At 72.9% G+C, this 57,671-nt stretch carries 36 protein-coding genes and 1 pseudogene (2 of these 37 only partly in view); 13 read left to right on the top strand and 24 right to left on the bottom strand.

From position 1 onward, the window contains the following. From M8542_RS13670 to M8542_RS13620, 11 genes and pseudogenes are all read right to left on the bottom strand, one after another. Positions 1-959: the 5' portion of an ATP-grasp domain-containing protein gene (locus M8542_RS13670; RefSeq protein ID WP_257920493.1), read on the bottom strand. Its footprint begins 235 nt before the window's first position; 959 of the gene's 1,194 nt are visible here — the first part of the coding sequence; the start codon lies at positions 957-959; the stop codon falls past the left edge of the window. Continuing rightward, complete coding sequence (locus tag M8542_RS13665; RefSeq protein WP_257920492.1) at positions 956-1,978, bottom strand: pyridoxal-phosphate dependent enzyme; 1,023 nt, start codon at positions 1,976-1,978, stop codon at positions 956-958. Before M8542_RS13665 ends, M8542_RS13670 begins: the two co-directional genes overlap by 4 nt. A 5-nt stretch (positions 1,979-1,983) precedes the next feature. Next, positions 1,984-2,907: a GHMP family kinase ATP-binding protein gene (locus M8542_RS13660; RefSeq protein WP_257920491.1), complete on the bottom strand. Its 924-nt coding sequence runs from the start codon at positions 2,905-2,907 to the stop codon at positions 1,984-1,986. An 11-nt stretch (positions 2,908-2,918) separates the two neighbouring features. After that, a complete protein-coding gene (locus M8542_RS13655; protein ID WP_257920490.1) occupies positions 2,919-6,896 on the bottom strand; it encodes a non-ribosomal peptide synthetase in 3,978 nt (1,325 codons plus the stop codon). Continuing rightward, a pseudogene (locus M8542_RS13650) lies at positions 6,893-26,941 on the bottom strand (non-ribosomal peptide synthase/polyketide synthase); the annotation flags it as partial. The pseudogene M8542_RS13650 and the gene M8542_RS13655, both read right to left, overlap by 4 nt. A 16-nt stretch (positions 26,942-26,957) precedes the next feature. Then, positions 26,958-27,164 carry an MbtH family protein gene (locus tag M8542_RS13645; protein ID WP_257920488.1) on the bottom strand — a complete coding sequence of 69 codons (207 nt, stop codon included), beginning with the start codon at positions 27,162-27,164 and terminating at the stop codon, positions 26,958-26,960. Further along, on the bottom strand, positions 27,161-28,465 hold the full coding sequence (locus tag M8542_RS13640) for an MFS transporter (protein WP_257920487.1): 1,305 nt from the start codon (positions 28,463-28,465) through the stop codon (positions 27,161-27,163). The genes M8542_RS13645 and M8542_RS13640 overlap by 4 nt, the downstream gene beginning before the upstream one ends. Continuing rightward, entirely contained in the window at positions 28,462-29,715 is a 1,254-nt protein-coding gene (locus M8542_RS13635; protein WP_257920486.1) for a glutamate synthase-related protein, read from the bottom strand. Before M8542_RS13635 ends, M8542_RS13640 begins: the two co-directional genes overlap by 4 nt. Beyond that, entirely contained in the window at positions 29,712-30,695 is a 984-nt protein-coding gene (locus M8542_RS13630; protein WP_257920485.1) for an asparagine synthetase A, read from the bottom strand. Before M8542_RS13630 ends, M8542_RS13635 begins: the two co-directional genes overlap by 4 nt. Positions 30,696-30,723: 28 nt before the next feature. Beyond that, the gene (locus M8542_RS13625) at positions 30,724-31,965 is read right to left on the bottom strand and encodes a methylaspartate mutase (RefSeq protein ID WP_257920484.1); all 1,242 of its coding nucleotides are present in this window, start codon (positions 31,963-31,965) and stop codon (positions 30,724-30,726) included. Continuing rightward, positions 31,962-32,447 (bottom strand): cobalamin B12-binding domain-containing protein, encoded by a 486-nt coding sequence (locus M8542_RS13620; RefSeq protein ID WP_257920483.1) that lies wholly within the window; start codon positions 32,445-32,447, stop codon positions 31,962-31,964. Before M8542_RS13620 ends, M8542_RS13625 begins: the two co-directional genes overlap by 4 nt. 410 nt (positions 32,448-32,857) lie before the next feature. Between M8542_RS13620 and M8542_RS13615 the strand changes: the two genes are divergently transcribed. The 5 genes from M8542_RS13615 (at position 32,858) to M8542_RS13595 (ending at position 39,323) form a co-directional block, all read left to right on the top strand. Next, positions 32,858-35,713: a type 2 lanthipeptide synthetase LanM family protein gene (locus M8542_RS13615; RefSeq protein WP_257920482.1), complete on the top strand. Its 2,856-nt coding sequence runs from the start codon at positions 32,858-32,860 to the stop codon at positions 35,711-35,713. 37 nt (positions 35,714-35,750) lie between these two features. Then, positions 35,751-35,930 carry a hypothetical protein gene (locus M8542_RS13610; protein ID WP_257920481.1) on the top strand — a complete coding sequence of 60 codons (180 nt, stop codon included), beginning with the start codon at positions 35,751-35,753 and terminating at the stop codon, positions 35,928-35,930. Between the two features lie 42 nt (positions 35,931-35,972). After that, a complete protein-coding gene (locus M8542_RS13605) occupies positions 35,973-36,149 on the top strand; it encodes a hypothetical protein (protein WP_257920480.1) in 177 nt (58 codons plus the stop codon). Between the two features lie 43 nt (positions 36,150-36,192). Next, positions 36,193-36,366, top strand: coding sequence for a hypothetical protein (locus M8542_RS13600; RefSeq protein WP_257920479.1), 174 nt, complete (start codon positions 36,193-36,195; stop codon positions 36,364-36,366). 68 nt (positions 36,367-36,434) lie between these two features. Beyond that, complete coding sequence (locus M8542_RS13595; RefSeq protein ID WP_257920478.1) at positions 36,435-39,323, top strand: helix-turn-helix transcriptional regulator; 2,889 nt, start codon at positions 36,435-36,437, stop codon at positions 39,321-39,323. Here the strand turns inward: M8542_RS13595 and M8542_RS13590 are convergent. Further along, on the bottom strand, positions 39,317-40,252 hold the full coding sequence (locus M8542_RS13590) for a pentapeptide repeat-containing protein (RefSeq protein WP_257920477.1): 936 nt from the start codon (positions 40,250-40,252) through the stop codon (positions 39,317-39,319). The genes M8542_RS13595 and M8542_RS13590 overlap by 7 nt on opposite strands. A gap of 53 nt (positions 40,253-40,305) precedes the next feature. On the opposite strand from M8542_RS13590, the gene M8542_RS13585 reads away from it, so the two are divergent. Then, on the top strand, positions 40,306-40,911 hold the full coding sequence (locus M8542_RS13585; RefSeq protein ID WP_257920476.1) for a TetR/AcrR family transcriptional regulator: 606 nt from the start codon (positions 40,306-40,308) through the stop codon (positions 40,909-40,911). Positions 40,912-40,932: 21 nt separating this feature from the next. Here the strand turns inward: M8542_RS13585 and M8542_RS13580 are convergent, their stop codons facing one another. Beyond that, positions 40,933-41,490: a YceI family protein gene (locus tag M8542_RS13580; protein WP_257920475.1), complete on the bottom strand. Its 558-nt coding sequence runs from the start codon at positions 41,488-41,490 to the stop codon at positions 40,933-40,935. A gap of 106 nt (positions 41,491-41,596) precedes the next feature. Between M8542_RS13580 and M8542_RS13575 the strand changes: the two genes are divergently transcribed. The 4 genes from M8542_RS13575 to M8542_RS13560 are packed head-to-tail and all read left to right on the top strand — an operon-like array spanning position 41,597 to position 44,461. After that, entirely contained in the window at positions 41,597-42,073 is a 477-nt protein-coding gene (locus M8542_RS13575; RefSeq protein WP_257920474.1) for a MarR family winged helix-turn-helix transcriptional regulator, read from the top strand. 7 nt (positions 42,074-42,080) lie between these two features. After that, entirely contained in the window at positions 42,081-43,064 is a 984-nt protein-coding gene (locus tag M8542_RS13570) for a glutathione S-transferase family protein (RefSeq protein ID WP_257920473.1), read from the top strand. Positions 43,065-43,086: 22 nt separating this feature from the next. After that, positions 43,087-43,845, top strand: coding sequence for an SDR family NAD(P)-dependent oxidoreductase (locus M8542_RS13565; RefSeq protein ID WP_257920472.1), 759 nt, complete (start codon positions 43,087-43,089; stop codon positions 43,843-43,845). Positions 43,846-43,882: 37 nt separating this feature from the next. Beyond that, complete coding sequence (locus tag M8542_RS13560) at positions 43,883-44,461, top strand: RNA polymerase sigma factor (protein ID WP_257920471.1); 579 nt, start codon at positions 43,883-43,885, stop codon at positions 44,459-44,461. Here M8542_RS13560 and M8542_RS13555 read toward each other — a convergent pair. Continuing rightward, complete coding sequence (locus M8542_RS13555) at positions 44,458-44,958, bottom strand: LmrA/YxaF family transcription factor (RefSeq protein ID WP_276586409.1); 501 nt, start codon at positions 44,956-44,958, stop codon at positions 44,458-44,460. The two genes, M8542_RS13560 and M8542_RS13555, sit on opposite strands and share 4 nt — an antisense overlap. Beyond that, positions 44,891-45,544: a GNAT family N-acetyltransferase gene (locus M8542_RS13550; RefSeq protein WP_257920470.1), complete on the bottom strand. Its 654-nt coding sequence runs from the start codon at positions 45,542-45,544 to the stop codon at positions 44,891-44,893. The genes M8542_RS13555 and M8542_RS13550 overlap by 68 nt, the downstream gene beginning before the upstream one ends. Positions 45,545-45,798: 254 nt before the next feature. Between M8542_RS13550 and rox the strand changes: the two genes are divergently transcribed. The 3 genes from rox to M8542_RS13535 all read left to right on the top strand — a co-directional run bounded on the left by rox (position 45,799) and on the right by M8542_RS13535 (position 50,081). After that, complete coding sequence (rox, locus tag M8542_RS13545; protein ID WP_257920469.1) at positions 45,799-47,223, top strand: rifampin monooxygenase; 1,425 nt, start codon at positions 45,799-45,801, stop codon at positions 47,221-47,223. A 28-nt stretch (positions 47,224-47,251) separates the two neighbouring features. Continuing rightward, a complete protein-coding gene (gene helR, locus M8542_RS13540) occupies positions 47,252-49,411 on the top strand; it encodes an RNA polymerase recycling motor ATPase HelR (RefSeq protein WP_257920468.1) in 2,160 nt (719 codons plus the stop codon). A gap of 70 nt (positions 49,412-49,481) precedes the next feature. Next, a complete protein-coding gene (locus M8542_RS13535) occupies positions 49,482-50,081 on the top strand; it encodes a hypothetical protein (protein ID WP_257920467.1) in 600 nt (199 codons plus the stop codon). A gap of 1 nt (position 50,082) precedes the next feature. Here the strand turns inward: M8542_RS13535 and M8542_RS13530 are convergent, their stop codons facing one another. The 9 genes from M8542_RS13530 to M8542_RS13490 form a co-directional block, all read right to left on the bottom strand. Further along, positions 50,083-50,271, bottom strand: a complete 189-nt coding sequence (locus tag M8542_RS13530; RefSeq protein ID WP_257920466.1) for a hypothetical protein — start codon at positions 50,269-50,271, stop codon at positions 50,083-50,085. A gap of 109 nt (positions 50,272-50,380) precedes the next feature. Beyond that, entirely contained in the window at positions 50,381-52,072 is a 1,692-nt protein-coding gene (gene groL, locus M8542_RS13525) for a chaperonin GroEL (protein WP_257920465.1), read from the bottom strand. 11 nt (positions 52,073-52,083) lie between these two features. After that, complete coding sequence (locus tag M8542_RS13520) at positions 52,084-53,109, bottom strand: NAD(P)-dependent alcohol dehydrogenase (RefSeq protein ID WP_257920464.1); 1,026 nt, start codon at positions 53,107-53,109, stop codon at positions 52,084-52,086. Next, positions 53,106-53,825: an iron-sulfur cluster assembly protein gene (locus M8542_RS13515; protein WP_257920463.1), complete on the bottom strand. Its 720-nt coding sequence runs from the start codon at positions 53,823-53,825 to the stop codon at positions 53,106-53,108. Before M8542_RS13515 ends, M8542_RS13520 begins: the two co-directional genes overlap by 4 nt. Then, positions 53,822-54,859 (bottom strand): amidohydrolase family protein, encoded by a 1,038-nt coding sequence (locus tag M8542_RS13510; RefSeq protein ID WP_257920462.1) that lies wholly within the window; start codon positions 54,857-54,859, stop codon positions 53,822-53,824. Before M8542_RS13510 ends, M8542_RS13515 begins: the two co-directional genes overlap by 4 nt. A 42-nt stretch (positions 54,860-54,901) precedes the next feature. Beyond that, positions 54,902-55,273 (bottom strand): propane 2-monooxygenase effector subunit MimD, encoded by a 372-nt coding sequence (gene mimD, locus M8542_RS13505; protein ID WP_257920461.1) that lies wholly within the window; start codon positions 55,271-55,273, stop codon positions 54,902-54,904. After that, entirely contained in the window at positions 55,270-56,439 is a 1,170-nt protein-coding gene (locus tag M8542_RS13500; RefSeq protein ID WP_257920460.1) for a ferritin family protein, read from the bottom strand. Before M8542_RS13500 ends, mimD begins: the two co-directional genes overlap by 4 nt. A gap of 6 nt (positions 56,440-56,445) precedes the next feature. Continuing rightward, positions 56,446-57,474, bottom strand: coding sequence for an NADH:ubiquinone reductase (Na(+)-transporting) subunit F (locus tag M8542_RS13495; protein ID WP_257920459.1), 1,029 nt, complete (start codon positions 57,472-57,474; stop codon positions 56,446-56,448). A gap of 20 nt (positions 57,475-57,494) precedes the next feature. Continuing rightward, a protein-coding gene (locus tag M8542_RS13490) for a ferritin family protein (protein WP_257920458.1) crosses the window boundary here: on the bottom strand, positions 57,495-57,671 show its 3' portion. Its footprint extends 1,479 nt past the window's final position; the window shows 177 of its 1,656 coding nt (coding positions 1,480-1,656); the start codon falls outside the window, past its right edge; it ends in the stop codon at positions 57,495-57,497.

Here is a 57,671-nt window from a genome sequence, read left to right as displayed (position 1 = left end):
GCGGTGGCCGTCAGGAACCGCAGCGACGCACACGCCCGCCGGGACGCCCGCAGCTCCGGCGGCAGCCCGAGCACCGCCGCAACCTGCGCGGCGACCAGGTCGACGCCCGTCGCCGCGCGGACCAGCTCCGGGATCATGCCGCCCGCCGGGCGCGGGTTGACCTCCATCAGCCAGGGCCCGGACGGGGTCAGCCGGATCTCGACGTGCGCCGCGCCGAAGCCCAGCCCCAGCGCCGTCACCGCCGACCGGGCCGTGTCGATCAGCGCCGTCTCGTCCGCCGGGGGCAACGCCGCCGGGACGTCGTGGCCGACTTCGACGAAGAACGGCGCCGGGCCCAGGTGCTTGCGCACCACCGCGACCACGACGTCGCCGAACAGCTCCACCGAGTACTCCGGCCCGCTCGCGTACGGCTCCACCAGCACCTGCGGTGGCACCGGCAGCCCGCGTTCGTTGTGCGTCACCGAAAGCAGCGCCGCCGCCTGAGTGGCCACCGCCTCCGGCGTCTCGCACCGCAGCACGCCGACGCTGCCCGAGCCTTCGGCCGGCTTGAGCACGACCGGGAACTCGACCGCCGCCTCGACCGCTTCCGAAACCGAGGTCGCCACTGTGCACGGCGCGCCGAGGACCGCCCGCTGGTGCGCCTTGTTCCGGCAGTCGGTCACCGCGACCGGGTCCGGACCGGGCAGCCCCAGCTTGGCCGCGATCCGCGCCGCGACCGGGATGAAGTACTCCGAACTGCTCGTCACCCCGGCGGGCTCGCCGACGTCGGCAGCCAGCACCGCGCACGCGTCGGCCGTGTCGCACCGGACGACGCGGACGCCGTCTTCGGCCGCGTACGGGTACCGCGAAGGGTCGGCCGCGGCCAGCACCGGCTCGAACCCCAGCTCCCGGGCCTGCCGCGCGAACAGCCGCCCGGTGCCGGTCGTGTTGCTCTCGACGAGCAGCAGCGTGCGCGTCACGACGCGTCGGCCAGCGCGCGGCGGCCCCAGTTCAGCCACGTCCACGAGCCACCCGGCTCGGTCGGCGCGACGACCTCGTACGGCTCGGCCGCGCCCGCGTGGGCCAGTCCCTGCGCGCGCAGCCACTCGTCGGAGTACACCGTGTCCTGGTAGCGGTAGCCCTCGTCCGGCAGCAGCGCGACGACCGTCGCGTCCGGGTTCCGGCGCGCGAACCAGTCGGCGACCTTGAAGGACGCGCCGCTGGTCGGGCCCATGAACAGGCAGTGGCGCGCGTACAGGTCACGCGTCGCGGCGAACGCCTCCGCCGCGCCGATCCAGTGCACCTGGTCGTAGCTCGAGTGGTCGACGTTGGCCGGCACCAGGCTGTTGCCGAGCCCGCGCAGCATTCGCGGGCCGTCCGGCTGGCCGAAGATGGCGCTGCGCTGGGTGTCGACGCCGATGAGCGTCATCTCCGGGACGAGCATGCGCAGGAACGAGCTCGTGCCGGACGTCGAGCCGCCGGAGCCGACCGCGCCGACCAGGCAGTCGGGCACGCCGATCGTCTCGGCGAGCTGCTCGGCCACCAGCGCGTAGGACCGCGGGTTGTCGGGATTGCTGTACTGGCCGGGCACCCAGTGGTTCGGGTACTCGGCACGCAGCTCCTCGAGCCGGTCCAGCCGCGCGCGCTGGTAGCCGCCGACCGGGCTGGGCTTCGGGCAGATCTCGACGCGCGCGCCGAGGTGTTCGAGACGGCGCTTGAGCGGGGCGTCGATGGCCGGGTCGCCGACGATCGTGAGCGGGTAGCCACGCAGCCGGCAGACCATCGCGAGGCCGAGGCCGAACGTGCCCGACGACGTCTCGAGCACGGTCGTGCCGGGACCGACTTCGCCGCGTTCCTCGGCGCGGTCGAGCATGAACCGGGCGGGCAGCAGCTTCATCAGGCCGAAGGCGGCGACGTGGAAGTTGGGCCGGATCCGGATGATCCGGGGCAGCTCGGTCGCCTCCACGACGGACCGGCTGACGGGGGCGGCAAGGGTCATCGGACTCACCTCTCGGTTGCGAACTGCCAGGTTTCGGTCACGTCGAGCCGGGTCGCGGCGAACTCCAGCCGCGCCGGGGTTTCGGCGTCGGTCGCGTCGAAGAGCAGGCCGGCGACGTCGCCGCTGTGGGCGACCTGCACGCCGACGGCCCCGGCCGCGCGGGCGACGGCGAGGATGTCGTCCAGCCCCGGCACGGGCAGGTGGCGCTGGTTGAGCAGGGTGCTGGCGGTGGCGACGCGGCCGAGCAGGCCCGCGTCGCCGTCGGCCACGGCCCGGCGCAGCAGGCCGCGCAGCGGGCGGAACGCCTCGATCTCCCACGACGTGTAGCGCGCGGGCGTGAGTTCGAGCGTGTCGACGCCGCGGCCGCCGGGGCTGGTGCCGAAGCCCAGCACGGCCAGCGGCATCAGCTCGCCGAGGTCCTCGATCGGCTCGCCTTCCCGGTGGGCGAAGAGCACCGCCCGGCCGCCGTACATCAGCGAGTCCGACGCGGTTTCGGCTTCCACGGCCAGCGCGCCGACCTCGGCCGGGGGCAGGTCGCGGCCGGTCGCGGCGAGGACCGCGCCGATCGCCGACGTCACGTCCGCCGTCGACGAGCCGAAGCCGCGGCAGAGCGGGATGTCACTGGTGAGGTCGAGCAGCCCGCCCGGCACCGGGTGCCCGAGCCGGGCCAGGGTCAGGTCGGCGGCGCGGCGGGCCTTGGTGCGCCACGCGGGCCGCACGGTCGTGCCGGTGTCCTCGGTCGGCAGGAAGGTGGCGCGGGTGCTGTAGAGCGGGCAGGGCAACGTGACGAGCCCGCGGCGCAGCCGGTCGCCGGCGGCGAACACGCCTTGCAGGATCTCGCCGTGGTGGGCATCGACGCGGAAGCTGCCCGCCCGCGGGTCGGTGACGGTGGCGGGGGCCGGTGCGGCGACCGCGAGGTCTTCGGTCATGGCGTTCTCCTTCACTCGTCGGCGGTCACGGCGAGCCCGGCCAGCACGGCCCGGGCCAGCTCCGCCACGTGCGGCGGTTCGACCATGTCCCAGTGGTGGCCCGGCACCGGCGTCACCGTGAGCTCGCCGCGCGTGCGGGCGCGCCAGCTCTCCGGCCGCACCTCCGGGCGGCCCTTCACCGGGTGGGTGCCGGTGGAGGTGATGAGGTGGATGCCGGCGTCGACGACGGCCCGGCAGCGGTAGGCCTCGACGGCGTCCTTGCCGGCCAGGTAGACCCGGGCCATCTGCTCGACGACGGCGTTGCCCGCGACCTCCGAGACCATGCCGCGGTCACGGGCCTCGGCGAGCATCTCGTCGAGGGTGTCGGCGGCTCCCGGAGCCAGCTTCAGCACGGCTTCGCCGAACCACGCGAGGGGGTCGCTGGTGTCGACCTCCGGGAGCGGGTTGCCGTAGTCGTCGACACCCAGGACGGTTGCGTCGATGATGCACAGGTGCTCGACCGGGCGGCCCGCGGCTTCCAGCTGGGCGGCCATCTCGAACGCCACCGAGCCGCCCTGGGACCAGCCCGCGAGCCGGATCGGGCGCTCCCCCACGACCGGGAGCAAGTCGGCGACGAACGCCGCGGCCAGCTCTTCGATGGTGTGCACCGGGTCTTCGCCGGGGGCGAACCCGGGCGCCTGCAGGCCGAACACCGGCAGCGCCGGGTCCAGCTCGGCGACCAGCTGCAGGTACGGGAACGGGCTCCCGGCGGTCGGGGGCAGCAGGAACAGCGGTGCGACCCCCGCGCGGCCCGGCGACAGCGGGACGACCAGTCCCCCGGAGTTGTCCCCGGCGCGGATGAGGTCGGCCAGCGCGCGGATCGTCGGGGCGCGGAACACCTCGGCGAGCCCGACGGTCGCACCCAGCTCGGCCTTGATCCGGTCGACCAGCACCACCGCGAGGAGCGAATGGCCACCGACGTCGAAGAAGCCGTCGGTGACGCCGACGCGGCGGCCCAGCAGGTCCTCCCACAGTTTCGCCAGGGCCATCTCCAGTTCGTCGCGCGGCAGCACTCCGGACGTCGACACCGGGGCGGCGTCCGGAGCGGGCAGTGCGACGCGGTCGATCTTCCCGTTCGACGTGAGCGGCAGGGTGTCCAAAGTGGTCAGCGTCGACGGGACCATGTACTCCGGTAGCCGCTCGGCCAGGTGCGCCCGCAACGCGTCTGCGTCCACTGTGGATGGTGAGACGTACCCGGCGAGCGCGCCGTCGCGGACCACCGCGACCGCTTCCGCGACGCCGGGACCGCCGACCAGAGCGGCTTCGATCTCGCCCAGCTCGATGCGGTAGCCACGCACCTTGACCTGGTGGTCGGTGCGGCCGACGAACTCCAGCCGGCCGTCCGGCAGGTACCGGGCGAGGTCGCCGCTGCGGTAGAGGCGGCCCGGGCCGAACGGGTTGGCGACGTACTTCGCGGCGGTCAGGCCTGGGTTGCCGGCGAAGCCACGCGCGACGCCCGCCCCGCCCGCGTACAGCTCGCCGGTGACGCCGACCGGGACCGGCCGCAGGTGCTCGTCGAGGAGGTAGACCTCGGTGTTCCAGATCGGCCGGCCGACCGAGATCGGCGTGGTGACGCACTCGGCGGCGGGCAGCAGGTTGATCACGTTGGCCACCGACGTCTCGGTGTGGCCGTACTCGTTGGCCACCACGACGTCGGGGGCGTGCTCGCGCCAGAACTCCAGGGCCTCGGCGGTGAGTTGTTCGCCGCCGACGACCAGGTGCGCGGCCGCGCCGGCGGCTTCCGGCGCCAGGCAGCGGCGCAACGGCTCGAGGTGGGCCGGGGTCAGCTTGACGAAGCTGAACTCGCGGCCGCTGGACAGGACGTCGGCGAGGCCCGCCACCGGGTGCTCGTCCTCGGGCACCAGCGTCACGGTCGTGCCGCACAGCAGCGGCAGGAACAGCCCGGTCACAGTCAGGTCGAAGGCGAGCGACGAGTGCACCGGGGCGCCGTCGCCCTCGTCGGCGCGGTAGGCCTGGCGGCACCAGTCCAGGTAGTGCAGCACCCCGCGGTGGCTGATCTGGACGCCCTTGGGGCGGCCGGTCGAGCCGGAGGTGTAGATGACGTAGGCGAGGTTCTCCGGATCGACGACCGGGTCCTGCCACGGCACGGGGTCGTCGGCGACCGGCTCGTCGGCGTACACCACGACTTCGCCGAGGTTCTCCCCGGCGTACCGGCGAGTGGTGACGAGGACGCGCGCGCCGGCCTGACGGAGCATGTACTCCTTGCGGTCCTGCGGGTAGGCCGGGTCCAGGGGGATGTAGTGGCCGCCGGTCTTGAGGACGGCGAGCAGCACCGGCAGCAGCAGCGGGCCGCGTTCGCAGAGCACGCCGACCGGGGTCTCGACGCCGACGCCGTGGGCACGCAGCCGCTGGGCCAGCCGGGTCGCGCGGGCTTCCAGCTCGGCGTAGGTCAGTTCGGTCTGTCCACAGCGGACGGCGACCGCGTCCGGGGTGGACACCGCCTGGGCGGCGATCCTCCCGTGCACGGTGCCGCGCAGGTACGGCTCGGCGGTGTCGTTCCAGGTCTCCAGCAGCAGCTCGCGCTCGGCCGCGCCGAGGACGTCCACTTCGGACAGCCGGACACCGGGCCGGGCGGCCAGTTCGGTGAACAGCCGGACGAAGTGCTCGCCCATTCGCGCCATCCGGGCTTCGTCGAACAACGCGGTCGCGTATTCGAGGACACCTTCGACGGACCCGTCGGCCTGGCGGACGAAGGAGATCATCAAGTCGAACTTCGCCGTCGTCGACGGCAGGTCCACCGGGGACACCCGCAGCTCGCCCAGGTCGGGCGAGCCGGCCGAGGAGTCGTAGACGGCGAACGTGACCTGGACGACCGGGGTGTGCGCGAGGTCGCGCTCCGGCGCCAGCTCTTTCACCAGCACCTCGAACGGCAGGTCCTCGTGCGCCTGGTCGGCCAGCCGGGCCACGCGGACGCGGTCGGCGAGGGTGGCGAAGTCCGGGTCGCCGGACAGGTCACCGCGGGCGACGACGGTGTTCACGAAGAACCCGACCATGTGCTCCAGCTCGGCCCGGCCGCGCCCGGCGACCGGGGTGCCGACGGCGATGTCCTCGCGGCCGGTGTGCCGCCCGAGCACGACGTACGCGGCGGCCAGCAGTGTCATGAACGGCGTCGCACCGACGGCCTTGCCCTGCTCGACCACGGCGGAGGCGGCGTCCGCGGGGATGGTGAACCGGGCCGACGCGCCGTGGTGGTCGCGCTGGGCCGGACGTGGGCGGTCGGCGGGCAGCTCCAGGGTCTCCAGCCCGGCGAGCCGCTCCGTCCAGTACGCGAGATCGGCGGTGTGCGCGTCCACCCGGGACTGTTCCCAGGCCGCGAAATCCGCATAGGACAGTTCGATCGGCGGCAGTTCGGCGCCGGTGTAGAGCTTGCGCAGGTCGTCCATGAGGATGGGCAGGGACCAGCCGTCGCAGGCGATGTGGTGGACGTTCAAGGCGAGCACGTGCCGCTCCGGCGCCTCGCGGACCAGCAGCGCCCGGAACACCGGCCCGGCCGCCAGGTCGAACGGACGGCTGACGTACTCGGTCAGCACCGCTTCGAGGTCGCCCTCGACCACCGGCAGGTCGACCGGGCCCGCGGCCTCGATCACCTGGCGCGGCCGGTTGTTTTCCGCGGTGTAGGTCGTGCGCAGGATCTCGTGCCGCGCCACCAGGGCGTCGAGCGACCGTCGGAGCGCGTCGACGTCGAGGGCGCCCTCGAGCCGCAGGAGCAGCGGCACGGCGTACTCGGCGCTGTCCGGGTCGAGCCGGTCGAGGAACCACAGGCGTTGCTGCCCGGCCGACAACGGCAGCGGCGTACTCCGGTCGGCCCGGCCGAACGCCCGGGCCGGCGCGGTGGCCGCCCGGCCGCGCAGCCGCTTCGCGAGCACCGCGGCCCGCAGCCGCGCGGCGCGCTCGGCGTCGGTCTCGGGGCGGATGTCGAACGTGGTCATGCGCTGGCCTCCTCGGAAAGGGAGTCGAGGAGCTCCTGCTCGGACATGCCGGCGAGCTCGGCCTCGATCTCGGTGTGGACCACGGCGGCGAGCGCGGCGACCGTGGTGGTCTGGAACAGCACGGGCAGGGCGAGGTCGACGCCGAACGCGGCCTGCAGCCGCATCCGGACCTTGGCGGCGAGCACGGAATGCCCGCCGAGGGCGAAGAAGTCGTCACCGAGCCCGACGCGGGGCACCCCCAGCACCTCGGCCCAGATGTCGGCGATCAGCTGCTCCTCGGGACTGCTCGGGGCGACGTAGTCCGCGGTCTCCTCCGCCGGTTCGGGCAGCGCGGCCCGGTCGAGCTTGCCGCTCGTGGTGACCGGCAGCGCGTCGAGCACGACGAACGCGCTCGGCACCAGGTGCTCCGGCAGGCGCTGCCCGAGGAACGTCCGCAGCTCGGCGCCCGTCACGTCGCCGGCGACGTAGGCGACCAGGCGTTTCTGCCCGGCCGGGTCGGGCTTGGCGAGGACGACCGCCGCGGTGAGCGCCGGGTGCGCCCGCAACGCCGACTCGACTTCGCCGAGCTCGATGCGGAAGCCGCGGATCTTGACCTGGTCGTCGGTCCGGCCGAGGAACTCCAGGTCCCCGGCGCGGGTGCGGCGGACCAGGTCGCCGGTGCGGTACATCCGGCCGCCCGCCGGGTTCGCCACGAACCGGCTCGCGGTCAGGCCCGGTCGTCCGAGGTACCCGCGGGCCAGGCCCGGGCTCGCGACGTACAGCTCGCCCGCGACGCCCGGTGGCACCGGCTGGAGCCGGTCGTCCAGGACGTACGCCTGGGTGTGCTTCAACGCGGCGCCGATGGTCACCGGGGCGCCGACCACCAGGGGTTCGGACACCGTCGAGACGACCGTGGCCTCGGTCGGGCCGTACATGTTGAGCATCCGGCGGCCCGGCGCCCACTTCGCGACCAGCTCCGGCGGGCACACGTCGCCGCCGACGACGACCGTCCGGAAGTCCGGCAGGTCCGGGTCTTCGACGGTGGCCAGGGCCGCGGGCGGGATCAGCGCGTGCGTCACGCGGCCCTCGGCGAGGACGTCCCGCAGCTGGTCACCCAGCAGCGGACCGGGTGGGGTGACGACCAGGGCCGCGCCGGTCATCAGCGACGCGCACAGCTCCAGGATCGACGCGTCGAAGCTCGGCGACACGTACTGCAGGACCCGGTCGCCCGGCCCGACCCGGTAGGCGGCGATGGTGTTGGCCACCAGGGTGCCGAGGCCGGCGTGACTGACGACGACACCCTTCGGCCGTCCGGTCGAGCCCGAGGTGTAGATCACGTACGCCGCGTTCTCGGGCCGTACTTCGACGGCCGGCGAGCTGTCGTCCATTGTGGACTCCGGCAGCTCCCGCAGCGTCAGCACCGGGTCGGCGTCGTCGAGCATGTACCGGATGCGCTCGGCCGGGTAGCTCGGGTCGATCGGCAGGAACGCCGCCCCGGTCTTGACCACCGCGAGCTGCGCCACGACCAGGTCGGCCGAGCGCGGCAGCAGCAGCGCGACCACCGTTTCCGGTGCGGCCCCGCGTTCGCGCAGGACCCGGGCGACGCGGTTGGCCGCCGCGTCCAGCTCGGCGTAGGTGAGCGAGTACGGCCCAGCCACCACGGCCGGGGCGTCCGGGGTCCGCCGCACCTGCGCCTCGACCAGCCCGGCGAACGTGCCACCCGGGGCGGTACCGGCCAGGGGCGCGAGTTCGGCGGCGTCCAGCATCGGGACGCGGTCCACCGGCCGCGCCGGGTCGGCGGCGAACCCGGCCAGCAGGCGCAGGTAGCGGTCGGCGAACGCGGCGACCGTGTCCTCGTCGAACAACGCGACCGGGTATTCGAGCACGCCGCCGACCTCGCCGGAGGCCTGCTCGCGCAGCACCATCGCCAGGTCGAACTTGGCCGCGCCGGTCTCGACGCCGAGGGGCTCGCAGTCGAGGCCGGCGAGCTCCCAGCCGCCTTCGGACACCGTCTGCAGCGCGAACATCAGCTGGATCAACGGGTTCCGGCTCGGGTCGCGGTCGGGCCGCAGCTCGGCGACGACCCGGTCGATCGGGACTTCCTGGTGGCTGAAGGAGTTCAGCGCGGTCTCGCGGACCCTTTCCAGGAGTTCGCCGAAGCCGGGCGAGCCGGTCAGGTCCGCGCGCAGGGCGAGGGTGTTGACGAACTGGCCGATCAGCCGCTCGGTGTCCGGGTGGTCGCGGCCGGCGACCGGGCTGCCGATCGCGAACTCACGCAGCCCGGTGTGCCGGGAGACGAGCACCTGGAACCCGGCGAGCAGGGTCATGAACAGGCTCGCCCGGGCTTCCGCGCCGACCTCGCCGAGCCGGGTCGCCAGTGCGGCGGGCACGGTGAACTCGTAGCGCGCGCCGCGCGGGTCGCGCACCGGCGGCCGCGGGCGGTCCGTCGGCAGCTGCACGACCTGCGGCACCCCGGCCAGCTGCGCTCGCCAGAACTCGACGGCCGCCTCGGTCGGCTGGGACCAGGCCGCGACGTCGGCGTACTGCACCGGCAGCGGCGGGAGGTCGGCGCCCGCGTAGAGGTCGCGCAGCTCCTCGGCGAGGAGGCCTTCGGACCAGCCGTCGAGGACGATGTGGTGCGCCGAGAGGACCAGGACGTGGTCGTCTTCGGCGAGCCGCCCGAGGGCCGCGGCGAAGACCGGTCCGGTGGCGAGGTCGATGCCCCGCAAGGCCAGGAACGGCTCGATCGCGTCGATCTCGGTGACCGGCAACGGCACCGGCCCGGCGGGGTCGACGACCTGCTTCGGCTCGCCGTCGATCTCGACGAACCGCGTGCGCAGGATCTCGTGCCGCTGGACCAGCTTGGTCAGCGCGGCGGAGAGGGCGTCGACGTCGAGGGGGCCGCGGAGGCGGACCGCGTTGGGCACCAGGTATTCCGCGCTCGAGGGCGCCATCCGGTCGGCCAGCCACATGCCGACCTGCACCCCGGCCAGGGGCGCCGGGCCGTCGGGCCGCTTCGGGATGGCCTCGAACTCGCGCTTGGTGGCGCGGCTGACGGCGTCCGCCAGTTCCGCGACCGTGGGCGAGTCGAAGATCAGCCGGATCGGGATGTCCGCCGAGAGCCGCTTGCGCAGCTCCGCGACCACCCGCACGCCCAGCAGGGAGTGCCCGCCCAAGTCGAAGAAGTTGTCGTCGGCGCCCACCCGCTCGACGCCGAGGACGTGTTGCAGCACTCCGGCGACCAGTTCCGCGACCGGGCCCTCCGGGGCCCGGTACTCGGCGCCGGCCGCGGCGGGCGCGGGCAGCGCCTTGCGGTCGATCTTGCCGCTGGTCGTCGTCGGGAACTCGGGCAGCACGCTCAGCGCCGTCGGCACGAGGTAAACCGGCAGCCGCGCACGCAGCTGCTCGCGGATCTCGCCCTCGGTGAGCGTGACGCCGGCCTGCGGCGTGACGTACCCGGCGAGCCGCTTGTCCCCCGGCACCGGCTGCCACACCGTGACCGCGGCTTCGCGGACACCGGGCAGTTCCAGCAGGACCTGCTCGACCTCGCCGGGCTCGACGCGGATGCCGCGGATCTTGACCTGCGAGTCCTGGCGGCCGAGGAAGGTCAGCGCGCCGTCGGGGGTGCGCAGCCCGCGGTCGCCGGTGCGGTAGAGCCGCTCCCCCGGCTCGAACGGGCTCGCGAGGAACGCCGACGCCGTCTTGCGCGCGTCGCCGAGGTAGCCGCGGGCGAGGCCGACGCCGCCGATGAACAGGTCACCGGGGACGCCGATCGGGACCGGCCGCAGGTGCTCGTCGAGGACGTGGATCTGGTTGTTCGCGATCGGCGAGCCGACGCTCACCGAGCCCGCACCGTCCAGATCGGACCGGAGGCATTCGCGCATGGTCGAGTCGATCGAGACTTCGGTGGCGCCCCACTGGTTGTGCAGGGTGGCGGTGTCGCCCAGGCGGTCGAAGAACAGCTTCAGCAGCTCCGGCTGCAGGGCTTCACCGCTGGTGATGACGTTCCGGACCGTCTTCAGCGCGGCCCGGTCGGCCGGGGTCAGCTGCTCCAGGAACAGGGTGAGCATGCTGGGCACGAACTGCAGGTTGGCGACGCGGTGCTTGATCGCGCCGGCCAGGATGGCCGCCGGGTCGCGGTGCAGGCCCGGCGGGATCAGCGCCACGCGGCCGCCGACGATCAGCGGCCAGAGGCATTCCACGGCGGCGTCGTCGAAGACGAGGGTCGTCTTCTGCAGGACGCTTTCGCCCGGCTGGAGTCGGTAGGTGTCCTGGTGCCAGCGCAGCCGGTTCACCCAGCCGCGGTGGGTGCTCGCGACGCCCTTCGGCTTTCCGGTGGAGCCGGAGGTGTAGTAGATCGACACCAGGTTGTCCGGGTGCGCGGTGTCCGGCAGCTCCGGTGCTTCACCGTCCAAACCGGACACTTCGAGGAAGGCCACCCGGTCGCTCTGCGGGCTCGGCGCGCCTTCGTTGACCAGGCAGACCGGCGAGTGTGCGTCGCCGAGGATGCCGAGCACCCGCGGTTCGGGCGCGTCGGTCTCGATCGGGACGAACGCGCCGCCGGCCTTCAGGATGGCCACCAGGCCGACGATCAGGTCGATCGAGCGGTCCATCCGCAGGCCCACCGGGACGTCCGGGCCGACGCCGTGCTCGACCAGGCGCGCGGCGAGTACCCCGGCCCGGCGGTCCAGCTCGGCGTAGCCGATGCTCTCGTCGAGGTATTCGACGGCGATCGCACCCGGGGTTCGGCGGGCCTGCTCGGTGATCAGGTGGTGCAGGCAGGCCGACTCGTCGTAGGCGACGACCGTGTCGTTGACGCCGTGGACGAGGTGGTTCCGCTCGGCCCGGCTCAGCAGGTTCAGCTCGCCGACGGGGGTTTCGGGTGCCTCGGCGAGCTGGCTCAGGAGGGTCGTGAAGTGGCCGGCCATGCGTTCGATCGTGGTGGCGTCGAACAGCGCGGTCGGGTACTCGAAGATGCCGGTCAGGGCGCCGTCGGCGTCCTGGGCGAGCGCGAGTTCGAGGTCGAACTTGCTCACCCGAGTGTCGACGGCCAGCTTCTCGACGTCGAGGCCCGCCAGCGCCCAGCCCGCCTCTTCGTTGTTCTGCAGGGCGAACACGATCTGCACCAGCGGGGTGCGGGTGAGGTCGCGCTGCGGGCGCAGCAGCTCGACGATCCGGTCGAACGGGACGTCGTCGTGGTCGAACGCGGCGAGCGTGCTGGTGCGGACGCGGGCCAGCAGCTCGGTGAAGGCCGGGTCGCCGGTCAGGTCCGCGCGCAACGGCACGGTGTTGACGAAGTGCCCGATGAGCGGCTCGGTCTGCGGGTGGCCGCGGCCGGACACCGGGGTGCCGATCGCGAAGTCCCGCAGGGCGGTGTAGCGGCTGATCAGCACCTCGAAGGCGGCGAGGACGGTCATGAACAGGCTGGCGCCGTGCTCGGCGCCCAGTCGCTGCAGCCGATCGACGACTTCGGCGGGGACGTGCACCGGTGTCTTGGCGCCGGCGATGTCCCGGGTGAGCGGCCGCGGCCGGTCGGTGGGCAGCTCGGCGACGTGCGGCATCCCGGCGAGGGCTCGCTGCCAGAACGCGAGCCCGGCTTCGTCGGACGCGGCGGCTTGCCACGCGGCGACGTCGCCGAACTGCACCGGCAGGGCCGCGGGCCGGGTTCCGGCGTAGTGGTCGCGAAGGTCGGCGGCCAGGACACCCATGGACCACCCGTCGGCGACGATGTGGTGCATGACCAGCACCAGCACGTGCTCGCGCTCCGACACGCGCCCCAGCGCGGCCCGGCAGACGGGACCGTGCTCGAGGTCGAGCGGGTTCTCGAGCTGCGAGCGCACGAAGGCGTCGATGTCCGGCACCTCGGTCACCGGCAGCAAGACCGCGCGCACCGGGTCCACCACCTGCACCGGCTCGCCATCCACCTCCAGGAAGCGGCTCCGCAGCACCTCGTGCCGTGCCACCACCGCGGACAGCGCGCTCGCCAACGCCCCCACGTCGAGGTCGCCCCCGACGCGCAACACCAGCGGCACCAGGTACTCCGCCGAACCCGGCGCGAGCCGCTCGGCGAACCAGAGTCCGCGCTGCACCGGCGACAGCGGCGTCCGCGCCCCGGCGGGCCGAACCGGGATCGGCTCGAAGTCCACAGTGGACGCCGCCGGCACCAGCCGGGCCAGCGCGGCGATCGTCGGCGCCTCGAACAGCGCCCGGACCCCCAGCCGCACGCCGAACTCCGTGCGCATCCGGCCGGTCACCTTCGCCGCCAGCAACGAGTGCCCGCCGAGGGCGAAGAAGTTGTCCTCCACCCCGGGCGAAGGAACCCCGAGCACGTCCGCCCAGATCGCCGCCAGCGCGATCTCGATCGGGGTGCGCGGAGCCACGTGCCCGGCGACGACCCGCCGCGGCGCGGGCAGTGCCGCCCGGTCCAGCTTGCCGTTCGCGGTCCGCGGCAGCTCGGCGAGGGGCACGAGCACCGACGGCACCAGGTGCTCCGGCAGCCGCGCGGCGGCGAACTCCGACAACACCGCCGGATCGACGGTCCCGACGACGTAGGCCACCAGCAGCCCGTCCCGGACCACGACCGCCACCTGCGTGACGCCCTCGTGCGCGGCCAGCACGGCCTGCACCTCGCCCGGCTCGACGCGGAACCCGCGGATCTTGACCTGGTCGTCGGTCCGGCCGGCGTACTCGAGCACGCCCTCGGCGGTCCACCGCGCGAGGTCACCCGTGCGGTACATCCGCGCCCCCGCCGCGAACGGCGAGGCGACGAACCGCTCGGCCGTCGCGCCCGGCGCACCGAGGTACCCCAGCGCCGTGCCGACGCCGGACAGGTACAGCTCGCCGACCACCCCGGCGGGCACCGGCCGCAGCCTGGAGTCGAGGACGTACGCGTGCTTGCCGGTCAGCGGCCGCCCGATCGGGACCGGGCCGTCGACCGTCTTGACCTGGTGGAACGTGCTGAAGCCCATGGTCTCGGCCGGGCCGTAGCCGTTGATCACGGCGACGTGCGGGTACTCCCGGAGCACCTTGGCCAGGTGCGCGGGCGAGGCGGCCTCGCCGCCGGTCATCGCGCGGCGGACGGTCCCGAACACCGCCGGGTGCTCGTCGACCAGGAAGTCGAACAGGCTGGCCGAGACGTCCAGGACCGTGACGTCGTGCGCCAGCACGAGGTCCTCGATCAGCGCCGGCTCGGGCCGCTGGCCGGGCTGGAGCACGACCGTGCCGCCGGCCAGGAGCGGGCCGAGCAGCTGCGTGCCGAACGCGTCCCACGACACCGGCGCGCACTGCAGCCACACGTCGTCGGGGCCGAACCCGGCGTAGTCCTGGCCGGTCAGCGTGCCGACGACCGCGCGGTGCGGGGCCGCGACCGCCTTGGGCACCCCGGTGGAGCCGGAGGTGAACATGACCACGGCGAGGTCGTCCGGGCTGCCCGGCAGGCCGAGCGCACCACCGTCGCGCACGGCGATCGCCGCCGCGTCGGCGACCACGTCGATCCGGCGCCACGGCAGGTCTCGGCCGTCGGTGACGACGACGGCGGCCGACGTCCGCCGCAGGGCGCCGACCAGGCGATCGGCCGGGAAGTCCGTGTCCAGCACGGTGTAGGCGGCGCCGGCCTTGAGCACGGCGAGCAGCGCGACAGCCAGTCGCGGCGAGCGTCCGATGTGGACGCCGACCAGGTCGCCGTGCCGGACGCCCTCGGCGACCAGGTGCCGGGCGAGCCGGTTGGCCTCGGTGTCGAGCTGCCCGTAGGTCAGCGGCGTGCCCTCGAAGAGCAGCGCGGTGGCGTCCGGTGCCCACTGGGCTTGCCGCTCGACCAGGTCGTGCAGCCGCATGGCCGGAGCAGTGACCTCGGTCGTGCCGTGGGCCAGCAGTTCGGCCCGCTCACCGGCACCGAGGACGTCGAGGTCCACAACGGACACGTCCGGCGTGGCGACGGCCGCGGTGAGGAACCGCGCGAACCGCTGGGCGATCGAAGTGGCCGTGGCCGTGTCGAACAGGTCGGCCGCGTACTCCAGCTGCCCGGTCAGGCCGGCCGGGTGGCCCTCAGCGGTGTGGTTCTCCTCGATGCCCGCGGTGAGGTCGAACTTGGCGACGTCCCGCCGGACCGTGACACCTTCGGTGGCCAGCCCCGGCAGGCTGAGCCGCGCGGTGGCGTTGTTCTGCAGCACCAGCATCACCTGGAACAACGGGTGCCGGGCCGCCGACCGGGCCGGGTTCAGCTCCTCGACGACCCGCTCGAACGGGACGTCGGCATGCGCCAGCGCGGCCAGCCCGGCGTCGCGGACGCGGGCCAGCAGCTGCCGGAACGTCGGCTGCCCGGAGACGTCGGTGCGCAGGACCAGGGTGTTGACGAAGAACCCGGCGAGATCGTCCAACGCGGTGTCGCCACGACCCGCGACGGCGGTCCCCAACGGCACGTCGTCCCCGGCGCCGAGCCGGGACAGCAGGGCCGCGAACCCGGCCTGCAGCGCCATGAACAGCGTCGCGCCGCTCCCCCGGGCCAGGTCGGCCAGTCCCCTGTGGACGTCCGCGTCGAGCGTGAACTCCACGGAGCCACCGCGGTGGCTCGCCACGGCCGGGCGCACCCGGTCGGCGGGCAGGGCCAGCTCCTCCGGTGCGCCGGTGAGCGCGTCGCGCCAGAACGCCAGCTGGTCGGTGAGCTCCGCCTCGTCGAGGACTTCGCGTTGCCAGAGCGTGTAGTCCACGTACTGCACGGGCAGCGGCGCCCAGTCCGGGGCGTGCCCGTCGAGGCGGGCGGGGTAGGCCGTCGCCAGGTCGCGCCACAGCGGCGCGGCCGACCAGCCGTCGGACGCGATGTGGTGCAGGACCAGCAGCAGCACGTGGTCGTCGGCGGAAACCGAGACCAGGTGCGCCCGGATCGGCAGTTCGGCGCGCAGGTCGAACACGTGCGCCGCGGCCTCGGCGAGGACGTCGTCCAGCGCGTCCTCTGTGGACTGGGTGAGCGTCCACGGCACCGCGGGCGCGGTCAGGATCTCCTGCCACGGCTCGCCTTCGTGGGAGGGGTACACCGTCCGCAGCGACTCGTGCCGCTCGACGACGTCGGCCAGCGCCGCCTGCAGGGCGGGCACGTCGAGTGAGCCGCGCAGGCGGAGCGCACGCGGGACGTCGTAGCCGGCGTTGGCCTCTTCGGCCTGGTCGACGAACCACAGCCGCTGCTGCGCGAACGACAGCGGCAGCCGCTGGGGCCGCTCGCGCCGCGTCACCGGCGGGCGGGCCGGGGCCGCGTCGCCGAGGACTTCGGCGAGCCCGGCGACGGCCGGGGTGCGGAACAGGTCGCGGATGCCCAGCTCGACACCGAGCACCGCGCGGACGCGGCCGATCAACCGTGCGGCCAGCAGCGAGTGCCCACCCAGGTCGAAGAACCCGTCGTCCAGGCCGACCTCGGGCAGCCCGAGCACGTCGGCGAACAGTCCACAGAGGACGTTCTCGGTGCGGGTCCGCGGCCGCCGCCGGGACGCCGCCGCGAAGTCCGGCGCGGGCAGCGCACGGCGGTCCAGCTTGCCGTTCGCCGTGCGGGGCAGCGCGTCCAGGGGGACGATCGCCGACGGCACGAGGTAGTCCGGCAGCCGGTCGGCCAGGTACGCCCGCAGCGCCGCGGGCTCGGCCGAACCGACGACGTAGCCGATCAGCCGGCCGTCGCGGACGACGACCGCGGCCTGCTCGACACCGTCGTAGCGGGCCAGCACCGCCCGCACTTCCCCGGGTTCGACGCGGAAGCCGCGGACCTTGACCTGGTCGTCGGCGCGGCCGACGTACTCGAGCACGCCGTCGGCGCGCCAGCGGACCAGGTCGCCGGTGCGGTACATCCGCTCCCCGGCCGCGAACGGGTTCGCCACGAACCGCTCGGCGGTCGCCGCTGGCAGGCCCCGGTAGCCGTCGGCGAGACCGTGGCCCGCCAGGTACAGCTCGCCCGTGACACCGGGAGCGGCGAGGTTGAGCTGCGGGTCGAGGACGTACGCGCGCTTGCTCGCGACAGGCCGGCCGATCGGGATCGCCGTCCCGCCGAGGTCGGCTTCGGTGATCGGGTGGAACGTCGTGTAGCCCATGCTCTCGGCCGGGCCGTACCCGTTGATCAGCGCGACGTCCGGGTACTCGCGCAGCGCCTTGGTGACGTGCCCGACCGACGCCGGCTCGCCGCCGGTCATCGCCCGGCGCAGCACGGCGAAGACCTGCGGCTCCTGGTCGAGCAGGTAGTTGAACAGGCTCGCCGAGGCGTGCAACACGGTGACGCCGTGCTCGACGACCAGCGCGGCGATCCGTTCCGGCTCCGGGTTCTGCCCGGGCTGCAGGACCGTGCGGCCGCCGTAGAGCAGCGCGCCGAACAGCTGGAGCGCGAAGCCGTCCCACGACACCGGCGCGCACTGCAGCCACACCTGGTCCGCGTCGAACGTCGCGTAGCCCTGGCCCATCGTCGCGACCACCCCGCGGTGCGAGGTCGCAACGCCCTTGGGGACGCCGGTCGAGCCGGAGGTGAACATGACGCAGGCCAGGTCGGCCGGGGTCAGCTCGACGGCCGGGTTCGTGGTGTCCGGGTGGCTCGGCAGGGACTTCAGCACCCGCTTGACGCCCGCCTGCTCGGTGACCGCGGCCAGGCGCTCGGCCGGGTAGCTCGGGTCCAGCAGGGTGTACGCGGCGCCGGACTTGAGCACGCCGAGCACCGCGATCGCGAAGTCGAAGCCGCGCTCCATGAGGACACCGACGACCTCGCCGCGCCGGATGCCGTCGTCGAGGAGGTGGTGGGCCACCTGGTTGGCGCGCGTGTTCAGCTCGCCGTAGGTCAGCGACTCGCCCTCGAACAGGATCGCGACGGCTTCGGGGTCCTGCCGTTCGACGATGGTGTGCAGGCAGTCCACGGGCAGCGGCTCGATCCCGGCCGCGTGACCCGATGCCAGGACGAGGTCGCGTTCGGCGGTGGTGAGCACGTCGAACGCCGTCACCGACGTCGAAGGCGCGTCGGCGATCTGCTCCAGCAACCGGACGAACGCCGTGGCCAGGCGCTCGGCTGTGGCGGCGTCGAACAACGCGGTCGCGTACTCGAAGGCGCCGGTGATCCCGCCGCCGTCGCCGTGTTCCTCCAGGGCGGCGGTGAGGTCGAACTTGGCGACCGCACGGGTCACCTCGTAGGGCGCACACTCCACTCCGGACAGGGCGGGGGCCGGCGCGTCCTGCTGCAGCACCAGCATCACCTGGAACAGCGGGTGCCGGGCCGCCGACCGGGCCGGGTTCAGCTCCTCGACCAGGCGCTCGAACGGGACGTCGTCGTGCTCGAACGCGCCCAGGTCGGCTTCCCGGACGCGGTCCAGCAGCTCGGTGAACGCCGGGGCGCCGCCGAGGTCGGTGCGCAGGACCACGGTGTTGACGAAGAACCCGACGAGGTCGTCGAGGACCGGGTCCGGCCGCCCGGCGACCGGGGTGCCGATCGGGATGTCGTCGCCGGCGCCGAACCGCGCCAGCAGCGTGGCGAGCGCGGCCTGCAGGACCATGAACAGCGTCGCGCGTCGTCCGGTCGCCAGCGCCAGCAGCCGGGAGTGCAGCTCGGCCGGGATCGTGACGGCCGCGGAGCCGCCGGTGTGGTCGGCGGTGGCGGGCCGGACGCGGTCGTAGGGCAGCGCCAGTTCCTCGGGCAGCCCGGCGAGCGCGTCGGTCCAGTAGGTGAGGTCGCTGTCGAGTTCTCGTTGCCAGAGCGTGTAGTCCGCGTACTGCACCGGCAGCGGCGTCCACTCGGGAGCGTGGCCGTCGAGCCGGGCCGCGTACGCGTCGGCGAGGTCGCCGAGCAGGACCGGGATCGACCAGCCGTCGCCGGCGATGTGATGGGTCAGCACCAGGAGCACGTGCTCGTCGCCCTCGCTGAACAGCCACGACCGCACCGGCGGCGCGGCGGCCAGGTCGAACGGCGTCCGCGCGGCGTCGGCGACCGAGCCGGCGCCGATCTCGAACGGGACTTCGAAGGAGTCCAGGATCACCTGGTGCAGACCGGACTCGTCCTCGGCGTAGTACGTGCGCAGGGCTTCGTGCCGACCGGCCACATCGGACAGTGCCGCCGCGAGCGCGCCGGTGTCGACCTCGCCGCGCAGCCGCAGCGCCATCGGCATGTGGTAGGCGGTGTCGGCGGGGTCCAGCCGGGCCAGGAACCAGAGCCGCTCCTGGCCGGGTGCCAGCGGCAGGCGGTCGGGCCGCGTGCGCCGGGTGACGGCCGGGCGGGCCGCGACGGCGTCGCCGAGGCTTTCGCTCAGCCCGGCCACGGTCGGGTTCGCGAACAGCGCCCGCACGGTGACGTCGAGGCCGAGCACCGCCCGGATCCGCCCGGTCAGCCGGGTGGCGAGCAGGGAATGCCCGCCGAGGTCGAAGAAGCCGTCGTCGACCCCGACCTCGGGCACGCCGAGGACCTCGGCGAACAGCTCGCAGAGCGCGAGCTCGGTCGCGGTACGCGGGACCCGGCCCGCACCGGTTTCGACGGCGGGCGCGGGCAGCGCCTTGCGGTCGAGCTTGCCGTTCGGCGTGCGGGGCAGCTCGTCGAGGAGCACGAACGCCGAGGGGACCATGTACCCCGGCAGCGCGGCGGCCAGGTGCCGGCGCAGTTCTTCGGCTTCGACCGGCGCGCCGGGCACGACGTAGGCGACCAGGCGCTTGTCGCCGGGCCGGTCCTCGCGGACGACGACCGCGCGCAGCGCGACCGCCGGGTGCGCGGCCAGCACGGTCTCGATCTCACCCAGCTCGATCCGGAAGCCGCGGATCTTGACCTGGTGGTCGACGCGGCCGAGGAACCGCAGCTCGCCGTCGCGGCGGCGGGCGACCAGGTCACCCGTGCGGTACATCCGCTCCCCGTCGGCGAACGGGTTCGCGACGAACCGGTCGGCGGTCAGGTCGGGGCGGCCGAGGTAACCGCGCACGACGCCGTCGCCGGCGAGGTACAGCTCACCCGGGACACCCGGCGGGACCGGCCGCAGCGCGCGATCGAGCACGTAGACCTGCGTGTTGGCGATCGGCGTCCCGATGGTCGGCGACCCCTCGCCGACGCGGGCGGTGGTGGACCAGATCGTCGTCTCGGTCGGGCCGTACATGTTGGTCACCGACGCGGCGCGGGCCCGCAGCGCGACCGCGAGGTCGTCGGGCAGGGCTTCGCCGCCGACCAGGACGTGCACGCCGGAGAGGTCGGCGGGCTCGGCGAGCAGCGCGTGGAACAGGCTCGGCGTCGCCTGCAGGAACGTGGCGTCCTCGGCGAGCGCGGCCAGGGCACGGGAGTCGCGGACGTCGTCGCGGCTCGCGAGCACGACCGTGGCCCCGGCCAGCAGCGGCGCGAAGATCTCCAGGCCGGCGATGTCGAACCCGACGGTGGTGACGGCCAGCAGCCGGTCGCCGGCGGTGATGCCGAACCGCGCCACCATGTCCAGGAGGAAGTTCAGCAGTGGCCGGCGCGGGACGACGACGCCCTTGGGGCGGCCGGTCGAGCCGGACGTGAAGATCACGTACGCCGGGCTGTCCGGCGACGCGGTGTGCCGCGGGTTCTCCGCCGGGCCCTCGAAGACGAGTTCGTCGCGGGTGAGGACGAGGGCCGGGTCGGCGTCCTCGAGCATCATCGCGAGGCGGTCGGCCGGGTAGTCGAGGTCGAGCGCGAGGTAGCCGGCACCGGTCTTGAGCACCGCCAGCATGGCGACGACCAGCTGCTCGTCACGCGGCAGCGAAAGGGCGACGTACCGCTCGGGCCCGGCGCCGCGCCCGGCGAGGTGCCGAGCGAGCCGGTTGGCGCGGGCGTTGAGCTCGGCGTAGGTGAGCGTGGTGGCACCGAACTCCAGCGCGGGCGCGTCCGGCGTGCTCGCGGCCTGGGCCTCGAACAGCTCGATCACCGACGTGTCCGGGACCTCGACCGCGGTTCCCGCGTTCGCGGGGTCGATCGCCGCGGCCTCCGCAGGGGCCAGCAGATCCACTGTGGACAGCGGCGCCGCGGGGTCCTCGACGGCGGCGGCGAGCAGCCGCGCGAACCGGTCGGCGAGGTCGGCCGCGGTGCCGGGCTCCACGAGGTCGGTGGCGTACTCGAGGTAACCGCCGATCCCGGCCGGCCGGCCGTCGTCGGTGTGCTCCTCGAGGTTCAGGGTGAGGTCGAACTTCGCGGTCGCCGTGCTGACCGGCACGTCCGCCGCGGTCAGGCCGGGCAGGGCCAGGTTGGCCGCCACATTGTTCTGCAGCGCCAGCATCACCTGGAACAGCGGGTGCCGCGCGGTGGAGCGGGCCGGGTTGAGCCGCTCGACGACCCGCTCGAACGGGACGTCGGCGTGGTCGAACGCCTTCAGCGACGTCTCCCGGACGCGGTGCACCAGCTCGGTGAAGGTGGGGTCGCCACCGAGGTCGGTGCGCAGGACGAGCGTGGTGACGAAGAAGCCGACGAGGTCGTCGAGCGCGGCGTCCGGGCGGCCGGCCGACGGGGTGCCGATCGCGACGTCCTCACCCGCGCCGAGCCGGGACAGCAGCGCGGCGAACCCGGCCTGCAGCACCATGAACAGCGTCGCGTGCTCACCGCGGGCCAGCTCCAGGAGCCGGGCGTGCAGGTCCGCGTCGAGCGTCACGGGCAGGGTGGCGCCGCGGTGGCTCGCGACCGGCGGCCGCGGGTGGTCGAAGGGCAGGTTGATCTCGTCGGGCAACCCGGCGAGCGCGTCGGCCCAGTAGCCGGCCGAGTCGTCGGTCAGGTCCTGCTGCCACAACGCGTAGTCCGCGTATTGCACCGGCAGCGACGTCCACTGTGGAGTGTCACCCGTGGTGCGGGCGGTGTACGCGGCCGAGAGGTCCCGCAGCAGCGGGGCGAACGACCAGCCGTCGCTCGCGATGTGGTGGGTGACGACGACCAGGACGTGTGCGTTCCCGTCGGGGACCAGCGCGGCCCGGATCGGGAGGTCGGTGGCCAGGTCGAACGCGCGCGCGGCGAACTCGGCGACGTCCACCGCGCCCTCGGTCCACGGCAGCTCGGTGACCGGCCGGATCTCCTGGCGCGGGACGCCACCGGCGCTCGGGAACACTGTCCGCAGCGCCTCGTGGCGCTCGAGGACGTCGGCGAACGCCTGCCGCAGGGCGGCGACGTCGAGGTCACCGGTCAGCCGCAGGGCACGCGGCACGTTGTAGGCCGCGCCCGCCTCCTCGAGCTGCTCGACGAACCACAAGCTGCGCTGGGCCGACGACAGCGGCAGCACCGCCGGCCGCGGTCGTGCGACGACGGCCGGACGGGCCGCGCGAGCGCTGTCGAGGACCGCGGCGAGGGCGGCGACCGTCGGCGCGCGGAAGACGTCCGCGACCCCGATCCGGGCGCCCAGCACCGCACCGATCCGGGCGACCAGCCGGGCCGCGAGCAGGGAATGCCCGCCGAGGGCGAAGAACCCGTCGTCGACGCCGACCTCGCCGGCGCCCAGGACGTCGGCGAACAGTCCACAGAGGACTTCCTCGCGCGGGGTGCGGGGCGCCCGGTTCGTGCTCGTGCGCTCCGGCGCGGGCAGCGCGCGCCGGTCGAGCTTGCCGTTCGCGGTCAGGGGCAGCGTGTCGAGCAGCACGAACGCCGACGGCACCAGGTGCTCCGGCAGCCGCTCGGCCAGGTGGGCGCGGAAGTCGGTCGGCTCGCCAACGACGTAGGCGACCAGCAGCTTCTGGCCGGGCCGGTCTTCGCGCACGACGACGGCCGATTCGGTGACGGCCGGGTGCGTGCCCAGCGCGGTGCGGATCTCGCCGGGCTCGACGCGGAACCCGCGGATCTTCACCTGGTCGTCGGCCCGCCCGACGTACTCCAGGACGCCGTCGGCCCGGCGGCGCACCAGGTCACCGGTGCGGTACAGCCGCGCCCCCGCCTCGAACGGCGACGCCACGAACCGGACGGCGGTGAGGTCCGGCCGGCCCACGTAGCCGTCGGCGATCCCGCCGCCGGCGGCGTACAGCTCGCCGACGACGCCGGGCGCGACCGGCCGCAGCCGCTCGTCGAGCACGTACGCGCGCTTGCCGTGCAGCGGCACGCCGATCGGGATCGGCGTGCCGGTCAGGTCGGCGCGCGTCACGCGGTGGGCACTGACGAAGATCATGTTCTCGACCGGGCCGTAGGCGTTGGTGAAGGCCACGTCCGGGAACGTCTCGACGGCCCGGGTCAGGTGCGCGACCGAAGCCGCTTCCCCACCGGTGTAGACCTCGCGGACCTGCTCGAACACCGCCGGGTATTCGTCGAGGAGAAAGTTGAGCAGGCTGGCGGAAGCGAACATCGTCGTGACGTCGTGGCGCGCGACCAGCTCGGCGATCAGGGCCGGTTCCGGCTTCGGACCCGGCTGCAGCACGCAGGCGGCGCCGGTGAGCAGCGCGCCGAACAGCTCGAACGCGAAGGCGTCCCAGGAGACGGGCGCGGTCTGCAGCCAGACGTCACCGCCATAGCCCTGGCCGAGGATCGTCGTGGTGACGGCTTCGTGCGAAGCGACGACACCCTTCGGCGTGCCGGTGGAACCGGAGGTGAACATGACGCAGGCCGGCCCGGCCGGGGACACCGCGCGTCGCGGGGCTGCCGTCGTGGGCTCGACGAAGGACAGGTCGTCCAGCACGACCGGCGCGTCGACCTGCGCGGCCAGCAGCTGCCGCCGCTCGGCGGGGAACGACGGGTCCAGCAGCGTGTAGCCGCAGCCGGCCTTGAGCACGCCGAGGATGGCGGCGACCAGGTCCGGGCCGCGGTCCAGGCCGATCGCGACGATCCGCCCGGCCGGGATGCCGCTCAGCAGCGAGGCAACGCCATTGGCCCTGGCGTCCAGCTCAGCGTAGGTGATGGTTTCGGCTTCGAACAGCAGCGCGGTGGCCTCGGGCGTGCGGCGAGCGTGGCCCTCGATCACCTCGTGCAGGGTGACCGCGGGTGCGCCGGGCGCGCGCATCCCACCGGTCGTGGCCTGGGCGTGCTCGGCGGCGTCGAGGAGGTCGAGGTCGCCGAGGCGGGTGTCGGGGCGCTCGGCGACGGCGGTCAGGACCCGCAGGAGCCGGCCGGCCAGCGCGGCGGCAGTGTCGCGGTCGAACAGGTCGCTCGCGTACTCCAGGAGACCGGTCAGCTCGCCGTCGCGCTCCTCGAAGATCGCGGCCAGGTCGAACTTCGCGTAACCGATGTCGACGCGCTCGCCGGTGGCCCGGACCCCGTCGAGGTCCAGCTCGGCGGCGAGGTTGTTCTGCAGGACCAGCAGGACCTGGAACAGCGGGTGGCGCCCGAGCGAGCGGGCCGGGTTCAGCTCCTCGACGACCCGCTCGAAGGGCACCTCGGAGTGCTCGAACGCGGCCAGGCACGTCTCGCGGGCCCGGTCGAGCAGTTCACGGAACGTCGGGTCGCCGCCGGTGGCGGTGCGCAGGACGACGGTGTTCACGAAGAACCCGACGAGGTCGTCGAGGGCGGTGTCGGTGCGCCCGGCGACCGGCGAGCCGACCGGGACGTCGTCGCCGGCGCCGAGACGGGTCAGCAGGGCGGCGAACGCGGCCTGCAGCACCATGAACAGGGTCGCGCCCTCGTCGGCGGCCAGGGCCGCCAGCTTCCGGTGCACATCGGCGGGGACGTCCATCGGGACAACGCCGCCGCGGTGGCTCGCGACCGCCGGACGCGGCCGGTCCGCGGGCAGCGGCAGCTCCTCGGGCAACCCGGCCAGCGCGTCGCGCCAGTACGCGAGGTCGCGCTCGACCGGCAGCTCGCGTTGCCACAGCGTGTAGTCCGCGTACTGGACCGGCAGCGGCGTCCACTGTGGAGCGACTCCGGCGATCCGCGCCGCGTAGGCCTCGCCGACCTGGCGCAGCAGCGGCGCCATCGACCAGCCGTCGCAGGCGATGTGGTGCACGACCAGCAGCAGCACGGCGGTGTCGCCGGGCAGGTCGAACAGCGTGGCGCGGATCGGCAGCTCGCGGGCGAGGTCGAAGCCGGCCTCGGTGGCGGCGGTCAGGTCGGTCGCAAGGGTGTCCTCTGTGGACTCTTGCCGCGTCCAGGGTACTTCGCCGCCGGGCAGGATGTGCTGCACCGGCTCCTCACCGTCGCTGGTGAAGATCGTCCGGAGGGCCTCGTGCCGGGTGAGGACGTCACCGATGGCCGACCGGAGCACCCCGGCGTCGATCGGGCCGGTCAGCCGGACCGCCTGCGGGACGTGGTAGCTCGCGTTCCCGGTGTCGGCTTGGTCGAGGAACCACAGCCGCCGCTGGGCGAACGACAGCGGCATCGGCTCGGGACGCCGCCGCGGGGTGAGCGGGACGCGTGCCGGGGCGGCGGTTTCGAGGACCTCGGCGAGGGCCGCCGGGGTCGGCGCGCGGAAGACGTCGCCGATCGCCGCTTCGAGGCCGAGGGTGGCGCGGATGCCGGAGACGAGCTTGGCCGCGAGGAGGGAGTGGCCGCCGAGGGCGAGGAAGCCGTCGTCGATGCCGACGCCCTCGACGCCGAGGACCTCGGAAAACAGGGTGCAGAGCGCGGCTTCGCGCGGGGTGCGCGGTGCGCGGCCGGTGCGGGCGGCCGCCCAGTCGGGGGCGGGCAGGGCCTTGCGGTCGAGCTTGCCGCTCGGGGTCAGCGGCAGCTCGTCGAGGACGACGAACGCGGCCGGGACCATGTACTCGGGCAGGTGCTCGGCGAGTACCGCGCGCAGCGCCTCGACGTCCGGGGCGGCGCCGTCGGGCACGAGGTAGCCGACCAGGCGCTGGTCACCCGCGCGGTCTTCGCGGGCCAGCACGCACGAGCCGCCGACGCCGGGTTGGCGGTCGAGAACGGCTTCGATTTCGCCGAGTTCGACGCGCAGGCCGCGGATCTTGACCTGGTGGTCGGTGCGGCCGAGGTAGTGCAGTGCGCCGGTTTCGTCCCAGCGGGCGAGGTCGCCGGTGCGGTACATCCGCTCCCCGTCGGCGAACGGGCTCGCGACGAACCGCTCGGCGGTGAGTCCGGGCCGGCCGTGGTAGCCGCGGGCCAGCTGGATCCCGGCGAGGTACAGCTCGCCCGCTTCACCCGGTGCGACGGGCCGCAGCCCAGCGTCCAGGACGTAGGTGCGGGTGTTCCACACCGGACGTCCGATGGGGACAGTCGTCTCGGCGGGGGCGCAGGCCCAGTACGTGACGTCGACCGAGGCTTCGGTGGGGCCGTACAGGTTGTGCAGCTCGGCGCCGGGCAGGGTGGCGAAGAACCGGGCCTGCAGTTCGGCGGGCAGCGCCTCGCCGCTGCAGAGCACGCGGCGCAGGCCGGTGCAGGTCGCGGCCGCCGGGTCGAGCAGGAAGGCCTGCAGCATCGACGGGACGAAGTGGACGGTCGTGATCCGCTCGGCGCGGATCACCTCGGCCAGGTAAGCGGGATCGCGGTGCCCGCCGGGCCGCGCGACGACGAGCGTGGCGCCGGTCAGCAGCGGCCAGAAGAACTCCCAGACGGAGACGTCGAAGCTGGACGGCGTCTTCTGCAGCACGCGGTCTTCGGCGGTGAGGCCGTACTGGGCCTGGGTCCAGGTCAGCCGGTTGACGATGCCTTCGTGCGGCACCAGGACACCCTTGGGGCGGCCGGTCGAGCCGGAGGTGTAGATGGCGTAGGCCAGGTCCTTCGTGGACACTTCCGGCGCGGTGGCCGGGTTCGCGTCGCAGTCGATTTCGGTTTCGTCGAGGAGGATGGTCTCGGCGGCGAAGCGGTCCGCGTAGTGGCGTTGGGTGAGTACGACCGGGGCCGCGCTGTCGGCGACCATGTAGGCCAGCCGGTCGGCCGGGTAGTCCGGGTCGAGCGGGACGTAGGCGCCGCCGGCCTTGAGCACCCCCAGTAGGGCTACCACGAGCTCAAGGGACCGGTCGGCACAGACGCCGGTGAGGACACCGGGGCCCACGCCCCGCTCGACCAGGAGATGCGCGAGCCCGTCGGCTCGGTGGTGCAGTGCGCGGTAGGTCAGGGACTCGCCTTCGAACACCAGCGCCGTCGCGTCCGGGGTGCGGGCCGCCTGCTCGGCGAGCAGCCGGGTGAGCGTGCGGCCCGCCTCCGGGACGTCGGTGGTGGTGTCGTTCCAGGCCGCCAGCAGCTGCCGGGCGTCGTCGTTCACGGTGATCAGCTCCAGTTCGTTCACTGCCGGCGGGGAAGGGTCAGCGCATCGCGGCGACGAGGCTCGCCGGGCGCAGGTCGGTCCAGTGCTGCTCGACGTACTCGAGGCAGGCGGCGCGGGTGTCCTCGCCGTGCACGGTCCGCCAGCCCGCCGGGACGTCCACAGTGGACGGCCAGAGCGAGTGCTGGTTCTCGGCGTTGACCAGGACGAGGAAGGTGCCGTTCTCGTCTTCGAAGGGGTTGCTCATGGTTTCTTCTCCTCTGTGAGGGCGGCCCGGCCGAGTGCCGGGGTGGCGACGAGCAGGGCGAGCGCGACGAGCGCGACCGCGGCGTGGGCGAGCATGGTGAGCGGGACGCCGATCGCCTCGACCAGCACGCCGATCAGCAGGTTCCCGACCGGGGTGGCGGCGAGGGTGAACAGCGCGAGGATCGACATCACGCGCCCCCGCATTTCCGGGGTGGCCCACCGCTGCGCGAGGCTGACGAGCACGAGCGCGGTGAGCCCGGCGACGAGGCCGAGGGTGAAGAAGGCGGCGATCCCGACGACGAGCGACCCGGTGGCCAGCAGCGCGAGACAGCCGACCTGCGCGGCGAGCCCGGCGGTGGCGAGCCGGCCGGCCTTCTCCCGGGGTGGCCACTTGACCGACACGACGAAGGCGAGCGAAGCGCCGAGCGTCATGGCGGTGAGGAGCCAGCCGGCGCCGCGGTTCCCGCCGAGCAGGACGAGCCCGAGGTTGATCGGCCCGGCCCCGCTGAGCTCGAGCAGCCCGGTGACGATCATGGCGGTCCGCAGCGCGGGCCGGCTCGCGACGTACCGGCAGCCTTCGCCGACGTCCTTCGCGAGCTGCCGGACCTTGACGCGCTCCCGGGGTTCGTTGCTGGTCAGCGTCTTGGTGTTCCCGGCGGCGAGGGCGGAGACGAGAAAGCTGACACCGTTGACGACGGCGACGGTGACGAGCCCCCCGAGCCCGGCCAGCCACGACCCGAGCGCCCCACCCGCCGCCTGTCCCCCACGCACTCCGGCCAGGTAGACGGCGTTGCCCCGCACGAGGTGTTCGGGCGGCAGCAGGTTCGGCCGCAGTGCGTCGGAGGCCGGGATGAAGAAGGCACTGGCGACGGCCATGACGACGATCAGCCCGGCGAGCAGCGGAACGGAGGGTCCGGCCAGCAGCACGGCGGCGGCTCCGCCGAGCATGGCCCCGGCCCGGACGAGATCGGTGGTGACGAGCACGCGCCGCGGCCCGGTCCGATCGGCGACCGCGCCGCCGACGAGGAGGGTGAGGACCTTGGGGAGCGAGCCCAGGGCGAGGACGACACCGGCGAGCGCGGGCCCGGCGGTGCCGACGAGCGTGACGGAGAGGGCGATGAGCCAGACCGCGTCGCCGAAGGAGGACAGTCCCATGGCCAGGACCAGGCCGAGGAAGGGGGTGGGAAGGGCTCGCGATCCGGCCGCAGTAACCGCCGTCTTGGGCTCGGCTGCCGCGGCACCGGTTCCAGCGCCGGCCGACCCGGACTTCGCCGCCGCGCGCGGTTCCTCCACCGCCGTCACGACAGCACCTCTTCCGCCACCCGCGCCGGCGCCCCCGGGAACCACACGTCCTCCCGCGTCAACGCATCCGCCTGGTACAGACCCAGCGCGCTGATCAGCATCCGCAGCTCCAACGCCAGCGCCTCCACGAACCGCACCAGCCCGAAATCCGGGTCCGTGTCCACCGCCAGCAACGCCGCCCGGCCCAGCCCGGCCGCCCGCGCGCCCAGCGCCAGCACCTTGGCGACCCGCGTGCCTTCCCACATCCGGCCCGAAGCCAGCAGGCAACCCGCCGGCGTGCCGATGCGGGACAGGCACTCCGCCAGCGGGAGCCCGACCGAAGCGAACGACGACGGCGCCCAGCCCGAACCGCCCTCGGCGCCGTCGACGGTCACCGCGTCCGCGCCGGCTTCCCACGCCACCGAAGCCGCCGAAGCGACGTCGCGGCCCGGGGGCAGCTTCACCCACACCCCGGCGCGCGGGAAGTTGTTGCGCATCAAGCGGATCTGCTGCCGCAGGATCTCCGGCGTGAACGTCCCGGGCGAGCTGCTCCGCAGCACCGAAGCACCCAGGGGCAGATCCACCGCGTAGAGAGAAGCGAGCGAAGCGGCGGCGGACGGCGAAACCAGCGTCATCCCGCCGAGCCCGGGCTTCGCGCCCTGTCCGACCTTCAGCTCGAACGCCAGCCGCCCGGAGTCCAGCAGCGGGGCCGCCGACGGGTCCGAGTACACGAGGTTCCAGACCTCCGCGTCGGCGTCCTCCGTGCTCTGCTGCACGACCACGCCACCCAAGCCGTCCGGGATCGCGTCGCCGTACGCGCGCAGGCGCTCCAGCAGCGTGCCCGCCGACGGGCCGCCCGTCCGGCCGTGGCCGTGCACCGGCACGACGTTCTCGCCGACCACCATCGGGATCCCGAGCGCGGCCGCCTGCGCCGCGGCCGCCGCGCCGAGTCCGTCGCCCGCCACCTGCGTCGAGCCGAACGCCGACAGGTACAGCGGCAGTGAAGACGCGAACCCGCCGATCGACGTCGACAGCGAGACGTCGCCGTACAGCGGCTCGCGGCCCAGCTCGATCAGCTTCTCCAGCCGCCGCGGCACGAACACCGGCGGCACCAGCCGCGCCGACTCCAAGACGTCCGAAGACGCCGCAGTAGCCGCGCCGAACAAGGAAGTCCCGTAGGAAGAAGCCGCGGGGAACACCGCCGCGGCACCGGACCGGGCCCGCTCCCGGACCTGGTCGACGGGGAAACCGGAGGCCCGCAACTCCGTCACGGCGAGACCACCCCCGGCAGCTTCGGGAAGGCCGTCGCCTGCCACACCGCGTCCAGGCCGGCGACGTACCGGGTGAACCGCTGCACACCCAGCCCGAAGCCGGCGCTCGCGGGGATCCCGGTGCGCACCAGGTCGAGGTACCAGGCGTACTTCGCCGGGTTCTCCCCCGTCTCGCGCATCCGCGTGACGATCCGGCCGTAGTCGTGCTCGCGCTCGCTGCCACTGCACAGCTCGCCGTAGCCCTCGGGCGCGATCAGGTCGAAGTTGCGCAGCACCCCGGGCGTCGAGGTGCTTTCGCGGTCGTAGAACCCGCGCGAGCCCTTCGGGTAGTCGACCAGGAAGAACGGCCGGGCGTGCTTCTCCGACAGCATGGCTTCGCCCGCCCAGTCGATCTCGGCGTCCGCGCTCTGCGGGTGCCCGAGCTCGCGCAGCGTCTCGACGGCGGTCGCGTGCGACAGCCGGCCGAACGCGCCGCCCAGCAGGTCGGTGAACGCGCCCGAGTCGCGGCCGAGTGCCTCCAGCACGTCGCCCGCGTCCTCGACGACCCGGCGCACCACGTGCGAAACCAGGTCCTGCAGCAGGTCGAGCACGTCGTCGCGGGACGCGCCGGCGACCTCGACGTCGAGCTGGTGGAACTCGGCCAGGTGGCGGCTCGTGTTCGCCGTCTCCAACGGCTCCAGCCGCACGTTCGGCGCGACGTAGAAGATCTTCGAAAAGCCCAGCAGCGACGCCTGCTTGTAGAGGATCGCGCTGGTCATCAGCTTGTAGCGGTGGCCGTAGAAGTCGACGTCCACCTGCTTCGCGCCGCGGCCGCCCGGGTCGGTGACCGGGCCGATCACCGGCGGCAGCAGCTCGGTGAAGCCGCGGGCGCCGAGGAACGCGCGGGCCTCGGTGAGCAGCTTGTGCTGCAGGCCCAGCACGTGCCGCGTGGTCGCCGACGTCAGGTGGGTGCGCGGGTCCGGCGGATCGGTGTACTGCATGTGTCTCACTCCCAGCGGGTCGGGCGGATCAGGACAGGACCGGGTCGAGCCGTCGGCGGTGGTAGGACAGGTCGGCGAGCAGCCGGGTCGCGCTGACCCGCTCGCGGCCGCGGCGGCCGCCCAGCGCGGGCGGCAACGGCATCCGGCCGGTGTGCCACCACTGCAGGCGGCCTTCGTCGTCGAGCACGCACCGCGTTTCACCGCCGTTGTCGGGGTGCAGGCAGTAGGGGACGTCGAGCAGGCCGCGTTCGAACGCCGCCGGCAGCGCCTCGGCCAGCGTCGGGGCGAGCGAGCGCACCTCGTCGACGAGGTGCCGGGCCTGGGCGTAGACCTCGGAGTCGCCGGGCGGCGCGGCCATCGCGTGCCCCTCCAGCGCCGTGGCGTGCGCCAGCCGCAGCGCCGAGACGTTCTCCTCGACGGTCGGGATCCGGTGCGCTTCGGCGGTCGTCTTGACGATCAGCCGCTCGGTGCCGGTGCGCACCGCCAGCCGGACGCTCTCGGCGACCAGCTCCCGCGCCCCGGCCGCGGACTCGGGGAACAACCCCATGTAGGTGTAGAGCACGACGTGGTGGTCGACGCCCGCCAGTTCTTCTTCGCACAGCCGCCGCATCGCCCACAGCGCTTCGGCGTCCTGCTCGGGGCTGGTCTGCTGCGCGTAGCTGGCCGAGACGCTGCGCACGCCGTGCTCGGCGAAGAACAGGCACTCCAGCACCGACAGCGCGACGAGCAGACCCGGCGGGCACAGCTGACCGAGCATGCAGCCGCCGAAGCTCTCCAGGTGGCAGTCGACCGCTTGCCCGGCGAGCAGCGACGCCGAACGCGACCACGACTTCGCCGCCGTCCGCAGCGGCACGCTGCTGTAGGGCAGGCAGTAGGACACCGGCCCGCCTTCGGAGGCGTCGAGGCCGGCTTCGAGCATCACCGCGAAGATGTCTTCCGGCTGCGCCGAGCCGTGCCGCACCTGGACGGGGAAGCCCGGCAGGTCCGCGACGAGCTCGGCCGCGGCGGCCGGGCCCAGCGCCACCAGCGGGTAGCCGTTGAGCGGGACCCCGGACTGGACGGACATCGCGGCGAGGTCGTGCTGCCCGGTGCGGGTGTAGCTGTCGAGCGTCACGGTGCCGACCGCCGGGACACCGGCCCCGGCCACCGCGCGCAGCCCGCGGCGCATCGCGGCCGGGTCGGAGAACCCCATCCGCGGCTGGACGACGAGCGTCCGGCGACGGCGGTGCTCGGCCACGAACGCGCTGAACACCGACCGGGCAGCGGTCACCGCAAGGTCCGGATGTTCGCGGCGACGAACTCGCGGAAGGACTCGATCGCCTGGCCGGAGTCGCCGGCGCCGACGTGGAAGACCGCGTCGAAACCCAGCGCCAGCAGCTCGGCTTCGAGCGCGCTGTTCGCGTCGCCGTGGACGCCCAGCTTGCCGCCGATCACGGCGGGCAGCCCGGCCAGGACGGCGTCGGCGCGCAGTGCGGAGATCACCCGGGCGCCGTCGACGTGGCCGTGGCCGTTGACGGTGCTGAGCACCAGGCAGTCCGGCCGCTCGTCGCGGCAGGCGGTCAGCAGCCGCTCGACCGGGACGCAGGCGCCGAGGTTGACCACCTCGTGGCCCATCTCCTCCATGATCAGCTGGAGGGCGACGAGGTTCCACATGTGCGAGTCGGACTGGACGCTGGACAGGACGAACTTCAGCGGGGGCCCCGCGGACACGGCGGGCCGGTCCGGGGTCTGCTCGATCTGGAAGGTGGTCATCGTGCGTCGCTCCCTGTGCGTTCGGGGAACGTCCGCGGTGCGGGCCGCGAACTTCTCACGACGAATCGTCATCGGCCGGCGCCCGGCGCACATGGGTGCGGCGGCCCCGCATTCCCCCGCCGGTCCCGCACCGGAGCCCGCCTCGCGCGCGGGCGTCGCGGCCGCGCGCGCGAACGCGGTGTCCGGTGTGGCGGGGGTGCCCCGCATGGGGGAGGACGCCTTCGCGCCCCCAGCCGGCCCGCCCGTCGGACGGCGCAACCACGCCCGCCGAACGGCCCAGTCCCCCACTCCGCGACCAGGCGTTTCCCCACCCGAGCCCCCATGCGCCCCCAGAACGCCCCCATCCGGGGCGGGAATGCGGGCGCAGCACCCCCATGTGGCCCGCGTCACCCGCTGGCATGCTCGATCCCGTGATTCCCCCGCAGCCGAACCCGGCGACCACGACGCTCCCGCCCACCTGGTGGGCGGCCGGGCTGACCCCGCAGGAGCGGACCGGCCCGACCCGCCCCACGTGGGTCGACTTCGCCGAAGCGGCACTTTCACGTGAAAGTGCCGTCCAGGGGGCGGAGCTTTCACGTGAAAGCGACGGCTGGCGGACGGCGTTCGCCGGGGTGTTCCGGCCCTTCACCGACGCGGCCCGGGTCGCGATCACGGCTGCAGCAGCGGGTTCCTCCGCCGTCGACGCCACTTCGGTCGCGAACGGCTGCGCCGCTCAGCTCGGCCACCAGCTCGCCGGGCTCGCCGCCCGCACGCTCGTGCTGGAGCTCGGCCGGGCGCGGCACAAGGGAGTCCTCGCCGGCGAAACCGGCGAAGAGCGCTTCGCCGCCTTCGTGCGGCGGACCGGCACCACGGCGGGGCTGACCGACCTGCTGCACCGCTACCCGGTGCTCGCGCGGCTCGCCGCGCAGGCGTCGCTGCACGCCATCGCCGCGGTCACCGAGCTGCTGAGCCGGTTCGACGCCGACCGCGTCGCCCTCGCCGCGTTCGTCGGGACCGACCCCGGCGCGCTGGTCGAGATCAGCGGCGGCACCGGCGACGCCCACCAGCGCGGCCGCTCGGTCCGCGAACTCCGGTTCGCCGGAGGCGCCCGGGTGGTCTACAAGCCGCGCCCGCTCGACCTGCACACGGCGTTCACCGCGCTGGTCGGCTGGCTCAACCCGCGCGTTCCCGGCCTGGCGCTGGAGACCGTCGACGTGCTGACCCGGCCCGGCTACGGCTGGCTGCGGTTCGTCGAGCACCGGCCGTGCGGCGACCTCACCGAGGTGGACCGCTTCTACCGCCGCCAAGGTGTGCTGCTCGCGTTGCTGCACGCCCTCGACGGCACCGACGTGCACTTCGAGAACATCATCGCGGCCGGTGACCAGCCGGTGCTGATCGACATCGAGACGCTGTTCCAGCCGGTGCTGCCGGCCGGCGGCACCGACGCCGACCCGGCCGCCGACCTGCTCGCCCGCTCGGTGCACCGGACGATGCTGCTGCCGCAGATGCTCGTCGGCGAGCACGGCGCGGTCGACATCTCCGGGCTCGGCGGCGGCCGCGCGGCGGCCCCGGCGCTCGAGCGCGTCGACTGGCTCGACGCCGGCACCGACCGGATGCGGCTGGTGCGCGTGCCCGGCGGCGTCGGGACCGGCGTCAACCGGCCGACCCTCGGCGGCGTCGACGTCGAGCCGGCCGAACACGGCGCCGCGCTGCTGGCCGGGTTCCGCGCCGGGTACGACGCGATCGCCGCCGCCGCGACCGAGTTCGCCGCCCTGCTGGAAAGCTGCGCCGGCGCGGGGATCCGCGTCCTGGTCCGTCCCACCAGCTTCTACACGCGGCTGCTCGACGAGACCACGCACCCATCGCTGCTGGCCGACGCGGCCGCGCGCGACGAGGCGTTCGAGCTGCTGCACGACGACAGCACCGACGACGTCCGCCGCGCGCTGGTCGCCGCCGAGCTGACCGACCTGTGGGCCGGCGACGTCCCGATGTTCACCGGGGAGCCCGGTTCCGCCGACGTCTGGGACACCGAGGGCAACCGGCTGCCGGGCCTGCTCGGCGCCACGCCGCTGGCGTCGGTGCGGGCGAAGGTCGCCGGCATGACCACCATCGACCGCCGCGACCAGGAGTGGCTGATCTCGGCCGCGCTGGCCACCCGGCCGGCCGCCGAGACGCACACCGGGAGCGGGGTCAGCGACGGCATCCTGCCCAGCAAGACCCCGGAGCCCGCGCACCTGCTTTCGGCCGCGTGCGGGGTCGCCGACGCCATCATCGCCCGCGCCTGCACGAGCGGCGGGCGCGTCAACTGGGTCGGGCTGGAGCTCGTCGACGAGAAGTACTGGACCGTGCTGCCGATGGGCGGCGGGCTCGGCGAGGGCTACCCCGGGGTGGCGCTGTTCCTCGCGCAGCTCGCCGAGCTGACCGGCATCGACCGCTACCGGGACCTGGCCGGGAAGGCGCTTTCCGGGCTGCCGTCGCTGGTGGCCGCGCTCGAAGCCGACCCGGACCTCGCCGAGGCGGCCGGGCCGGGCGGCCTGCTCGGGCTCGGCGGCGTCGCCTACGCCGCGGCCCGGCTCGCGCGCCTGCTCGACCGCCCCGACCTGCTGGACCTGTGCGCCCGCACCGTCGCGGTGATGCCGGCCCCGACACCGCGGACGTCCCCGCGGTTCACCACCGGGCTGGCCGGCGGCCTGGTGGCGCTGCGCTCGATCGCCGGCCAGACCGGCCTCGAGCTCGCCACCGTGCTGGCCGGCGCCTACGCCGCCGAGCTCGCGAGCCGGTCCATCGACCCCGACCTCGCCGACCCCGGGTTCGCGCACGGCGCGGCCGGCGTCGACTGGGCCCTGTCCGGGCACCCGCGCGAAACCGCGACGCTGCCGCCCGCGAAGGCCGCGACCGGGCACGGCTGGTGCTCCGGCCTGGCCGGCCAGGTGCTCGCCTACGCCGGCGACCCCGACGTGCTCGGTGGGCTCGACGAGCAGGTCCGGCGCCTCGCCGCCCAGGAACCCCTGCGCGACCTGTCGCTCTGCCACGGCGAAACCGGCATCACCGACGTCCTCGGCGTGCTCGCCGAGACCGGCCACGCCGGCGCGGAAGCCGCGCTCGCCACCCGCACCGGGCTGCTGCTGACTGCCGTCGAACAGGACGGCGCGCGCTGCGGCACCCCCGACGGCGTCCCTTCCCCCGGCCTGCTGACCGGCCTGGCCGGGATCGGCTACGGCCTGCTGCGCCTGGGCTTCGGCCCCCGCGTCCCGTCCGCCCTGCTCCTGCAACCCCCGACCCGCTGATCCGGACCCGCCCCACCTCACTAGGAGAGAACAGCAGATGCGCGAAACCACGACCGAGACCGCCGAAGCCACCGTCGGCGCCCTGGTGCTCCCGCGGGCCAACCGCGCCGGCGCCCGCAACCAGGCGCTGGCGGGCACCCGGCCCCGGCTCTCCGGCGTCACGCTCGACACGCTCGGTTCGCCGACCGTCGTCACCAACGGCACCTTCGCTCTCTGACCTCTTCCCCCACCTCCCCGCACCCCAGACTGGAGCACACCCATGAGCGAGCACGACTTCACCGGCACGGACAACCCCGTCGGCGACCTGACCCTCCCGTCCTCGACCCGCACCGGGGCCCGCAACCGCGCCCTGACCGGCCGCGCCCCGAGGCTGAGCGAGGTCAACCCGAGCACCCTCGACATCACGCCGGTCTTCACCCTCGCCGTTTCCGAATAACTCCCCCTTCCCCACCGCGACTACCGAGAGTGGAGCCACCCGCATGACCGAGCACGACCTCGCCGGCACGGACAACCCGATCGGCGACTTGACCCTCCCGACGTCGGCCCGGACGGGCGCGCGCAACCACGCGTTGTCCGGCAAGGCCGCGCGGATGAGCCAGAACTCCTTGACCACGATGGACATCACGGTCGTCACGGGCGCCTTCGCCGAATAGTGAGAAGATCACGGCGTCGGTAATTCGACCTACGCTCGTCGGCCGCCCGGCCGGATATAGTGACCGCGATGGGCATCCGTTCGACGCGCCTGATCGGGCGCGACTGGGAGCTCGGCGCGCTGTCCCAGGCTCTGGAGAAGGCCCGCACCGACCACGGTGGGGCCTTCTTCCTTGTCGGCGAGGGCGGGATCGGAAAGTCCCGCCTCGCCGCCGACATCGCCGCGCGGGCACTGGCGACCGGGCTCCCGGTGCTGCGCGGACGGGCCAGCTCGATCGGCCCGATGGTGCCGTTCCGGCCGCTGGCCGAGGCGCTGCTCTCCCACTTCCGCGGCGGCCACCCGCCCGCGGCGCCCGAGCTCGACCCCCTGGTCCCGGTGCTCGCCCGGCTCGTGCCCGACTGGTACCGCGGCGACCGCCCGCACGACAACGGCAACCTGCTCGTCCTCGCCGAGGCGGTGTTCCGGCTGCTGTCGGTCGCCGGCCGCGAGACCGGCTGCCTGATCGTGCTGGAGGACCTGCACAACGCCGACGCGGAAACCCTGTTCATCGTCGAGTACCTCGTCGACAACCTGGCCTCCAGCCGGGTCATGCTGATCGGCACCCTGCGCAACGAGCCCGGCGAGGCGCTGCGGCTCGCGACCGCGGCTTCGCAGCGCTCGGCCAGCCACACCTTCGAACTGACCCGGCTCGACGCCGAGCGCACCCGCGAGTTCGCCGCCGCCTGCCTGGAGACCGAACCGGCGGCGGTGCCCTCACCCGTCGCGAACCTGTTGTGGCAGAACAGCGAGGGCGTGCCGTTCGTCGTCGAAGAGCTGCTGCACGGCATGGTCAGCGACGGCCTGCTCGTCGGCGGCGCGCACGGCTGGCAGGTCGTCGGGGAGCTGCAGGCCCGCGTGCCGGAGGCCCTGATCAGCAGCATCGCCGCCCGGGTCGACGCGCTCGGCACGGACGGCGAGACGCTGCTTTCCGTGGCCGCCGTGCTGGGCCGGCGGTTCCCGCTGTCGGTCGTGCAGGCGGTCACCGACATGGACGATCGCATGCTGCACAACCACATCAGCGCGAGCGTCGCCGCGCACCTGGTCACCACCGACGAGACCACGCCCGGCTGGTACGCCTTCCGCCACCCGCTCACCGCCGAGGCGCTGCTGGCCCGGCTCGTGCCCTCGACGAAGGCGAACCTGGCGCGCCGGGCCGCGGACGCCGTCGAGCTGCTGCACCCCGGCCTGCCCGGCGAACTGTGCGCGCTGGCCGCTGCCCTGCGGCTGACGGCGATGGACCACCCGGGCGCCGCGCGGCTGTTCGCCGACGCCGGCCGCCGTGCCCTCGACGGCGGCGCGGCCGACACGGCGGTGACGATGCTGACCCGCGCCGTCGAGCTGATGGGCACGGCGAGCCCCGACGACCGCGCCGACGCGCTGGAGTCGCTGCTGCACGCGCTCGGGCAGACCGGGCAGTTCGACCGGGCCGTCGAGTTTTCCGCCCGCTTCGCCGAAATCGGGCGCCTGGAGCGGGCGGTCGACCTGCACATCCAGCTGGCGTGGGCGGCCTACATCGGCGGCCGGCACGACGAGTGCCTCAACCAGATCGAACAGGCCCGCGCGCCGCTCGGCGGCGAGATGACCGAAGAGCAGAAGGCCGGCCTCGACGCCGTCGAAGCAACGCTGTGGCTGGACATCCCGGGCCCGGCGCACACCGAACGCGCGCGCGAGCTGGCCGAGCAGGCGTGGCAGGTGGCCGAGCGCGCCGGCGTCCCGTTCGTTTCGTGCCAGGCGCTGCAGGTGCTCGGGATGGTGGCGCTGGAGACCGACCTGGCGGAGGCCGAGCGGTACCTGCAGCTGGCCCGGCGGCTGGCCGAACGCCACCAGCTGACCCACCTGCGCACCCAGGTCCTGGTCCGTCTCGGCGGGCACCGGATGCTCGCAGAGGGCGACGTCCGCACGTTCGACCTGGCCCGCGCCGAAGCCCAGCGCACCGGCGCCATCACGCTGACGTGCGCGGTCGACGCGAGCCGCGCGGTGCACGCGGTGATGCGCGGCGAGTTCGCCCACGCCGAGAAGATCCTCGACGAAAACCTCGCGGTGCTCGGCCGGCTCCGGCTGGTCGCGCTGCTGCAGTACACGCACATGACGCGGGCGATGGTGGCCGCCCACCAGGCCGACCGGCCGCGGATGGAGCGCGCGCTGGAGGACTTCCGCGCCGAAGGCGGCACCAGCGCGCAGGAGCTGGTGCTGAGCGTCGGGCTGGCGCAGGTGTTCTGCTCGCTGCTGGAGGAGGACGCCGAACGCGCCCGCCGCGAACTGGCGCAGGTCCTGGCCCTGGAGGAACGTCAGCCGAGCCGTTTCCACCTCGCGGGTCAGCACGGCTTGCGGCTGCTGGCCGAGGCGCTCGACGGCGCGGCCCGCCCGGACCGCCCCCCGGCGGCGGTGAGCGGTATGCGCTGGAACCGCCAGTTCGTCCTGCTCGGCGACGCGGTCCACCACGGCCGCGCGGGCGCCCCGGACCTCGCGGACGAAGCGGTGGCGGCGGCGATCGAGGCGGCGGCCCCGTTCCCGGTGAGCAGGCACCTGGGCCTGCGCATGGTGGCGGAAGCCGCGGCGGCCGACGGCTGGGGCGACCCGGTGACGTGGCTGAAGGAGGCCGAGGAGTTCTTCCACCAGGCCGACGTGACGGCGGTGGCGAGCGCCTGCCGCGGCCTGCTGCGCAAGATCGGCGCCCCGGTCGGCCAGCGCCGCACGGGCTCGGACCGCCTGCCGGCCGGGCTGCGCTCGGCCGGGGTGACGGTTCGCGAGTACGAGGTGCTGCAGCTGCTGGCGGACAACATGGGCAACAAGGACATCGCCCGCCGCCTGCACATCTCCCCGCGGACGGTGGAGAAGCACGTGGCCAGCCTGATGGCGAAGTCGAACCTGCAGAACCGCAGCGCACTGACCGAATACGCCCGCAACGCACCTCACTGACCGGCGCGCACCTCCGCCCACTCCCCCGGCCTGCACGCACGAACCGGGCCAAGCGACCACCCCATGGGCCACTTACGGCGCAGGTGGACGTCGGTGCGAGCACTCGCCCCCGCGAACCGGAACCGTTCGGCCGCGGCCCCGGTGAAGTCGGCATGCCCGCCGAACCGCGCGCCACCGAAGAACGCCTCGTCGAAACGGGCGTCGCGGAACGACGTCCGGCCGGCGAAGCCCGCGCCCGCGAACGAGGTGTCGGCGAACCGGATCTCGTCGAAGTCGGTGCGGGCCGAGAAGCGTGCTCCGTCGAACCACGTCTCGCCGTCCGTGCGCGCGCCGGTGAACGCCGCCGTCCCGGTGAACGTGGTCGTCCCGAAGTCGGCGCCCGTCTCGAACCGCGTGCCGCGGAAGTACGCGTGCCGTGCGAACCGGCAACCCCTGAAGCTTGCCAGCCCGGTGCACACCGCGCCGTCGAAGCGGGCGTCGCCGAAGAAGTACACGTCGTGGAAGATCGCGTTGCGGACCACGCAGCCCCGCAGGTCGGCGCCGATCAGCGAAACCGACCGGGGGTGGAGGTCGATCTCCGGCCAGAACCGCGGCGACGCCGGGCGCAGGCGCGCCAGCAACAGCGGCCAGAGCTCGGCCGGCCAGGTGCCGGTCTCGCGCCACCCGTGCTCGAGCTCGACGAACAACCGGTCGACGAAGTCCTGGCGCGCCGACGGGTCCCGGTCCGCGAGCTCGGCGAACTCACGCAGCCCGGCCAGCCGGGTCGCGCGCTCCTCGGCGTAGGTCTTCCGTTCGGTCTCGGAGCCGGCGAACCCGGGTGCGGGGCTCACTTCGGCCGGCCGGGCCCGGCGCGCGAGCAGCCACGCCGTGACCGCACCCGAGACCGCGGCGACCAGCGCCAGGACCGGGAACGGCGCGAGCGTGGACATGCCGGGATTGTCCCGTCCGGCCCGCCCCGGCGACACCGGTTTAATGTGGACCTGTGAGTCCAAAGCTGACCGCCAAGGGCGCCGCGACCCGGCAGCGGATCATCGAAGGCGCCGCGGCGGAGATCCGTGAGCGCGGCGTCGCCGTCACGACGCTCGACGACGTCCGGGCGCGGACCGGGACCAGCAAGAGCCAGCTCTTCCACTACTTCCCCGAAGGCAAGGAAGCGCTGCTGCTCGCCGTCGCGGAGTTCGAAGCCGGCCAGGTCCTCGCGGTGCAGCAGCCGCAGCTGGGTGAGCTGGATTCCTGGGCTGCGTGGCGGCGCTGGCGCGACACGGTCGTCTCGCACTACCGGACGCGCGGCCAGTTCTGCCCGCTCAACGTCCTGATCTCCCAGCTCGGCCGGGCGACGCCGGGCGCGCAGAAAGTGGTGAGCCAAATGCTGCGGCGCTGGCAGGACGAGATCACCGCGGGCATCCGCCGGATGCAGGAGGCCGGCGAGGTGGCCGCGGACCTCGACGCCGGACGCACCGCCGCCGCCCTGCTGGCGGGCCTGCAGGGCGGCGTGGTGGTGATGCTCTCGACCGGCCGCGTCGATCACCTCGAAGCGGCGCTCGACGTCGGGATCGAGAACCTGCGGGCGAGCGGGAACCGGGGCTGACCCCGGCTCCCGCTCCCGAAGTCAGGCGTTCTTGATCGCGGAGATCTCGAACTCGAGGGTGACCTTGTCGCTCACCAGCACGCCGCCCGTCTCGAGCGCGGCGTTCCAGGTGATGCCGTAGTCCTTGCGGCTGACCGTGGTGGAGCCCTCGAAGCCGATCCGGTCGTTGCCGAACGGGTCCTTGGCGGAGCCCTCGAACTCGAACGGGATGCTGACCGAACGGGTGACGTCCTTGATCGTCAGGTCGCCGGTCACGTCGAACGAGGTCTCGCCGGTCTGCTTGATCTCGGTCGAGGTGAAGGTGATCTGCGGGTACTCGTCCATCGACAGGAAGTCGTTGCTCTTCAGGTGACCGTCGCGGTCGGCGTTGCGGGTGTCGATGCTGTGGGCCTGGATCGTGACCTGGACCGAGGACTTCTCCGGGGCGTCCCCGTCGATCGTCGCGGCGCCGGTGAACTCGTTGAAGCTGCCGCGCACCTTGGTCACCATGGCGTGCCGGGCGACGAACCCGATCCGCGAGTGGGCGGCGTCCAGGGTGTACTCACCGGTCAGCTGGGGGTAGGTGGTCGCGCTGGTCATGCTGGTTTCTCTCCTCTAGGTGGCGACCCCCAGTGGTTGAGGGCTCAACGACACTGTACTCATTTTGACTGGTTGCGCAAGCAAGCTTTCGCCTACACTCGCCGGTATGGGTGAACTGTCCGCGCTCGACCCCGACGAAGCCCCGTTCTGGCGATCCCTGATGCGGATCACGACCGCGCTGCCCCGAGCCCTGGAAGACCAGTTCCTGCCCGAGACCGGCCTCGCGATCACCGACTACGGAGTGCTGGTCGCGCTGTCCGAAGCGCCCGACCACCTGCTCCGCATCTCGGCGCTGGCCACGACCACCGGGCTGTCGCTGAGCCGGATCAGCCGGGTCGTCGACGACCTCACCCGCCGTGGCCTGGTCGAGAAGCGCAAGTGCGCCGAAGACGGGCGCGCCTCCAACGCCGTGCTGACCGCCGCCGGATTGGCCAGACTGGAGGCGGCCTACCCGGGCCACCTCGCCCGCGTGCGGGCTTCGGTGTTCGACCACCTGAGCGCCGAGGACATCCGCACCGCCGGGCCGGTGCTGGCCCGGCTGGCCGCCGCCCTGGACGCCACTCCCCCGACCGACGACTGCTGAGGAGCCCATGAGCGACAACGGCGAGTACAAGCGGGACCTGAACTACATCCCGGACCGGATCACCGCCGACGGCCGCGACGGCTGGCCGGTCGAGCCCGGCCGCTACCGGCTGGTCGTCGCCCGCGCGTGCCCGTGGGCGAACCGCGCGGTGATCGTGCGGCGGCTGCTCGGGCTCGAACCGGTGCTGTCGATGGGCATCGCCGGGCCGGTGCACGACGAGCGGAGCTGGAGCTTCGACCTGGACCCCGGCGGCAAGGACCCGGTGCTCGGCATCGAGCGCCTGCAGGAGGCGTTCTTCAAGCGCGACCCCGAGTACCCGCGCGGCATCACGGTGCCGGCGTTCGTCGACGTCCCGAGCGGCCAGGTCGTCACCAACGACTTCGCGCAGATGACGCTGGACATGTCCACCGAGTGGACCGCCCACCACCGTGACGGCGCGCCCGAGCTGTACCCGGACCGGCTGCGCGACGAGATCGACGACGTCGCCCAGAAGGTGTTCACCGACGTCAACAACGCGGTCTACCAGTGCGGGTTCGCCCGCTCCCAGGAGGCGTACGAGCACTCGTACACCAAGCTGTTCTCGCGTCTCGACTGGCTGTCCGAGCGGCTCGCGACCCAGCGCTACCTGGTCGGCGACACGATCACCGAGGCCGACGTCCGGCTGTTCACCACGCTCGTCCGGTTCGACGCGGTCTACCACGGCCACTTCAAGTGCAACCGGCAGAAGCTGACCGAGCTGCCGGTGCTGTGGGCCTACACCCGCGACCTGTTCCAGACGCCCGGGTTCGGCGACACGATCGACTTCCCGCAGATCAAGGAGCACTACTACGTGGTGCACAAGAACGTGAACCCGACCGGGATCGTGCCGCTCGGGCCGGACGTGTCGGGCTGGCCGACCCCGCACGGCCGCGAAGAGCTGGGCGGCCGCCCGTTCGGCGACGGCACCCCGCCGGGCCCGCCGCCCGCCGACGAGCAGGTGCCCGCGCTCTAGGTTCCGGGCTACGGTGATCGCCATGGAACGCCTGCGCGACCGCCGGGTCCTGGTCACCGGTGCCGGCTCCGGCATCGGCCGGGCCACCACCCTCCGCCTGCTGGAGGAAGGGGCGCAGGTCGTCGCCGCCGACGTCAAGGGGCTCGACGACCTGCCCGGCTCGGTGCCGCTCACGATGGACGTGGCCGACGAGGACTCGGTGGCCACCGGCGTCGCCTCGGCGATCGACACCCTCGGCGGCCTCGACGTCCTGGTCAATGCGGCCGGCATCCTGCTGGCGTCGCACACCCACGAGACGTCATTGGAGCTGTGGAACCGGGTGCTGGCGGTCAACCTGACCGGCACGTTCCTGGTGACCCGCGCGGCCTTGCCGGCGCTGCTGGCGTCGGAGCACGGCGTGGTGGTCAACTTCAGCTCGACGTCGGCGTCGTTCGCCCACCCGTACATGGCGGCCTACTGCGCGAGCAAGGGCGGCATCCAGGCGTTCACGCACTCCCTGGCGCTGGAGTACAGCAAGCAGGGACTGCGCGCGGTGAGCATCGCGCCGGGCAGCGTGAAGAGCGGCATCACCGACTCGGCGGCGAGCTGGCTGCCGCGGGACGTGGACTTCTCGCTGTTCGGCCGGCTGCTGCCGATCCTCCCGACGGACCACACGACGGAGGTGGGCAACCCGGTGGCGGGCCCGGAGACGGTGGCGGGCGTGGTGGCGATGCTGGCCTCGGACGACGGCAAGTTCATCACGGGCACGGAAATCCGCATCGACGGCGGCACGCACACCTAGGACTAAACCCCCGGGCCCGGTCGCGCGTGGACGGACCGTGATCACACCCGCTCCGAACGACCACGACGTCGCCTTCCAGGCGTTGTTCGCGCGGCACTTCGGCGAGCTGACCCGGCTGGCGCGCCTGCTCGGCGCGGGCGACCCCGAGGACGTCGCGCACGAAGCCTTCCTCCGGCTCCGCGCCCGGGACCGAGCAGCCTGCCGCCTTCGCGCGACCGTCGTGCGCCTGTCCCGGAAACGCCGGATCCGCGCGACGGGCGCGGGACTCGACGCACTCCCCCGGCGGCAGCGCGAGGTCCTCGTGCTGCGGTACGGGCTGGACCTCGGCACGCCCGAAATCGCCGAGGCCCTCGGTCGCTCGCCGGCGACCGTCGAGACGGTGATCCGCCGCGGGCTCCAGCGGCTGGAGGTGGAATCCCGGCCGCCTGCCGAACGACCCCTGCGGCGCGTCGCGATGGTGGCCGCACCCGTCGTGGCGGCGCTGGTGGTGGCGACGAGCGTGCTCGCCGCGACTCAGCTGATCGCGCCGGGCCCGCAGGTCGCGGCCACGTCGAGCATTCCGGCCACGACCACCCCGGCGTCGCCCGGGGTCAGCTCGCCGCCCGCGAGCCGCTAACCGACCGCGCCGTCGAGCAGGGGGCGCAGCTCCGCCACCACGGTCTCCAGCGGCGCCACGTCCTGGTGCGCCCGCGCGAGGACGATCGCGCCCTCCAGCGCGCTGAGCATGAGCACCGCCAGCGACGCGCTGCGGGCCGCGGGCACCCCGAGGTCCTCGAGCGTCGTCGCCACCGGGCGCTGCCAGCCCTCGAACGCCTTGCCGACAGCTTCCCTCAGGCTGTCGCTGGTGGCCACCGTGTCGGCGACCGTCGCCACCAGCGGGCAGCCCGCGTCGAACCCCTGCGTCGTGAACTCGTCGCGCCACTGGGCGGCCATCGCCTCGAACAGCTTGCCGGGCGTCGGGTCCTCGAGCTTGGCCGCGACGCGCGCCACGCGGCGGGCGGCATAGTCACCCGCCCACGCGACAGCTTCGGCGATCAGCTGGTCCTTACCGCCGGGGAAGTAGTGCTGCAGCGACCCCCGCGGGGCTTCGGCGTGCGCGACCACGTCCCGCATGCCGGTCGCCCCGACACCGTGGATCCGCACCAGCTGCGCGGCGCTGAGCACCATCCGCTCGCGTGGTGTCCGGGTCATCGGCGGCCTCCTTCATGACGTCCGTCATGGTAGCCCAGCCGGGGACGACGAGCGCGAAGTCCCGCTCGCCGCGTTCGTAGCTGGGCACCGGCCGGAACCCCTGGCGCAGCAACAACGTTTCGGCGCCGGTGTTACCGGCCCGCACGGTCGCCCGCACCGTCCAGCCCGGCCACCGCCCGGACGCCCACAGCCACCGGGTCAGCGCGCTCGCGATCCCCTGCCGCTGCCACGGATCGGCGACGAGGACGCCGATCTCGGCCTCCCCCGGAGCCGGGGCGACGAAGTTGAGGAGACCGACCGGGCGGCCGTCCCGGACGGCGAGCAACGCGGGCTCACCGGCGAGCAGGAACCGCTGGTAGCGCCGGAAGACGTCGGCCGGCTCGGCCGGGCCGCCCATCAGGAACCGCCGCCGGAGGCTCTCCGGCGAGCAGGCCGCGACCAGCGCGGCCACGCACTCCCGGTCGGCCGGGCGGTCGCCCAGCTCCCGGATTTCCATGACAGCCGTCATAGTCCCATCAGAGCACAGTGCGACCGGAAGCACACTATGACAGCCGTCATAGATCACCGGCGCGACGTACGCCATCAGGTGGTAGGAAAGGCTGGATCAGGGAAGACGCCCTGGAGACCGGAGGGAGGAAAACCACTCCCCTCCATGTCTAACGTATAGCGCACCCCTGGGCTTGCGGCAAGACCCCCCTCGTGCCGCACAATCGTCGGCCGAAGCCACAACCTGCGCAAACGCGGGAATCGAAGGGGGTCTTTTTGATCGACGTGATCATCGCCGGCGGCGGGCCGACGGGCGTGCTGCTGGCGAGCGAGCTGCGCTTGCACGGCGTCGAGGTCGTCGTGCTGGAGAAGCTCGCCGAGCCGAGCCGGATCGTCAAGGCGCTGGGCCTGCACGCCCGCAGCATCGAGGTGCTGGACCAGCGCGGGCTGGTGGAGCCCTACTTCGAGCTCGGCAAGAAGTTCCCGGTCGGCGGGTTCGCCGCCATCCCGGCGCCGATCCCGGAGCGGCTCGACACCACGCACCCGTACTCCCTCGGCATCCCGCAGACCACCGTCGAGCGGCTGCTGACCGAGCACGCCCTCAAGTCCGGTGCCGAGCTCCGCCGGGCCCGCGAGCTGACCGGCCTGACCCAGGACGACGAGGGAGTCACCGCGCAGCTGGCCGACGGCACGAGCCTGCGTGCCCGCTGGCTGGTCGGCTGCGACGGCGGCCGCAGCACGGTCCGCAAGCTGCTCGGCATCGGGTTCCCCGGCGAACCCGCCCGGCGGCAGTGGCTGCTGGGCGAGGTGCAGCTGTCGGCGTCACCCGAAGAAGTGAATTCCGTGATGACGAGGGTCCGCGAGACGCTCAAGACGTTCGGCGCAATGCCGCTCGAAGACGGGGGCTACCGCCTGCTCACGCCCGCTCGGGAAGTGTCCGAAGACCGCTCCGCCCCGCCCACGCTGGAGGAGCTGAAGGACGCGGTGCACGCGGTCGCCGGGACCGACTTCGGCGTCCACTCCCCGAGCTGGCTCTCCGGCTTCACCGACGCCACCAGGCTGGCCGACCGCTACCGCGACGGCCGGGTGCTGCTCGCCGGCGACGCGGTGCACATCCACCCGCCGATGGGCGGGCAGGGCCTCAACCTGGGCATGCAGGACGCGGTCAACCTGGGCTGGAAGCTGGCCGCCGAGATCCGCGGGTGGGCCCCGGCCGGGCTGCTCGACAGCTACGAGGCGGAACGGCGGCCGGTGGCCGCCGCGGTGCTCGACAACACCCGCGCGCAGGCCGAGCTGCTGTCGCTGGAACCCGGCCCGCAGGCCGTGCGGCGGCTGCTCGCCGAGCTCATGCGGTTCGAAGAGGTGACCCGCTACCTGATCGAGAAGGTCACCGCGACCGGGATCCGCTACGACTTCGGCGAGGGGCCGGAGCTGCTGGGCCGGCGTCTGCCGGACACGACGCTCGAGCAGGGGCGGCTCTTCGAGCTGATGCACGAGGGCCGCGGCCTCCTGCTCGACCGCACCGGCCGGCTCTCGGCCGCGGGCTGGGCCGACCGGGTCGACCACGTCGTCGACGTCGTCGCCGACCCGGACGTGCCCGGGGCCCTGCTGCGGCCGGACGGCCACGTCGTCTGGGTCGGCGACGACGACGCGGGCCTGCCCGGCGCGCTGCGCAAGTGGTTCGGCGCCCCCACCGCCTGAAACTGTTGTAGGACAACGAAGAGGGACTGTGACAGACCAGGGGTACGAAGAAGAACTGCGGTCCGAACGCGACTACGTCGCCGGGCTGTACACGCGGCTCGACGCCGAGCGCGCGCGGGTCAAGGCCGAGTACGAGGCGGCGCTGGGCGGCAACGGCGTCGGCGCGATGGAGCGGGACGTCGGCGTGCGGTCGCTCGGCCGGCAGGTCAAGCGGCTGGACGTCGTCGACAACGGGTTGTGCTTCGGGCGGCTGGACGCGGTGTCGGGCGAGCGGTCCTACATCGGCCGGATCGGCCTGTTCGACGAGGAAAACGACTACCGGCCGGTGCTGCTCGACTGGCGGGCGCCGGCGGCCCGGCCGTTCTACACCGCCACCGGCGCGAACCCGGAGGACATGCACCGGCGGCGCCAGTTCCACACCCGGGGACGCCGGGTGCTCGGCTTCACCGACGAGGATCTCGGCCGTCCTGGCGGGGACGCGCAAGGCGACGCGGCGCTGCTCGCGGCCGTCAACGCGCCGCGTGGTGAGGGGATGCGCGACATCGTCGCGACGATCCAGGCCGAGCAGGACGAGATCATCCGGCTCGACCACCCGGGCGTGCTGGTGATCGAAGGCGGGCCGGGCACCGGGAAGACGGTGGTGGCGCTGCACCGCGTCGCCTACCTGCTCTACACCCAGCGGGAGCGGATGGAACGCCACGGCGCGCTGGTCGTCGGGCCGAACCCGGCGTTCCTGGACCACATCGGCCGCGTCCTGCCCTCGCTCGGCGAGACCGACGTCGTGTTCACCACCACCGGCGACCTCGTGCCGGGGCTGCACGTCACGGCCGAGGACGTCCCGGAAGTCGCGCGGCGCAAGGGATCCCTGAAGATCCTCGACGTGCTGAAGGCCGCGGTCGCCGACCGGCAGCGGCTGCCCGCCGAGCCGGTGCCGATCGCGCTCAAGGACGTCACCGTGCGGATCGACGCCGAGACCGCGGAGTGGGCGCGGCAGGAGGCGCGCGACAGCGGGCTGCCGCACAACGAAGCACGCGCGAAGTTCGTCGAGATCGTCACCTACGTGCTCACCGAGCGCGCGCTGGGCCGGATCGGCAAGGGCTGGCTGAGCCGCGACGACCGCGACGAATGGGAGAGCATGCGGAAGGGCCTGCTCGAAGACCTCGCCGTCGACGAGAAGTTCACCGCGACGATCGACGAGCTCTGGCCGAAGCTGACCCCGGAGGGCCTGTTGTCCTCGTTCTACGCGTCCGCGCCAGCGGATTCGGGGTTGTTCCGGGCCCGGGGTGACGCCTGGACGGTGTCGGACGTGCCGCTGCTCGACGAGCTGGCCGACCTGCTGGGGCAGGACAAGACGGCGGAGAAGGCGGCCGACGCCGCGGCCGCGCGGGCGCGGCAGGCCGAGGCCGAGTACGCCGAGGGCGTCTTCCAGACGATGAAGCTGGACCGGGAGGAGATGGACGAGGACGTGCTGCTCTCGGCCGAGAACCTGCTCTACGCCGAGGACCTGGCCGAGCGGTTCGAGGAGGCCGACACCCGCAGCCTCGTCGAGCGGGCCTCGGCGGACCGGGACTGGACCTATCGGCACGTCGTGGTCGACGAGGCCCAGGAACTGTCCGAAATGGACTGGCGGGTGCTGATGCGCCGGTGCCCGGGCCGGTCGTTCACGGTGGTGGGCGACCTCGCCCAGCGCCGTTCGGCGGCCGGGGCGCGGTCGTGGGGCGCGATGCTGAAGCCGTACGTGGCCGGCCGGTGGGTCTACCGGTCGCTGACGGTGAACTACCGCACGCCGGCTGAGATCATGGCCGTCGCGGCGGCGGTGCTCGCCGAGTTCGCGCCGGAGGTCAAGCCCCCGGATTCGGTGCGTGCGTGCGGCGTCCGGCCGTGGTCCCGGCTGGTCGTCCCGGACGAGCTGACCTCGGCGGTCGAGGAGTTCGTCCGGGAGGAGGCCGGCCGGGAGGGCACCAGCATCGTGATCGGCCCACCCGGCGTGCCGGGCACCGTCCCGGCGTCGGAGACGAAGGGGCTGGAGTTCGACGCCGTCCTGGTGGTGGACCCGGCGGCGATCCTCGCCGACAGCCCGGCCGATCTGTACGTGGCGCTCACCCGGGCGACGCAGCGGCTCGGCGTGCTGCACGAGGGTCCGCTGCCGGCGGCGTTGGGCGGACTGGCGGAGGTGGTCCGGAGCTAGGCGGTTCGCGGGTGGGGAGCGCGGGTACGTTGCTCCTCGCCCGCGCTCCCCCACCGCGAAAGGCGACCCGATGCAGCTCTACGCCGAACGGCCGATCCGCCGCACCGCCCAGCTCGTCAGCGACCTGCTCGCCCTGTTGGTCGTGGTGCTCGCGGCCTGGCTCGGCACGTCGGTGTACGACCAGGTGCTGAAGCTGCGCGCCCCCGGCGACGGCCTGGTCGACGCGGGCACCGGGTTGCGCGGGACGTTCGACGGAGCGGCGAACTCGGCGGGCGGCATCCCGCTGGTCGGCGACGCGCTCGCGAAGGCGTTGCACGGCGGCTCGGCCGTGGGCACCAAGCTCGTCGACTCGGGCCGCTGGCAGATCGAAGCGGTGGAGAACCTCGCGTGGTGGCTGGCGGCGATCATCATCGCGCTGCCGGTGCTGACGCTGGTGGTGACGTGGTTGCCCCTGCGCTGGAACTTCACCCGCCGCGCTTCGGCGGCCGCGCGGCTGCGGGCGATGGGAGACGAAGGCCTCGACTTGCTGGCGCTGCGGGCATTGGCGACGCAGCCGCTCCGGCGCCTGGCCGCGGTCGGCGACCCGGCCACCGGCTGGCGGCAGCGGGACCGGGAGATCATCGGGAAGCTGGCCGACCGCGAGCTGGCCCGCCACGGCCTGGTCCGCTGACTCAGCGCGGCCCTTGCCGCCGGCCGACCGAGCGGCCGATGAAGAACCCGAGCAGCAGGCCCACCACCAGGCCGATGGCGATGAAGAAGATCACCGTCGCCGCGGCGATCTTGCCCACCGTGCCCAGGAAGCCCTTCGCTTCGAACTCCCCGACCGTGGCCAGCGTCTGCGCGAGAACGTAGTGCGTCATGATCACCAGCGTGACACCCCGGCGGGCCGGGCGCAGCGCAAGAGGGTCCCCCCACCGGGGCTCAGGACTCCGGTGAGGGGACCTCCGTTCCCCGTGAGCCGGGCGGTACTCAGCCCACGGAGGGGCCCATCCCGAGGGACTGCGGCGTGCTCGCGTCCGGCGAAGGCTGGTGCAGGCCCTCGTCCAGCGGGCCGAACTCCGTCATCAGCGCAGGACTGCCGCCCCACGGGGTCTGCTCCTCCGCGATCAGCGAGTTCGTCGTCAGCAGCAGGCCCGCCACCGACGCGCCGTTCTGCACCGCCGAGCGGCACACCCGCAGCGGGTCGACCACACCCATCGCCACCATGTCGCCGTAGCGGTCGTGCAGGGCGTCGAAGCCCTCGTCGGCGCCCAGCTCGCGGGTGCGCGCCACGATCTCGTGCGCCGGGTGGCCCGCGTTGTGCGCGATCAGGAACGCCGGCTCCGCCAAGGCGCGTCGCACGATCTCGACGCCGATCGCCTGATCACCCGAAAGGCCCAGGTTCTCCAGGGCCTTCTCCGCGTGCAGCAGGGCCGCTCCCCCGCCCGCCACGATGCCTTCCGCCATCGCCGCCCGGGTCGCCGACAACGCGTCCTCGACCCGGTGCTGCAGCTCCTTCAGCTCCGCCGGCGTGGCCGCGCCGACGCGCACCACCGCGACCTTCCCGGTCAACGCGCCGATCCGTTCGGTCAGCACGTCTTCGTCGACGCCGAACTGCGCGCGCTCCAGCTCCGCGCGCAGCTGGCCGACCCGGAAGTCCACCGCGGACGACGAGCCCGCGCCGCCGACGATCGTCGTGCGGTTCTCGGTCACCCGGACCTGCTTGGCCCGGCCGAGCTGCTCGAGGGTCATCGTCTCCATCGTGAACCCGGAGTGCCGCGAAAGCACCGCGCCGCCGACGATCGCGGCCAGGTCCTCCAGCTTGTGCAGCCGCCGGTCGCCGAAGCCGGGCGCGCGGATCGCGACCGACTGGAACGTGCCGTTCATGTGGTTGTGCACCAGCATGGACAGCGCCGTGCCCTCGACCGTCTCGCCGATCACGACCAACGGCCGCGGCGCGCGCATCACCTTGTCCAGCAACGGCATCAGCTGCTGCACCTTGGTGATCTTCTCCGCGCACATCAGGATGTAGGGGTCGTCGAGCACGGCTTCCAGCCGGCCCGCGTCGGTGACCAGGTAGGGCGAGAGGTAGCCGTTGTCGAACTCGAACCCTTCGACGAACTCGACGCTCATCCCGATCGACGGCGACTCCTCGACCGTCACCACGCCGCCGTCGCCGACGGTGTGCAGGGCCTTCGCGATCACGGAGCCGACCGCTTCGTCGTCGTTGGCGGAGATCGCCGCGACCCGCGCGTAGTCCTCTTCGGACACCACCGGGTGCGCCTGCTTCTCCAGGTGCGCCACCAGCAGCCCGACGGCGTGGTCGATGCCCCGCTTGACGAGCACCGGGTTGCCACCGCCCGCGATCGCCCGCATGCCTTCGTGGACGATCGCCTGAGCGAGGACGGTGGCCGTGGTGGTGCCGTCGCCGACGACGTCGTTGGTCTTGATCGCCGCTTCCTTGACCAGCTGCGCGCCCATGTTCTCGAACTGGTTCTTCAGGTGGATCTCGCGCGCGATGGTGACGCCGTCGTTGGTGACCACCGGCGAGCCGGTGATCTTCTCGATGATCACGTTGCGGCCCTTCGGGCCCAACGTGGACTTGACCGCCTCGGCCAGCTTGTCCACACCCGCCAGCAGCAGGTCGCGGGCGTCCGAGCCGAACCGCAGTTCCTTCGCCATGTTTCCTGCTCCTAAGGGGTGAGGATGGCCCGACCGCGCACGCGACCGGCGTCGAGGTCGGCCAGTGCGTCGAGAGCCGCGTCCAGCGGGTACTTCTTCGTGTGGAGCGTGACCTTCCCGGCCTGCGCGAGCACCATCAGCTCCACCAGGTCGTTGTACGTGCCGACCAGGTTGCCGACGACGTTGCGCTCGGTGGAGATGATGTCGATCGTCGGGATGTCGATGTTGCTGCCGTAGCCGATCACGAAGTGCGACCCGGCCCGCCGGGTCATCGCGAACGCGTCCTGCTGGGCGCCCTGCTCGGCGACGAAGTCGAGCACGACCTCCGCGCCGTTGCCGCCGGTCAGGTCGAGCACGGCGTCGACCTGCTTGCCGTCGCCCAGCACCGTCTCGTCGGCGCCCAGCTCGGCCGCCAGCTTCAGCGCGTCGGCATTGCGGTCGACCACGATCACGCGGGCCGCGGTCAGCGCCTTGAGCGACTGGATGCCGATGTGCCCGAGGCCGCCGGCGCCGTTGACGACGCAGGTGGTGCCCGGGTACAGCTGCGGCACGGCCTTGCGCACCGCGTGGTAGGCGGTGATGCCCGCGTCCGCGAGCGCGGCGACGTCTTCCGGTTGGGTCGACGGGTCGAGCTTGATGCACGCCCGCGCCGACGTCAGCAGGTATTCGGCCATGCCACCGTCGGAGTCGATGCCCGGGAAGCTCCCGTTCGGGCAGTGCATGTCGTCACCCGCGCGGCAGGCGTGGCAAAGCCCGCACGTCGGTGTGGGGTGCAGGATGACCGTGTCGCCGACCTCCACATTGGACACCGCCGGGCCGACCTCGTGCACCCAGCCGGCGTTCTCGTGGCCGATCGTGTAAGGCAACGCGACGCCGGACTTCTCGGCCCACTGCTCTTCGATGATGTGCAGGTCGGTGCGGCACACGCCGGCGCCGCCGATCTTGACCACGACGTCGAAGGGCCCGGTGGCGCGCGGCTCCGGCACTTCTTCGATCACCGGTTGCTGGTGGTACTTCTGCAGCCGCACGGCCTTCATCCCGTGCCCTCCTCTTCACTGGTCAGGGAGTACCGCGCGCGCAACATGCCGCGGCACACCCCGGAGTTGGCCTCCATGCTCGTGCGGGTCAGCCGCGCGAACGCGAGGTGGCGTTTCGCGTCGGCCGGGGCCACCGCTTCGCCGGTGGCCGGGTCGAGCAGCAACGGATCGCCGTCCTCGGCGGGCAGGCCCAGCTCACGACGCCGGGCGCGCAGCCGCTCGAGGTCGGGGCTCGGCGGGACGTCGCCGAGGGTCAGCGCCCGCGGGTCGCGGCCGTTCAGGGAGCGGCAGACGCGGTCGGTGCCCGCCAGCACCGCCTTGCGGACGAAGTCGCCGCGCAGCGTGTCCAGTTCGTCGACGGCCTCGCCTTCGAAGGACGCGACGAACCCCTGCCGGGCCGCCACCCCGCGGTTGATGACGTCGGAGGCGAAGTGGTCGTCGAGCCGGATGTCGAGCCCGGTCAGGCCCGGCACCCCGGCGACGGCGTCGTAGGCGTCCGCGACCATCAGGAACGCGAAGTTGGGCGCGCAGAAGTAGGTCGGCAACCGCAGCCGGATGACGGCGTGGCCCGCCGCGCTCACCTCGCAGCGGGCCACGAAACCCAGGTCGGTGAGGGGTTCGTCCAGTTCGGGATCCCGGACGGTGCCCAGCGCCGACCACACTGTCGCGTGGTCGGCATGGCCGGCGCGGGCACCACGCTCGTCGAGTGCCGTCACGGGTTCGGCACGCCGACGGGCTCGACGTCCTTCGGGTCGGCGAGCTTCAGCTCGGCCGGCACGTCGATGTCGTACAGCCGGGCCGCGTTCAGCCCGAGGATCTTCTTCTTCTGGTCGACGGTGAGCGGCGGGAAGTCCGACAGCTCGTCGTCACCCGGCATGTTCCAGTCGACGAAGCCCTCGACCTGCCACTTGGGCTCCCAGATGGCGTAGTCCGCGCCGAAGATCAGCTTGTCCTCGCCGAGCCAGAACATCAGCTCGCCCATGACCTTCGCGAAGAACTTCGGCCGGGCGTGCATCAGGCCGCCGACGACCACGGCGAGCCCCGCGTAGACGTTCCGCTCCTGGGTGGCCATGAAGCAGAAGTCCTCGATGCGCGGCAGGCCGACGTGCTCGACGATGAAGTTCAGGCCCTGGAAGTTCGTCGCCACGTGGTCCACATCGGACACGTCGAAGGCGTCCTTGTCCAGCGGCCAGATCGTCGGTCCCTTGTGGACGTGGACGTTCTTGACGCCCAGCTCCTCGCACTTCTCGAGGAACCGAGCCGCCTCCGGGTCCTTGAGGCTCCAGCCGCGGGAGTCCCCACGCCACTCGGCAGTGTAGAGCTTGACACCCTTGCAGCCGTACCGCTTGACGCGTTCCTCGAGCGCCTTCAGGCCTTCGTCGCCTTCACGCGGGTCGAAGGTGGTGTTCACGAGGAACTTCCCGGGGTGCTTCTCGGCCAGCGCCGCGTCGGCTTCGGTCGTGTTGAAGCCGTTCTTGTACCACTGCCGCAGGTTCGTCGGCTGGAAGATGGCGGTGTCGACGTGCCCGACCTCGAACAGGTCGTGCATCATCAGCTCTTCCGAGTACTTCTGGAACCGGTCGATCGGCCAGTGCGTCTCCTTCGGGCCGAGGCCCTGGTAGGCGTGGAAGCACTCGATCCAGCCCTTGGCGTATTCCTCCTGGCCCTTGACCCAGTTGTCCGGGCTCGCGTCCCAGAAGTGGGTGTGGGCGTCCACCACGAAATACTTTTCGCCGTCTTTTTCGTACATCGGTGATCCTTCCTGAGCGGATCGAGTGCTTCCTTGCTGTTTCTAGCGAATCGGCTTGAGGTCGAAGTCGAGGTACTCGGCCGCGTCCTCGGGGTTGGCGAACATGATCGTGCGGTCGTCTTCGTGGATCATCCGCCCGTAGTGGGTGGACATGCTCTCCTCGAACTCGGCCGCGTTGAACCAGCCCTCTTCCTCGCCGGCGGCCTCGTCGACCTCGGCGTACACGAGGTCGGTGCGCCCGACCGCGTCCACCCGGATCATCGAGGGCAGCGGCGTCACGGTCACGTTGTCCTTGCTCCCCATGACTTCGGCGATGATCGCGCCGACCTGGTTGTTCATCAGGGTGAACCCGCACATGTTCGACGCGGTGTTGTTCGTCTTGAACGGGCTTTCCGCGGTTTTGAAGACAGTCACTGGCCCAGCTCCTCGGGTGCCTTGAGGCCCAATTCGGACAGGATGCCGGCGAACCGGCTCTTCGCCCGGTCGAGACCGTCCTCGAACCGGATCGGCTTGGCGTCGGGCTGCGACCACAGCGGCTGCAGGGCGCGGGCGGCCGCGATGCTCTTCGGCACCCAGTCCTCGAGCCACTTCTGCAGCAGGCCGCGGTTGTGGTCGGCGAACTCCTTGTCGTTGATCAGCAGGTCGAACATCGCCTTCGTGTAGCGGAGGTCGCGTTCGGAGAAGTCGAACTCCTCGGCGCCGATCAGCGTCGGGGTGACGAAGTCGCCGTTCGCGGGCGCGGCCTGCTGGACGAGGTTGCTGCGGAACAGCTCGCCGACGAGGGGCTCGAAGACGATGTTCGCGGCGAAGATCGCCTCGCACCAGTCCCAGATCCCGGTCAGCTGCTCGGCGGTCTCCCGCACACCCTGCCACGCCGGGTCCTCGGCCCAGGTCGTCAGGTGCGCGCCGCCGTCGAAGCCGTCGATCTCTTCGGTGAGCGTCAGGTTGTACAGCGCCAGGTCCTGCGCCGCGCGGATCCGGTGCATGCTGTTCACCGAGATCGCGTTGTTGTGCATGTTCGTCGGGGCGCGGCGGTTGGCGTTGGCGTACAGGTACAGGCCGAGCCCGTGGTCGACGTGCATCCAGGCGCCGACGTGCTTGGCCACGAAGTCGACCCAGTTCGGGTTCCACTGCTCGAACGCCTTGGCCTGGCGCGCGGCGTCGACGTTCTGGTTGAGCTGGCGCACGACGTTCGCGTTGTAGCGGTAGAGGGTGAGCTCCCACTCCTCGTTGGGGTCGCGGAACTCGTGCCAGCCGTGGGCCGGCCAGTCGTAGCCCTTGCCGCCGGAGCCGGGGCTGCGCTCGGGCAGCGGCCGGTCGGAGCCCCACGCCTTCAGCGCGGTCCACTCCAGCGGGTAGCCGCCCTTGCCGTCGGCGAAGGCGTAGAGCCAGCCCTGGGACAGGTAGTGGCGCGGGTCCGGCTGGACTTCGACGGTGACGTCTTCGTAGTGGCTCTGCTTGCGCTTGGCCGGGGTGAAGTAGTTGTACCGGCGGGCGTCGGAGTCCGGGAAGACCTTGGCACCCGCTTCGGCGTCGGTGAACGTCGGCTTCGGCACACTGCGTTCTTGCGTGGCTGTCATGGGTTTTTACCCTTCGCCCGTGGTGGTGAACTTGTCGTAGAAGACGCGCTTTTCGGCGACGCCGAGCGCGGGCAGCAGTTCCAGCGCGGCCTCCACCATCGGCGGCGGGCCGCAGACGTAGGCGTCGGCTCCGGTCAGGTCGAGGCCGGCCCGGCGCAGGACGTCGGTGATCAGGCCGGTCTCGCCGTCCCAGGTGTCGTCACCCGGTTCGGAAAGCGCTGGTACGTAACGGAAGTTCGGCAGTTTCTCCTCGAGCTCCCGCAGTTCGGCGTGGAAGCACAGGTCCGCCTCGCGGCGGGCGCCGTAGTAGTAGGTCGCCTTCCGGTCGATGCCGCGCTCGGCCATGGAACGCAGCAGCGACAGGATCGGCGCCATCCCGGCCCCGCCGCCGACGAAGACCAGGTCCTTGCCCGGGTTGTCCCGGAGGGTGAACACCCCGAACGGGCCGGTCACCCGGAGCCGGTCGCCGACCGCGACATCGGTGTCGAGGAACCGGGAGAACAGCCCGTCGGGGTAGATCTTGATGACGAACTCCAGGAGCCCGTCGCGCGCCGAGGTGTTGGCCATCGAGAACGACCGCGTCTCCTCGGTGCCCGGGACCGCGAAGTCCAGGTACTGCCCGGGGAAGAACTTGAGCTCCTCGGGCACGCGCACGACCAGGTGCCGGAGGTCGTGCGTGACGTGGTCGTTGGCCACGACCTCGACCGTCGCCTCCTGGATCGGCAGCCCGGACTGGATCATCTCCTCGTCGTAGTTGAGCAGCTCGATCGTCAGGTCTTCGTAGGCGTGGGCCCGGCACAGCAGCGTGAAACCCTCCTCCTTTTCGTAGTCGGGGAGCGCGAAGGTCGAATAGCGGTCGTGTTCGACGTCGTCGCCGTCGAGGATGAACGACTTGCACGCCGCGCACTGCCCTTCCTTGCAGCCGTGCATGAGCATGACGCCCTGCTCGGCGGCGGCGCGCAGGATCGTGGTGTCCTCGGCGACGTCGATCTCGATCCCGACCGGTTCGAACCGGACGCGGTGCTTCTCTGCCATGCCAGGCCCTTCCTACGCCGTCAGGCCGTCTGCGGCGCCGGGCGCCCGGCCGGGCCCTGGCGGTTGTAGTCGGCCACGAACGCGGCGCGCTCGGCGTCGGACATCTGGTTCAGCAGCACGTTCGGCGACTGCACCTCGGGCATCCGGCGCAGGTGGTCGAGCGTCCACAGCTTCTTCGGGTCGTCCAGGTTGAGGTG

Origin of the sequence: Amycolatopsis iheyensis (assembly GCF_024703995.1) — a bacterium.
Taxonomy (GTDB): domain Bacteria; phylum Actinomycetota; class Actinomycetes; order Mycobacteriales; family Pseudonocardiaceae; genus Amycolatopsis; species Amycolatopsis iheyensis.
Note: the sequence above shows the minus strand (reverse complement) of the source record. Positions and strands in the feature narration are given on the sequence as shown.

Excerpts from the sequence above, each read along its gene's own strand:
- M8542_RS13565 (WP_257920472.1), top strand. The coding sequence starts at position 43,087 with ATGGAACGCCTGCGCGACCGCCGGGTCCTGGTCACCGGTGCCGGCTCC.
- M8542_RS13555 (WP_276586409.1), bottom strand. The coding sequence starts at position 44,958 with ATGCGGGACGTGGTCGCGCACGCCGAAGCCCCGCGGGGGTCGCTGCAG.
- M8542_RS13575 (WP_257920474.1), top strand. The coding sequence starts at position 41,597 with ATGGGTGAACTGTCCGCGCTCGACCCCGACGAAGCCCCGTTCTGGCGA.
- M8542_RS13535 (WP_257920467.1), top strand. The coding sequence starts at position 49,482 with ATGCAGCTCTACGCCGAACGGCCGATCCGCCGCACCGCCCAGCTCGTC.
- M8542_RS13620 (WP_257920483.1), bottom strand. The coding sequence starts at position 32,447 with ATGACCACCTTCCAGATCGAGCAGACCCCGGACCGGCCCGCCGTGTCC.
- M8542_RS13550 (WP_257920470.1), bottom strand. The coding sequence starts at position 45,544 with ATGACGGCTGTCATGGAAATCCGGGAGCTGGGCGACCGCCCGGCCGAC.
- M8542_RS13665 (WP_257920492.1), bottom strand. The coding sequence starts at position 1,978 with ATGACCCTTGCCGCCCCCGTCAGCCGGTCCGTCGTGGAGGCGACCGAG.
- M8542_RS13530 (WP_257920466.1), bottom strand. The coding sequence starts at position 50,271 with ATGACGCACTACGTTCTCGCGCAGACGCTGGCCACGGTCGGGGAGTTC.
- M8542_RS13645 (WP_257920488.1), bottom strand. The coding sequence starts at position 27,164 with ATGAGCAACCCCTTCGAAGACGAGAACGGCACCTTCCTCGTCCTGGTC.
- groL (WP_257920465.1), bottom strand. The coding sequence starts at position 52,072 with ATGGCGAAGGAACTGCGGTTCGGCTCGGACGCCCGCGACCTGCTGCTG.
- M8542_RS13660 (WP_257920491.1), bottom strand. The coding sequence starts at position 2,907 with ATGACCGAAGACCTCGCGGTCGCCGCACCGGCCCCCGCCACCGTCACC.
- M8542_RS13590 (WP_257920477.1), bottom strand. The coding sequence starts at position 40,252 with ATGTCCACGCTCGCGCCGTTCCCGGTCCTGGCGCTGGTCGCCGCGGTC.
- M8542_RS13580 (WP_257920475.1), bottom strand. The coding sequence starts at position 41,490 with ATGACCAGCGCGACCACCTACCCCCAGCTGACCGGTGAGTACACCCTG.
- M8542_RS13605 (WP_257920480.1), top strand. The coding sequence starts at position 35,973 with ATGAGCGAGCACGACTTCACCGGCACGGACAACCCCGTCGGCGACCTG.
- M8542_RS13510 (WP_257920462.1), bottom strand. The coding sequence starts at position 54,859 with ATGTACGAAAAAGACGGCGAAAAGTATTTCGTGGTGGACGCCCACACC.
- M8542_RS13570 (WP_257920473.1), top strand. The coding sequence starts at position 42,081 with ATGAGCGACAACGGCGAGTACAAGCGGGACCTGAACTACATCCCGGAC.
- M8542_RS13600 (WP_257920479.1), top strand. The coding sequence starts at position 36,193 with ATGACCGAGCACGACCTCGCCGGCACGGACAACCCGATCGGCGACTTG.
- M8542_RS13520 (WP_257920464.1), bottom strand. The coding sequence starts at position 53,109 with ATGAAGGCCGTGCGGCTGCAGAAGTACCACCAGCAACCGGTGATCGAA.
- M8542_RS13500 (WP_257920460.1), bottom strand. The coding sequence starts at position 56,439 with ATGACAGCCACGCAAGAACGCAGTGTGCCGAAGCCGACGTTCACCGAC.
- M8542_RS13630 (WP_257920485.1), bottom strand. The coding sequence starts at position 30,695 with ATGCAGTACACCGATCCGCCGGACCCGCGCACCCACCTGACGTCGGCG.
- M8542_RS13495 (WP_257920459.1), bottom strand. The coding sequence starts at position 57,474 with ATGGCAGAGAAGCACCGCGTCCGGTTCGAACCGGTCGGGATCGAGATC.
- M8542_RS13595 (WP_257920478.1), top strand. The coding sequence starts at position 36,435 with ATGGGCATCCGTTCGACGCGCCTGATCGGGCGCGACTGGGAGCTCGGC.
- M8542_RS13610 (WP_257920481.1), top strand. The coding sequence starts at position 35,751 with ATGCGCGAAACCACGACCGAGACCGCCGAAGCCACCGTCGGCGCCCTG.
- M8542_RS13655 (WP_257920490.1), bottom strand. The coding sequence starts at position 6,896 with ATGACCACGTTCGACATCCGCCCCGAGACCGACGCCGAGCGCGCCGCG.